General features: G+C 60.6%; 43 protein-coding genes and 1 pseudogene (2 of these 44 running past the window's edge). 30 read left to right on the top strand and 14 right to left on the bottom strand.

Going from position 1 to position 57,671, the window contains the following annotated elements; all coding sequences use genetic code 11:
* Nucleotides 1-788, top strand: the 3' portion of a protein-coding gene (locus KQI84_10790) for an ornithine carbamoyltransferase (GenBank protein MCB2155363.1). Its footprint begins 202 nt before the window's first position; only the last 788 of its 990 coding nucleotides appear in the window; its start codon lies beyond the left edge, outside the window; its stop codon occupies nucleotides 786-788.
* 199 nt (nucleotides 789-987) lie between these two features.
* A complete protein-coding gene (gene dusB / locus KQI84_10785) occupies nucleotides 988-2,007 on the top strand; it encodes a tRNA dihydrouridine synthase DusB (protein ID MCB2155362.1) in 1,020 nt (339 codons plus the stop codon).
* A 10-nt stretch (nucleotides 2,008-2,017) separates the two neighbouring features.
* Here dusB and KQI84_10780 read toward each other — a convergent pair whose 3' ends face one another.
* The gene (locus KQI84_10780) at nucleotides 2,018-2,872 is read right to left on the bottom strand and encodes a hypothetical protein (GenBank protein MCB2155361.1); all 855 of its coding nucleotides are present in this window, start codon (nucleotides 2,870-2,872) and stop codon (nucleotides 2,018-2,020) included.
* Between the two features lie 377 nt (nucleotides 2,873-3,249).
* On the opposite strand from KQI84_10780, the gene tpx reads away from it, so the two are divergent.
* From tpx to KQI84_10755, 5 genes are all read left to right on the top strand, one after another.
* Nucleotides 3,250-3,753: a thiol peroxidase gene (tpx, locus tag KQI84_10775; GenBank protein ID MCB2155360.1), complete on the top strand. Its 504-nt coding sequence runs from the start codon at nucleotides 3,250-3,252 to the stop codon at nucleotides 3,751-3,753.
* Between the two features lie 33 nt (nucleotides 3,754-3,786).
* The gene (locus tag KQI84_10770; GenBank protein MCB2155359.1) at nucleotides 3,787-4,572 is read left to right on the top strand and encodes an SDR family NAD(P)-dependent oxidoreductase; all 786 of its coding nucleotides are present in this window, start codon (nucleotides 3,787-3,789) and stop codon (nucleotides 4,570-4,572) included.
* A 187-nt stretch (nucleotides 4,573-4,759) separates the two neighbouring features.
* Nucleotides 4,760-5,230, top strand: a complete 471-nt coding sequence (locus KQI84_10765; GenBank protein MCB2155358.1) for an Rrf2 family transcriptional regulator — start codon at nucleotides 4,760-4,762, stop codon at nucleotides 5,228-5,230.
* A 179-nt stretch (nucleotides 5,231-5,409) separates the two neighbouring features.
* Nucleotides 5,410-5,601, top strand: a complete 192-nt coding sequence (locus tag KQI84_10760) for a hypothetical protein (GenBank protein ID MCB2155357.1) — start codon at nucleotides 5,410-5,412, stop codon at nucleotides 5,599-5,601.
* A 119-nt stretch (nucleotides 5,602-5,720) separates the two neighbouring features.
* Complete coding sequence (locus KQI84_10755; protein MCB2155356.1) at nucleotides 5,721-6,122, top strand: response regulator; 402 nt, start codon at nucleotides 5,721-5,723, stop codon at nucleotides 6,120-6,122.
* 39 nt (nucleotides 6,123-6,161) lie between these two features.
* Here KQI84_10755 and KQI84_10750 read toward each other — a convergent pair whose 3' ends face one another.
* Together KQI84_10750 and KQI84_10745 are read right to left on the bottom strand one after the other, a co-directional pair.
* Nucleotides 6,162-7,631: a HEAT repeat domain-containing protein gene (locus KQI84_10750; GenBank protein MCB2155355.1), complete on the bottom strand. Its 1,470-nt coding sequence runs from the start codon at nucleotides 7,629-7,631 to the stop codon at nucleotides 6,162-6,164.
* Between the two features lie 18 nt (nucleotides 7,632-7,649).
* Entirely contained in the window at nucleotides 7,650-11,309 is a 3,660-nt protein-coding gene (locus KQI84_10745) for an AsmA-like C-terminal region-containing protein (protein MCB2155354.1), read from the bottom strand.
* Nucleotides 11,310-11,536: 227 nt separating this feature from the next.
* Between KQI84_10745 and KQI84_10740 the strand changes: the two genes are divergently transcribed.
* The 9 genes and pseudogenes from KQI84_10740 (at nucleotide 11,537) to ccsB (ending at nucleotide 27,773) form a co-directional block, all read left to right on the top strand.
* Nucleotides 11,537-12,844, top strand: coding sequence for an ABC transporter substrate-binding protein (locus KQI84_10740; protein MCB2155353.1), 1,308 nt, complete (start codon nucleotides 11,537-11,539; stop codon nucleotides 12,842-12,844).
* Nucleotides 12,845-12,902: 58 nt separating this feature from the next.
* A complete protein-coding gene (locus tag KQI84_10735) occupies nucleotides 12,903-13,802 on the top strand; it encodes a sugar ABC transporter permease (GenBank protein ID MCB2155352.1) in 900 nt (299 codons plus the stop codon).
* Nucleotides 13,803-13,843: 41 nt separating this feature from the next.
* A complete protein-coding gene (locus tag KQI84_10730; protein MCB2155351.1) occupies nucleotides 13,844-14,656 on the top strand; it encodes a carbohydrate ABC transporter permease in 813 nt (270 codons plus the stop codon).
* A 178-nt stretch (nucleotides 14,657-14,834) separates the two neighbouring features.
* Nucleotides 14,835-17,216, top strand: coding sequence for an endopeptidase La (gene lon, locus KQI84_10725; GenBank protein ID MCB2155350.1), 2,382 nt, complete (start codon nucleotides 14,835-14,837; stop codon nucleotides 17,214-17,216).
* Between the two features lie 6 nt (nucleotides 17,217-17,222).
* A complete protein-coding gene (locus KQI84_10720) occupies nucleotides 17,223-17,783 on the top strand; it encodes a hypothetical protein (GenBank protein MCB2155349.1) in 561 nt (186 codons plus the stop codon).
* Between the two features lie 235 nt (nucleotides 17,784-18,018).
* Nucleotides 18,019-20,577, top strand: a complete 2,559-nt coding sequence (locus KQI84_10715) for an endonuclease (protein MCB2155348.1) — start codon at nucleotides 18,019-18,021, stop codon at nucleotides 20,575-20,577.
* 257 nt (nucleotides 20,578-20,834) lie between these two features.
* A pseudogene (locus KQI84_10710) lies at nucleotides 20,835-22,235 on the top strand (endonuclease).
* 1,835 nt (nucleotides 22,236-24,070) lie between these two features.
* Nucleotides 24,071-25,918 carry a cytochrome c biogenesis protein ResB gene (locus tag KQI84_10705; protein ID MCB2155347.1) on the top strand — a complete coding sequence of 616 codons (1,848 nt, stop codon included), beginning with the start codon at nucleotides 24,071-24,073 and terminating at the stop codon, nucleotides 25,916-25,918.
* Nucleotides 25,919-25,991: 73 nt separating this feature from the next.
* On the top strand, nucleotides 25,992-27,773 hold the full coding sequence (gene ccsB / locus KQI84_10700) for a c-type cytochrome biogenesis protein CcsB (GenBank protein ID MCB2155346.1): 1,782 nt from the start codon (nucleotides 25,992-25,994) through the stop codon (nucleotides 27,771-27,773).
* Nucleotides 27,774-27,826: 53 nt separating this feature from the next.
* On the opposite strand, the gene KQI84_10695 is transcribed toward ccsB, so the two are convergent.
* The 4 genes from KQI84_10695 to KQI84_10680 all read right to left on the bottom strand — a co-directional run bounded on the left by KQI84_10695 (nucleotide 27,827) and on the right by KQI84_10680 (nucleotide 31,564).
* The gene (locus KQI84_10695) at nucleotides 27,827-28,297 is read right to left on the bottom strand and encodes a hypothetical protein (GenBank protein MCB2155345.1); all 471 of its coding nucleotides are present in this window, start codon (nucleotides 28,295-28,297) and stop codon (nucleotides 27,827-27,829) included.
* Nucleotides 28,298-28,541: 244 nt separating this feature from the next.
* Nucleotides 28,542-28,832 (bottom strand): hypothetical protein, encoded by a 291-nt coding sequence (locus KQI84_10690; GenBank protein MCB2155344.1) that lies wholly within the window; start codon nucleotides 28,830-28,832, stop codon nucleotides 28,542-28,544.
* A gap of 115 nt (nucleotides 28,833-28,947) precedes the next feature.
* Nucleotides 28,948-29,709, bottom strand: a complete 762-nt coding sequence (locus KQI84_10685) for a hypothetical protein (protein ID MCB2155343.1) — start codon at nucleotides 29,707-29,709, stop codon at nucleotides 28,948-28,950.
* Nucleotides 29,710-29,755: 46 nt separating this feature from the next.
* On the bottom strand, nucleotides 29,756-31,564 hold the full coding sequence (locus KQI84_10680) for an ABC transporter permease subunit (GenBank protein ID MCB2155342.1): 1,809 nt from the start codon (nucleotides 31,562-31,564) through the stop codon (nucleotides 29,756-29,758).
* Between KQI84_10680 and KQI84_10675 the strand changes: the two genes are divergently transcribed.
* From KQI84_10675 to KQI84_10610, 14 genes are all read left to right on the top strand, one after another.
* Nucleotides 31,542-33,749, top strand: coding sequence for an amino acid permease (locus KQI84_10675; GenBank protein ID MCB2155341.1), 2,208 nt, complete (start codon nucleotides 31,542-31,544; stop codon nucleotides 33,747-33,749). The genes KQI84_10680 and KQI84_10675 overlap by 23 nt on opposite strands.
* Nucleotides 33,750-33,935: 186 nt before the next feature.
* Nucleotides 33,936-36,128 carry a 4Fe-4S dicluster domain-containing protein gene (locus KQI84_10670; GenBank protein MCB2155340.1) on the top strand — a complete coding sequence of 731 codons (2,193 nt, stop codon included), beginning with the start codon at nucleotides 33,936-33,938 and terminating at the stop codon, nucleotides 36,126-36,128.
* 25 nt (nucleotides 36,129-36,153) lie between these two features.
* Complete coding sequence (locus tag KQI84_10665) at nucleotides 36,154-36,432, top strand: hypothetical protein (GenBank protein ID MCB2155339.1); 279 nt, start codon at nucleotides 36,154-36,156, stop codon at nucleotides 36,430-36,432.
* 83 nt (nucleotides 36,433-36,515) lie between these two features.
* The gene (locus KQI84_10660) at nucleotides 36,516-36,875 is read left to right on the top strand and encodes a four helix bundle protein (protein ID MCB2155338.1); all 360 of its coding nucleotides are present in this window, start codon (nucleotides 36,516-36,518) and stop codon (nucleotides 36,873-36,875) included.
* A gap of 92 nt (nucleotides 36,876-36,967) precedes the next feature.
* Nucleotides 36,968-38,275, top strand: a complete 1,308-nt coding sequence (locus KQI84_10655) for an amidohydrolase family protein (GenBank protein ID MCB2155337.1) — start codon at nucleotides 36,968-36,970, stop codon at nucleotides 38,273-38,275.
* 40 nt (nucleotides 38,276-38,315) lie between these two features.
* The gene (gene ruvX / locus KQI84_10650; GenBank protein ID MCB2155336.1) at nucleotides 38,316-38,798 is read left to right on the top strand and encodes a Holliday junction resolvase RuvX; all 483 of its coding nucleotides are present in this window, start codon (nucleotides 38,316-38,318) and stop codon (nucleotides 38,796-38,798) included.
* The gene (locus KQI84_10645; protein ID MCB2155335.1) at nucleotides 38,795-39,355 is read left to right on the top strand and encodes a tetratricopeptide repeat protein; all 561 of its coding nucleotides are present in this window, start codon (nucleotides 38,795-38,797) and stop codon (nucleotides 39,353-39,355) included. The genes ruvX and KQI84_10645 overlap by 4 nt, the downstream gene beginning before the upstream one ends.
* A gap of 104 nt (nucleotides 39,356-39,459) precedes the next feature.
* Complete coding sequence (locus KQI84_10640; protein ID MCB2155334.1) at nucleotides 39,460-40,845, top strand: hypothetical protein; 1,386 nt, start codon at nucleotides 39,460-39,462, stop codon at nucleotides 40,843-40,845.
* A 47-nt stretch (nucleotides 40,846-40,892) separates the two neighbouring features.
* Nucleotides 40,893-42,062 (top strand): hypothetical protein, encoded by a 1,170-nt coding sequence (locus KQI84_10635; GenBank protein ID MCB2155333.1) that lies wholly within the window; start codon nucleotides 40,893-40,895, stop codon nucleotides 42,060-42,062.
* Between the two features lie 3 nt (nucleotides 42,063-42,065).
* Nucleotides 42,066-43,226, top strand: coding sequence for a hypothetical protein (locus KQI84_10630; protein ID MCB2155332.1), 1,161 nt, complete (start codon nucleotides 42,066-42,068; stop codon nucleotides 43,224-43,226).
* 57 nt (nucleotides 43,227-43,283) lie between these two features.
* Nucleotides 43,284-44,180 carry a hypothetical protein gene (locus KQI84_10625; protein MCB2155331.1) on the top strand — a complete coding sequence of 299 codons (897 nt, stop codon included), beginning with the start codon at nucleotides 43,284-43,286 and terminating at the stop codon, nucleotides 44,178-44,180.
* Between the two features lie 128 nt (nucleotides 44,181-44,308).
* Nucleotides 44,309-45,370: a recombinase RecA gene (gene recA, locus KQI84_10620; protein ID MCB2155330.1), complete on the top strand. Its 1,062-nt coding sequence runs from the start codon at nucleotides 44,309-44,311 to the stop codon at nucleotides 45,368-45,370.
* A gap of 204 nt (nucleotides 45,371-45,574) precedes the next feature.
* Nucleotides 45,575-47,446, top strand: coding sequence for a uroporphyrinogen-III C-methyltransferase (cobA, locus tag KQI84_10615; protein MCB2155329.1), 1,872 nt, complete (start codon nucleotides 45,575-45,577; stop codon nucleotides 47,444-47,446).
* Nucleotides 47,443-48,744, top strand: a complete 1,302-nt coding sequence (locus tag KQI84_10610; protein MCB2155328.1) for a 2,3,4,5-tetrahydropyridine-2,6-dicarboxylate N-succinyltransferase — start codon at nucleotides 47,443-47,445, stop codon at nucleotides 48,742-48,744. Before cobA ends, KQI84_10610 begins: the two co-directional genes overlap by 4 nt.
* Nucleotides 48,745-48,822: 78 nt before the next feature.
* Here the strand turns inward: KQI84_10610 and KQI84_10605 are convergent, their stop codons facing one another.
* From KQI84_10605 to KQI84_10575, 7 genes are all read right to left on the bottom strand, one after another.
* Entirely contained in the window at nucleotides 48,823-51,162 is a 2,340-nt protein-coding gene (locus KQI84_10605; GenBank protein MCB2155327.1) for a VCBS repeat-containing protein, read from the bottom strand.
* A gap of 207 nt (nucleotides 51,163-51,369) precedes the next feature.
* Entirely contained in the window at nucleotides 51,370-52,539 is a 1,170-nt protein-coding gene (gene gmd / locus KQI84_10600) for a GDP-mannose 4,6-dehydratase (protein MCB2155326.1), read from the bottom strand.
* Nucleotides 52,540-52,601: 62 nt separating this feature from the next.
* Nucleotides 52,602-53,633, bottom strand: coding sequence for a hypothetical protein (locus KQI84_10595; protein MCB2155325.1), 1,032 nt, complete (start codon nucleotides 53,631-53,633; stop codon nucleotides 52,602-52,604).
* Between the two features lie 285 nt (nucleotides 53,634-53,918).
* Nucleotides 53,919-54,347, bottom strand: a complete 429-nt coding sequence (locus tag KQI84_10590; GenBank protein MCB2155324.1) for a hypothetical protein — start codon at nucleotides 54,345-54,347, stop codon at nucleotides 53,919-53,921.
* A gap of 128 nt (nucleotides 54,348-54,475) precedes the next feature.
* Nucleotides 54,476-55,009, bottom strand: a complete 534-nt coding sequence (locus KQI84_10585; GenBank protein MCB2155323.1) for a hypothetical protein — start codon at nucleotides 55,007-55,009, stop codon at nucleotides 54,476-54,478.
* 163 nt (nucleotides 55,010-55,172) lie between these two features.
* Nucleotides 55,173-55,583, bottom strand: a complete 411-nt coding sequence (locus tag KQI84_10580; protein MCB2155322.1) for a hypothetical protein — start codon at nucleotides 55,581-55,583, stop codon at nucleotides 55,173-55,175.
* A gap of 62 nt (nucleotides 55,584-55,645) precedes the next feature.
* Nucleotides 55,646-57,671, bottom strand: partial view of a PAS domain S-box protein gene (locus KQI84_10575; GenBank protein ID MCB2155321.1) — the 3' portion only. It continues 1,190 nt past the right edge of the window; the window shows 2,026 of its 3,216 coding nt (coding positions 1,191-3,216); the start codon falls outside the window, past its right edge — the gene reads right to left on this strand; the stop codon is at nucleotides 55,646-55,648.

The following is a 57,671-nucleotide window of genomic DNA, read 5'->3' as shown; positions in this document are numbered from 1 at the left end:
TTACGCAGCTCGGCGGCCACGGCATTTTCCTGGATCCCAGCAAGACCCAGATCAGCCACGGCGAAAACGCCAAGGACACGGGCACAATCCTGAGCCGCTATGGTGACGGTATCGCGATCCGCCAGTGCGACTGGATGGAAGGCAACCAGTACGTCAATGATATGGCCAAGTACTCCACGGTGCCGGTCATCAACATGCAGTGCGACCAGTACCACCCCTGCCAGATCATGGCGGACTACATGACGATCCGCGAGAAGTTCGGCCGCAACACGAAGGGCCTGAAGATCGGCGTCGCCTGGACCAGCGCCCCCAACTACGTGCGCCCCATCAGCGTCCCGCAGTCGTTGATCCTGATGATGCCGCGCTTCGGCATGGACGTGACCCTGGCGATTCCGCCCGAGTTCAAGCTGATGCCGGAAGTCATGAAGCAGGCCGAGGAAAACGCGAAGGTGTCCGGCGCCAAGTTCGAAGTCACCGACGATTTCGACGCCGCCTTCCAGGATGCCCACGTCGTCATCCCGAAGAGCTGGGGCCCGCTGCTGACCACGACCGACAAGGCCGAAGGCCTGAAGCTGATCGAGAAGTACCCGAGCTGGCGCTGCGAGAAGAAGCACATGGACCTGTGTGACAAGGACGGCGTCTACATGCACCCGCTTCCCGCTGACCGCGGCCGCGAAGTGACCGACGAGGTCATCGATGGCCCGCGCTCGGTCGTCTACGACGAGGCCGAAAACCGCCTGCACGTCCAGAAGGCCATCATGGCCCTGACCATGGGTGGCCGGCCCTGATCATTGCCGACGGGGCTTGCCGGCCAGGAGGCCGGCGCTCCCAGGCGATCCATGACGGCAATCAAACTCGGCGGGGGGCCAATGGGCTCCCCGCCGCTCTTTTGTCTCGCCGCTTGCGCTTGCATTGGCGGGGGGCGGTATGGAGACTGCCGCGCAAATCGGACGCGCTCTGTCCGAAAGACTGGAAAGCAGGGCCCGCATGACGACGAACGACCTTCTGGTTCCGCCACTTCGCATCCGCGATCTGGAATTCCACCCGCCGGTACTGCCCGCGCCGATGTGCGGGATCAGCGATCACGCCTGGCGCCAACTGAGCCGCGAGCAGGGTTGCCCTCTGGTCTTCACGCAGATGATCAGCAGCGAGGCGATGACCCGCGGCGGGGATTGGAAGTGCTGGAAGCTGCTCGATTTCGAACCGGCCGAGGCGCCGATCTGCGTGCAGATCTTCGGCTCGGACCCGGAGAACCTGGCCGAGACGGCTCGCCTGGTGCAGGAGCGCGGCGCCACGATCGTGGACCTGAACATGGGCTGCCCGGCCAAGAAGGTGGTCAGCAGCAACGGAGGGTCTGCCTTGATGCGCCAGCCTGAGCTCGTGCGGGAGATCTTCCGCGCCATGCGGGCGGCGCTGACGGTGCCGTTCACAGTCAAGTTCCGGGCCGGGTTCGACAAGTACGGCGAGGAGGCCTTCGCAGTCGCGCACATGGCGGAGGAAGAAGGTCTGGATGCAATCTGCGTCCATGCCCGGACCCGCACGCAGATGTTCAAGGGCAAGGCCGATTGGTCAATCCTGAGCGAACTAAAGAGGCGCGTTTCACTGCCAGTAATCGGCAACGGCGACGTCAAGACGGCCGACGATGCGGAGCGGATGATCCGCGAAACCGGCGTGGATGGCGTGATGATCGGCCGAGGCGGAATGGGCAATCCATGGCTCTTCGGCCAGGTCTGCGCGCGGCTCTCCGGCAAGCCCGCTCCTCCACCTCCAACGGCTTACGAGCGCCTCGACATCGTCGCCCGCCACGCTACGATCATGGTTGAGCGCAAAGGTCTCCATGGCCTGGTCGAGTTCCGCAAGCACGCCGTGCAGTACCTGCGCGGCTTCCACGAGGCCAAGGCGCTGAAGAATCGCCTCGTTCAACTGCACGATCTCGACGAGTTTCTGGCCGCGATCGAGGATCACAAGGCGCTTCTGGCCGAATGGGACGCGACGGCGCCCGAGTAGTGTCTGCTTCTCAGGGCGATGTCATTCCAAACTTCAACAACGCCTCAAACTGATCATCATCCATGGCCGACGCGCAGGCGATTCCTTTGCTGCCTCCGGTGAAGTCGGCAGACAAAGGTCCCGATCTTACTGGCAGATCGAAACGGGTGAGCGCCGCATTGTAGGGCGGCAATTCCGTGGCGCATAATGCAAGTCCGGATGCCTCGAGCAGCTTCCCGAATTCGGCGGAACTGCAAGTCGAGCGCAAGACGCCCGTCGCCAGAATCTCCCGGCTGTAGAGACTTCCCGCTTTCAGAAACTGGTATCGGACAATCGGCGGTAAAGAGGACTCGTAGAGTCCGTCCCGCTGCCGTTTCGCCTCTTGGACGATCACTTCGATTGATGGCAGGCATTCGTCCAGTTCCAGACTTCCCGCCAAGAGAACCAACGATAGAATCTTGTATCGATACCCGAGGATGGGTGGATCTTCGCCCTCGTGCTGCTCGATCACAAAGCCGATCGGCAGTGGCTCACGATCCGGATTCTCCACATAAGAGCGCTGAATGCCTTCTATCTCCCGCCGCTCCAGTTCGCGGTATGACTGGAGCGCGGTCTCCAATTCGGCGTTGATCGCGGCGGCCGCCTCGGATTTGGGCAGTTCCGCCATTTCATGGAGGAGCTTGCAGAACCGTCGGTTGCTGTAGATGGTCGCTAAGGTCCAATCGTTTTCGTCGGAGGGAACTGGAATGTACTGGGTAGGTGAAATGCCCCCCATGTCCACACCGGCTCCCGGCCAGAAGAACATGTTCACATCGGAGAGATTTTCGAGGCTCTCCTGTGTCGATTCGCCATCAAGCTCGTCAATCTGGGCTTGGATTCTGGCCATCAGTGGAGATCGAGCTGCCTGCGGGGGATCCTGAGATGAAGATACGGAGGCCAATGTGCAGACAGCCAGGATCGCGGCAGACAGGCACCGGGCAACATGAAGTGCGCTCTTCCTCATAGCAGTCTCCTCACTGGTCGGTTTTTCACCGGTTCATCTCTCGGGGCAATCGGAAACTGCTTCGTGAATTGAGGTACGCTCGATCTTTGGTTATTCGAGGCTCGTGCAGCTTGATCGACTTGACGTTATCGTGCCATTTAAGACGAAATTGGCACGCCTTTAGTTTGGCATGTTCCAAGCACGGACTGACTGAAACCTGGCCGGGGCGGTTTTCTTCGCTCACCGCCGGGGAGGAATCTTCTACTCCTGGAGTTTGAAACATGCCTGATACTGTCAATTTCAAAGGAAATCCGCTGCACCTCGAGGGCACAGAGGTGAAGTTGGGCGAGAAAGCACCGGATTTCACCGCACGCAAGAGCCTGGCGGAGGACGTCAGCCTGAGCGCTCTGGCTGCCGGCAAGACTGCCATTATTTCGTCCATTCCATCGATCGACACCGGCGTTTGCGACATGCAGACGCGCCGTTTCAACGACGAAGCCTCGAAGCTGGGCGACGACGTGGTGATTATCACGGTCTCCTGTGACCTGCCGCCCGCCCAGGCGCGCTGGTGCGGCGCCGCTGGCGTCGAGAATCTCGTCATGCTGTCCGACTACATGCACCACGACTTTGGTGCGCGCTACGGCCTGAAGATCAAGGAACTGGGCGTGAACTCGCGCGCGGTCTTTGTGGTTGCCGCCGATGGCACCTTGAAGCACGTGGAATACGTTGGCGAAGTGACCGAACATCCGAACTACGAGGCCGCCTTGGCCGCCGCGAAGGGCTGAATAAGAGCCTGAATCCCAAGGAGTTATGAGAGCATGAGCAACGAAACGACGGGAGAGAGCAAGAGCCGGGCGGCGGAGCCGAAGAACCGGCTGGACGGCAAGGTGGTCCTGATTACGGGCGCCAGTCGAGGCATCGGTCGCGCGCTGGCTCACGCCTGTGCCGCGGAAGGCGCCCGCCTGGCGATCTGCGCCCGCAACAAGACCGACCTGAAGGCCGTGGCTGCCGAGGTCGAATCCCTGGGCGCGCATTGCCTAGCCGTGAAAGTCGACTTGGCGGACCAGGATGCGGCGACCAAGCTCGTCGATTCCGTCCACCGCACCTACGGCAAGATCGATGTGCTGATCAACAACGCCGGCGTGCTGGGCCCTCGCGAAACGATCATGGAATACCCGGATGCCGATTGGGCCGAGGTTATCGACATCAATCTGAACGGCACGTTCTGGGTGACAAAGCAGACCCTGGGCAAGATGGTGCCGCAGGAATCCGGCTCGATCATCAACCTATCCTCCGGCGTCGGGCGCAAAGGACGGGCGAACTGGGGTGCGTATGCCGTCTCCAAGTTCGCCGTCGAGGGCCTGACCGAGGTTCTGGCCGATGAAATGAAGCCCCATCGCATTCGCGTGAACAGCGTGAATCCCGGAGCGACCCGGACGCAGATGCGTGCCGCGGCCAAGCCGGGTGAGGACCCGAACACGTTGCCTGCTCCGGCGGATATCACGAACGTCTTCGTGTATTTGGCAAGCGACGCCAGCCGCGGCGTGACGGGCGAGAAGTTCGATGCCCAGTCCAAGGACTGGATGGACCGGGAAGACTTCTAAGTCTAACCACAAGAACCATTCATCTGCAGAGCCCCGGGAGCGATCCCGGGGCTTCTTCTTTGGTCGAAGGGATTCCGAAGTACAAACGACTTTCCGCAAATGGCATATAGTGGCTCTTGACAAACGGCAAAACAGGATATCCAATATCTCAAATTGCGGATTACAATGGAGAGGGAGTTCTTAAGAGATGATCACTCGGACATCCGAAATCGCCATCAAGGCGCTGGTGTTCCTGGCCTTGCACGGCCAACAGGGGCCGATCACGCCCCACGAGATCGCGGAGAAGATGGGCTGTTCGCCATCGTACCTGGGAAAGACGATGGGGCAGCTTGTCAAGGCCGGCATCCTGACCTCGCAGCGTGGCCCGCAGGGCGGGATGACGCTGGCGGTGCCGCCGGAGAAGATCAACCTGCTGATGGTTGTGGAGGCCTGTCAGGGATTGTTGATCGGCGCGTACTGCAAGTCGATCGGGGATGAACTGGCCGGCCCCGTGTGCGCCTACCACCGGGCGATGTGGGATGTCCGCCAGGCGACGGTCGAGGCCCTGAGGCGCTGGACGCTGAAGCACCTTTCGGAGTGCCCGCTTCCCACGGGGGCGCTGGCCGGGAATGAAGACTGCCGTATGGTCTTCCTGGCGGAAGAAGCTCCCCAGCCCTGATTCCAAGAATTGAAGCGCTCCAGAATCAGCGTCCCCGAATTTCGTTGCATCCGTTGCGACGGGGCGCTTTTCCTGGGTGCTAATAGAGGCCGAAACCCGTAGACACTGGACAGCTTATGCGCTAGGTTCAGATCGGAATGAGTCTGACCGGCGCGACGCGCCAAGAGGGATGAGCACTGATGAATTTCGTTCGAATCTCTTCATCGCAGATTATCAACCTCAACGCGGTGACCCGCATCGAGGTGTATGAAGGAGACATCGGCAGCCACACGACGATTCACTTCCAGGACGGCGAGAAGTATCGCTGTACGGAAGAGGAAGCGGCCAAGTTGATGCCGCACTTCGAAAAGGTTGTCGAAGAGACGCTGTAGTTTGAGAGTGGCGGCCCCGAGGACATCCCTCGAAGGCCGTTCCGCCGGGAACTCTTCTCAACCCCGCACGCGTCCGGACCGGAGGCGGCGGGAGAGGCTTCGGCCAGGGAGTCGGTACAATGTCTGGGAACGTCAAACTGCTGATCGCTGAAGATGATCGGGAGATGCGCTCGCTCCTCCGCAAGGTTCTGACGCGCGAGGGGTACGATGTGACGACCGCCGCGCATGGCCAGGAAGCCGTGGACATCCTGCGCGAGGCCGCCGACTTCGATCTCCTGCTTTCCGATATTCGCATGCCCGAGAAGGACGGCATTCAAGTCCTGAAGGAAGTGCGAACTCTGCGCCCGAGTCTGCAGGTGGTCATGATCACCGCCTTCGGCGAGTTGGATCAGTACCTGGAGGTCATGCGGGAAGGCGCCTTCGAGTATTTGACCAAACCGTTTAAGATCCCCGACCTGCTGAGCGTGGTCGAGCGCGCCACGGGACAGCCGGCACCGGCTTCGCAAGGCGACGGAGCCTGAGAGCCGTCCCGCGAATCAGTTTCCAATCAACCTGACTGCTCAGTCTGTCTGAAGAGCGATGCTCTGCGCCCAGGCGACGAACTCATCGTCGTCCGGCGCCGACTGAGCGAGCACGTCCTGCGCAAACGGGTATTTCGTTCCGAGCTTCAGCAGCCCAATGGCCGCCATCCGGCGAGTCCGTGGGTCGTCCGACTCGAGGGAATGCTGCAATGTGCCGATCGCGATGGGACCGGTGATAACGAGCGCCTCCGCGGCGGTTCGGCGGATGGGCCAGCGCGTATCTGAAAGCAGGCTGGCCAGGAGATCCTGCTGTCCGCCGGGATCGATGCGTGCGAGGGCGAAGATTGTGTCAATGCGGAGCGGTGTACTGGCACTGGTGTCCAATGCGGTTTCGCCCAGATCCCCCACTGCATCGCGGGATGCCCAACCGATCCGCCCCAGCGCCCATGCCGTGCGGCGTCGGCTTTCGATGTTGGTCGATTGATCGTAAAGCTCGGCGAGGCGTGGAGCGGTGTCCGCCGCCGGCTCGCCGATCTCTCCCAGTGCAGAGATGACAGCCCACCGCAGGTGCATATCGTCGGTATCCAACAAGGATTCCAGTTCTGGAAGCGCCGGCTGGGCAAGGGGACCGAACTTCGCAAGCGTGCGGGCCGCGAGGCGTCGCCGAACCGGATCGCTGGAGGCCAGGTGATTCCGCAATCGCGTGACAGCCGATGTTGCCGGCATGTCCTCAATCCCCAACAACTCCAGGTCGTCCTCATCCTCCACGATCCCTCGAAGAACATCGTGCTCCGGATCGATGCCCTCAACACGGATCGCAGCGGCTGTCCGAAGATCGGGCAGTCGCAACTCCATCCTGAGAGACGATTCGAGGCCACGAACAACATCGCGATGTTCCTCGTCGGCGAATTCCCCGATCGCGAGAAGCGCGGGAACGGCCTGAACGCCGTAATGCTCGAGCACGTCGATGGCCGATTCGCGAAGTTCCTCATCAGCGAGCAATGGGACCAGATCCGGCGCAGCGCACGGGCCGATGTCGGTCAAGGCGGGCTCTGGGTTGACGGCGATAGGCTTCTTGCTCTGTTGATGTCCGCGGCGAATCAACTCAACAAGTTGCGGAACAGCCCCACATGCCGAGTCTCCCATTCGACTGAGAAGATAGATGGCACGGGCCGATCGATTGTGATCGGTGGAAGCCGCTTCCTTTGCAAGAGGCTGCGCCGCGGGCTCGCCGAGTGCGAGAATAATGCGCTCGGTCTCCATGGCGACCTCTGGATCGGCTCTCAATCCCGCGGCAACAAGAACCGGAACGGCATCCGGCGTTCGAAGTTTCTCGGCGGCCACTGCCGCGTCCGGCCCGGAGAGACGATCCCGCCATTCCTCAACCGTCGCGCCGGCAAACGTCGGAGCGGCCGGTTTCTCCGGGGGGCGCTCCGCGCAGGCAATGAGGAGCGCAGCGGCGATTGCCAATGCGGAAACGGCTCGCACGATTGCGGTGCGCGAATTCACTGCTCTCCCCCTCATGCCTTATCGAGAACCACCGCTGGAATTGGATGAGTCAGGCGCCGGTGTCGGCGTCGGTGCCGGAGCCGTCGACGGCTTCGTGGCGAACCGCAATCCGCGTCCGAGCACGCCCTCGCCAGCCTCCATCGCTTCTCGCGCGGACCGCACGGCCTTGCTGCCTTCTTCCTGGAAGAAGCCCGCGCGGTCGAGTTGAAGCGGCGCCGTCGTGACGACGGGATCCTGGACGGTTCCCTGGAGTCGCAAGCTGATCAGGAAATCGGTGATCTTACTGAGGAAATTGCTCAGAGAACCCAGGATCGGGGTATCCTGCAGCCGGTTCGAGATTACATCCACCGTGATCAGGAAATCGAGGTTGCCGCTGAAGTCCACCATACCGTCCGCGATCATGCGAATGGCATCGCTCTCGATTCGCAGATCCGGGAAACGCGCCTGCAAATCTGAGATGATCACGGAGCCGGAGAAGCTGGTATCCTGCGCGATGTCTTCGCGCCCGAGTTTCAATGAGCGGGAAAGGCGCGTGAAGACCTGGCCGCCGATGAAGCTGCTCTCGGTGACGCGGAAGGTCCCATCGCCCTTCCATGTCGCATAGTCGCCGATTTCCCCACGAACGTTGCCGCCGCCGGTAAACTTTCCGTGAAAGCGTTCGGACTCCCCAGTGATGTCCTCGAGGAATCCGCGCACCTCCGCGCCGGCCACCTCGGTGGTTGCCTCCATGATCGGCAGGCGACCGCCGAACGGAAAACTCAGCGTTGCATCGCCGGTGATGCGGCCGCCGTAGATGATTCCCTGAACGCGACTGAGAGCGAGAAGGTTCTCCTTCCCGTCCCAGGCTTCGTAGCGCATGTTTGCGGATGCGTCCTGGGCAGGAACAGTCAGAAACTGCGTGCGGCCTAATTGGATTGCGCACTCGATCAATACTTCCAGTTCGGGCTCGGAATTTCCGGAGTGCGCGCGCGGAGGACGAATGAACGGGCGCTCGGCCCAGGGCTGATCGCCCCAGCCTTCGAGCCAATCGTTGATGTCCACGTCGGGCGCAGAAACATCGGCGACGATTGTGAGCGGACTGTGGTGCGGCAGTTTCACGTAGCCGCTGGCGCGCACGTCTTCCGCCTCGCCCCATTTCGACAAGACGTTTCGCAGGTAGAATCCGGTCTCGTCGGCCGTGACGTCGCCGCGGATGTTCGTCACCGCATGCGGGAAGTCGCGATAGAAGAACGTCGCATTCTCGCCGGGGCGAATGCGACCGTCGATCTGTAACCTCAGGGGAGAATCAGGAAGGATGTTGACGGGGCGTGGCTCAGGGCCGACGAGGGCTGCGATCCACTGGCGCGTAAGATCAGGCGCCTCCGGTAACGGATCGCGCGCCGACAACGTCACGGTCGCAGTCGCCGACGCGCGACCATCGACGTAGAGATCGCGGAAGTCCTTTGGCGTCACCTTCGCCGCGACGGCAATGGGTGCTTCCGCCTGTGCCCGCAGAATCAGCGCACGCGTCGTCGCCTCGGCGTTGCCTTCGACGGTGGCATCGCCATCGACCCGCGCGGAGAAGGTCGGAATGATCACCGAATCGGGTGTCGCCTCGATGTGCGCCTGCAGATTAGTGACCGGAACGAGATCGAGCGGGAATTGAATGTTGCCGGAGACCTCCTCCAGATCGATGACCGCGCGGTAGTCCACGCGAGTCAGCTCGGCGGTGGTGCCGGATGCGTCGATGCGCGCTCGAACTCCGCCCGAGATGTCCTGAACGGCCGGGGGGAGAGCCACCTGCCGGCGAATCAGCGCCAGGATCTCCGGGATCGGTCCCTGTGTCTGCATGGCGACCTGATAGCGCGGCGTCCCCATCCACAGCGGCTCGTCGCCTTCCATCGTCACGTCGACATTGGCGGCGATCGACCCGTACGAGGCATTGAGATGCGAAAGGTTCGCGCGCGTCTTGCCAAACCGGATCGCTCCGGAATCGACTTGAATCTGATCGGGAAGATCGCGAAGGGAGAGTGCGCCGCGTCCCCATGTCAATGAACCGTCGAGATCGGTCAGCGAGTTGGTCACCTGCTTCGGATCCCACGTCCAGAGCGGATCGTCGACGCGCAGTCCCGCGGCAACCTCCAATGTCAGCGGCATCGTCAGCGAATTGATCTCGCGCGGCAGGATGCCGAAACGTTTCGCCGTGGCGAGTGCCTGCTCGGGCTCGCCGCGAACCTGGAATTCGATGTGCCCTTCGTGGTTGTTCTCGCTCGGAAGAATCGGCAGGTGGGCGCTCGCCTGAGCGGTCAGATCGCCCATCGAGACAACGATCGTAGGAAGGTTCAGTTGGCTGCGATCGACAGTGCCATTGGCTTGGTGAATAATCATCGGATGCGGCCAGGTCGGTTGCGAGACGACCCAACCGGAGAGACGAACCGAACCGGACAAGTCGAGTTCGGAGGTCTTTGCGAACTCGCCTTCCGCGGCCAGTTCGACGTTCAGTGTCGCGCTTGTCTGACGGTCGAACTCGAAGCCCGCTTCACGGGCCTTGACCTGGGCGAGACGAATGGCCGGGGCGGGCAATCGCCGCACGTTTACGCGAGCTTTGCCTTTGAACGGTGGCTCAGGCTTCACGATCCCGGAGGCGCGGACATCGACACCCTCGGCCGCCAGACGAATCTCAGACGCCTCGATGCGCTCCTGGTGCAAGTCGTAGGCGCCGCGCGCCGTCAGCTTGATGTTCTTCTCAATCCAGCTCTCTGTACCCGCAAACGGAGCGCCCGGCGGACGATCTTCGCCCAGCTCGAATCTGCCCGCATCCACTTCAGTCGAGACGGCGAACTTGAACGGATCGGAACGCACGGTTTGCACAATGACGACGATGTCGCGGGCCCGGGCTCGCAGCCGGCCGAATCCCGGCGCGTTGAACGGAACTTCGATCCCGTCGAGCTGCAGCTTCAGCGACCCCTGCTCCTCGACAGGCAGCAGCGAGAGGTTGCCGCGGAATGGCTCTGCGCTGTTGGCAACGGCGAGGCCGCGGACTTCGACATTGTAGCCCTCGGAACTCCCAACGCGCCTCGGCACGGAGATGCGGTTGATCGCCAGCTTCAGCGGCGGCAGGTCGCCAAGCTGGCTGTCCAGGACGGCGATCGCGTTGCGGATCTGAATGGAAGGCGTTGGGCGCCGAAGGGGCGCGAGCGGATCCAGCGACGGCGTGCGGCGGCCGGACTTTTTGGGGCCGTCTGCCTTGCCCTCGATCTCCTCAATGAGCGTCGCCAGATCGCCGCGAATCGCGATCCCATCGTCAGTCCGGATGAGGCGAATCTCGGAAGGATTGGTGACGACGACTTGGGCCGGCCAGTTTTCTCCGCCGGCAAGCAGCTCCCCGAAGTCTCCATCCAGGAAAATATCGCCGATCTTGAAGGAGGGCTTCCCGGGGTCGCCGCCGATCTCCAGCCCGATCAGGCGGACTTCGGCAGTGATCAGGCGGACCCGCGTCGTCTCGATCGTGACGTCCAGACCGGTGGCCTCGCGGAGTTTGGACTCCACGATTCCGTTCAGCCATCCGGGCGACAATGGCAGGTACAGCAGCATCGCCAGAAACAGCAGCACCAGGACCGGAAGGTAGATGCGCGACCGATGGTACAGGCGGCGCCAGCGGCGGCGCGTCGGATCGGATTTTCGCGGCTTTCGGGCCATTGGGCCTTTCGGTTCCTTTGCGGAGATCTCACAGTCCCCTTGCTAGCAGCGGGCCAAGGCGGTCGACAAAGGGTTTTATTGACGCCATTGCTCTCTGGCACAGGGGAAATCGGATCGGTCCACCCCGCATGACATAACGTCCGGGACATCGACCTTGACCCTCCCAGGGCCCGGTGTCTTTCCTCTGTGATTGACAAGACATTTCCTTTTCTTCGCGAGGTCCAATCATGTTTCGACGCGTGAGTTGCTTCCTGACTGCACTAATGCTGGCGGGTATCTTTCTGACTGCCTGTGGGAGCGGCGAGGAGAGTTCTGCCGCCGAGGGCGAAGCCGCCTCCGCGTCGGAAGATCAGGTGGTCCTACGCTTCAATATCGATCCGATCGGCAAGGCCCTGGTCCTGACCGAGGATATGGTGAAAGAATACGAGGAACAGACCGGTGTGAAGATCGAGCTCATCAAGGGCCCGACGGATGCGACGGAGCGACTCTCGCAGTACCTCCAGTTCTTCAGCGCGCGTTCGGACGATATCGACGTGTACCAGGTCGACGTGATCTGGCCGGGTATTCTGGCCGAGCATTTGATCGATCTAAAGCCCCACGTGGACGATACGGACGACTTCTTCCAGGCCATCATTGAGAACAACACCGTGGACGGCAAGCTCGTGGCGCTGCCCTGGTTTGCCGATGCGGGGGTTCTGTACTACCGCACGGACCTGCTATCGGCTTACGGCTACGATGGACCGCCGGAGACATGGGATGAGCTCGAAGAGATGAGCAAGAGTGCCATGGAGGTCGAACACGCAAAGGGGAACAAGAACTTCTGGGGCTTCGTCTGGCAAGGCCAGGCCTACGAGTGCCTGACGTGCGACGCGATCGAATGGCAGGACAGCTTCGGCGGTGGCCGCATTGTCGATTCCGACGGCAACGTGACCATCAACAACCCAAAGGCAATCGAGGCGTTCACTCGCGCGAAAGGTTGGGTTGGGACGATCTCTCCTCCGGGCGTCATGACGTACCGCGAAGAGGAATCCCGCCAACTGTTCCAGACCGGCAATGCGATGTTTATGCGCAACTGGCCGTATGCTTATGCCCTCGGCAATGGGGACGATTCGGAGATCAAGGGCAAGTTCGAGATCACGGTGTTGCCGAGCGGCGGTGCGAAGCATGCCGCGGCTCTCGGCGGCTGGCAGTTGGCCGTATCGAAGTACTCCAAGCATCAGGACGAAGCGATCAAGTTTGTGCGCTGGATGACCGGGCCGGAAGCGCAGAAGCGCCGCGCGATGGAAGCCGGCATGCTGGCGACGCGAGTAGCCTTGTATGACGATCCGGAAATCCAGGCGGAGATTCCGTACTTCAAGGACATGAAGAGCGTCTTCCAGAACGCGACGCCGCGTCCCTCCACCGTGACGGGCCCTGATTACAACGAAGTTTCGACGATTTACTTCCAGAACGTGAGCCGTATTCTCTCCGGCCAGGTGACCCCCGAAGAAGGTGTGCAGGAAATCCAAGAGGAACTGGAAGATCTGCTGAACTAGGACCCATGCCCCGACGACTGGTGACGAGAGAAGGGACGCCCCTTTGACAGAAGCAGCAATGAAGCGCCCAAAGAAGACGCTGGAACTGGCGAAGCGCCAGGAGAGGTTGGCCTACACGTTCCTGGCGCCAACGCTCATCGTGTTGCTGATTGTCGGTTTGTATCCGCTGATCCAGACGTTCATCGTCAGCCTGACCGATGCACGGCTGGGCAGTTCTCGCGAAGTCGATTTCGTCTGGTTCAAGAACTACGTGAACCTGGTGCAGGAGAAGGCCTTCTGGGCATCGGTGATTCACACGGTGATCTTCACGGTCGCCAGCGTGACGCTGGAGTTTGCCTTCGGGCTGATCATCGCACTGGTCGTGAACAGCAGCTTCAAAGGTCGCGGCGCCATGCGTGCGGCGATGTTGATTCCCTGGGCGATTCCGACGGTTGTGTCGGCAAAGATCTGGAACTTCATGCTGGTCGATACGTATGGCGTGATCAACGACATGCTGACGCGGCTGCACCTGATCGATCAGAAGATCGCGTTCCTCGCAGAACCTGGTTTGGCGCTCGCCGCCGTGATCGCCGTCGACGTGTGGAAGACGACGCCGTTCGTCGCGCTTCTTCTTCTCGCCGGCCTGCAACTGATACCCAAGGATGTTTACGAAGCCGCTTCGGTGGATGGCGCGTCGCGCTTCCAGCAACTACTTCGCATCACCGTGCCACTCTTGAAGCCCGCAATTCTGGTGACGTTGATTTTCCGCACACTCGATGCCCTGCGCGTGTTCGATGCGATCTGGGTCATGACCGGTGGCAATACGGGGACGGAGTCGATGGCCACGTATAACTACCGCCAACTGATCGCGTTCACGAAGCTCGGCTATGGTTCGGCCGTCAGCGTGATGATCTTTGTGCTGATTGCGATCTTCGTCGCGGCGTACGTCCTGACACTGCGCGTGGAGGAACACCAATAATGGTCAGCGGCCAACATCCCGCAGTGCGGTTCCTGGGCAAGATGGGCTTCCTTCTCGTCGTATTCGTGATCATCGTCTACACGGTGTTCCCGTTTTACTGGACGCTGAACGCGTCGCTGCTGCCTGAGAAAGACGTCTTCACGACTCCACTGAAGTACGCCCCGATGCCAGTCAATGGTGGGTCTTACCAGAAGGTCATGCAGAACGATGCGTTCCTGCTGGCATTGCGCAACTCGGCCATCGTGGCGGGCGCAACAACGCTGATCGCGCTGATGTTTGGATCGCTGGCGGCGTGCGCGCTCGGGCGCTACAAGATGCGGGGGCGCACGGTGGTCCTGATGGTGATTCTGGCGATGACGATGTTCCCGCAAATCAGCGTCCTCGGCGCCGTGCACACGATCATCAGCAAGCTGGGCCTGTACAACTCGCTGGGTGGACTTGTGCTCTCGTACATGCTGTTCGTGCTGCCGTTCACGGTGTGGGTGCTGACGAATTTCTTCAAGTCGCTCCCACGCGAACTGGAGGAGTCCGCCTATGTGGATGGCGCCACCCCCGTGCAGACGTTCTTCCGAATCCTGCTCCCTCTCTCGATCCCCGGCCTCGCGACGACGGGCATTCTGGCCTTCATCGCCGCCTGGAACGAGTACCTCTTCGCGCTGGCCCTGACGATCACGGACAACGCCCGGACCGTCCCGGTCGTGATCGCGAATTTCAGCGGCGAGGGCCTCCACGAGACGCCCTGGGGCCAGATCATGGCGGCCTCGGTCGTGGTCACACTGCCACTGGTGGTACTGGTTTTGATCTTCCAGCGCAAGATCATCGCCGGCATGACCGCGGGGGCCGTGAAGGGCTGAACTCCCGCTCCCGTTTTTCCTTCTGAATGTCTCATCTTTTGCTGGACAGTGTGCCCGTGCGGTGCTCGCCTGGACGGCAGCGTGACGGCGTCCCCGTTCCCCACGAACCGCTGGCAATCGGTCACCCGCTCCTCGTCACCTGTCACTCGCCACATGTCTTTTTTCAGGGAGTTCTCGCATGCCCGAGAAATTCGAGTCGGATTTTTTGCCGGTTATGACCGTCCGGGAGTTGGTTGTTTTCCCCGGATCCATCACGCCGTTGTTCGTGATGCGAACCAAGTCGCACGAGGCGCTCGAGGATGCCTTGGCGCGCGACAAGCGCATCTTCCTCGTTTGCCAGAAGAGCCCGGATGTCGAGGACCCGAAACGAGAAGACCTCTACGATGTGGGCACGGTTGGCGAGGTGCTCCAGGTGCTGCGCGTGCCGGACGGCACGGCGAAGGTGCTGGTTGAAGGCGGGTATGCTGGACGGATTATTGAACTCTCCGATGTGGGCAATCACCTGCAGGCGCTGATCGTTCACAACCAGGTGAACGTGTACGACGCGCAGCCGGTCAACGCACTGATGCGCGCGACGTCCAAGCTCTTCGAGGCCTTCGCAGAGCTTTCCGGCAAGGTGCCTGTGGATCTGTTCAACAGCATCCGTAACCTGAAGGAACCGCTGGCGTACTTGTACGCCGTCTCGAACTACGCGACCCTTAAGATTGAAGATAAGCAGGAAATCCTCGAGAGCAATTCGCTCGAAGAGAAGTTCCTTCTGCTGAACAAGGCGCTGGAGGCGGAAAACCAGATTCTGGAGTTGGAAACGAAGATCCAAGGCCAGGTGAAGACGCAGATCAGCCGTAGCCAACGCGAGTTCTATCTGAATGAGCAATTGAAGGCGATCGAACGCGAACTCGGCATTTCCGGCGAAGAAGACCCGGAACTGAACGAGTTGGCGATGGCGATCGAGATGAGCGGCATGAGCGCCGATGCCCGCGAGAAAGCGGAGAAGGAGTTGGGGCGTCTGGCACGCATGGCGCCGATGTCTCCCGAGGCCGCCATTACCCGCACGTACATCGAGTGGCTGACGGAGGTCCCCTGGAACAACGCCACAGAGGACAAGATCGATCTCGAACGCGCCCGCGCGATTCTGGATGAAGACCACTATGGGCTCGTGAAGGTGAAGGAACGCATCATCGAGTACCTGGCCGTCGCAAAACTGGTCGGGAAGATGCGTGGTCCGATCCTTTGCTTTGTCGGTCCTCCGGGCGTGGGCAAGACGTCGCTGGGCAAGTCAATCGCGCGCTGTATGGATCGCGAGTTCGTTCGGATCTCACTCGGCGGCGTGCGCGACGAGGCGGAAGTGCGCGGTCATCGCCGCACTTACGTTGGAGCCCTCCCGGGCAAGATCATTCAGTCCATGAAGCGCGCCGGCACTGTGAATCCAGTTTTCCTGCTGGATGAAATCGACAAAATGTCGAGCGACTTCCGCGGCGATCCGGCGTCGGCGATGCTGGAGGTTTTGGACCCGGAACAGAATTGTGAGTTCAACGATCATTACCTCGAAGTGGACTTCGACTTGTCGCAGGTGATGTTCCTGACGACGGCGAATTCGATGGAAGGTATTCCGCATCCGCTGCTCGATCGCATGGAGACCATTCGCCTGCCAGGTTACACAGAGGATGAGAAGCGCCACATTGCCAATCGCCACCTGATCCCGCGGCAACGCAGCGAGCACGGCCTGAAGGCGGCGCAGTTCCGCATGTCGAAGGGAACACTGACGCACTTGATCACGGGCTACACGCGCGAAGCAGGCGTTCGTAATCTGGAACGCACGATCGCGACGCTCTGTCGCAAGGTCGCCACGGACGTAATCGAGCATCCGCGGAAGAAGACCGGCACGCTCACCAAGGAGAAGTTGCGCGAGTACCTCGGCCCAGTGAACTTCCACGACACGCAACTGGAGCGTAAGCCGGACATCGGGATCGCAAACGGCCTGGCGTGGACGAACGCCGGCGGCGAAATGCTGCAGGTCGAGACCACGATCATGAAGGGCAAAGGCAACCTGACACTGACCGGCATGCTCGGCGAAGTCATGCAGGAATCGGCGAAGACGGCGCTGTCGTATATTCGTTCGCGCGCCGTGGAATTGGAAATCGATCCCGACTTCTACGCCGGTGTCGATATTCACATTCACGTTCCGGAAGGCGCGATACCGAAGGACGGCCCCAGCGCGGGCATCACGATCGCGCTCAGCTTGACATCGGCAGTCGCACGGTTCCCGGTTCGCCAGGACATCGCAATGACCGGCGAGATGACATTGCGCGGTCGCGTGTTGAAGATCGGCGGACTGAAAGAGAAAGCGCTGGCCGCGCATCGCCATCGCATTCGCACGATCATCATCCCGCGCGATAACCTGGACGACATCGAGGAGATCGCGGAGGAGGTGCGCAATCAGCTCACGTTCATTCCGGTCGAGAGCCTCGATGAAGTCTTGGATCTCGCACTGGTGCGTCCCCGACGCGTTGCGAAGAAACAGGTGAAGGGTCGCCGGACACACGCGCAGTTGGGGAACTGAGGCAGCATGTCTCGAAGCCGGCACACGGATCCGGAACAAATCATCGCACGAAAACGCCAGGCGCGGCGCGGGCATCGACCCGGGCCGCGCGTCGTTTTTCGAAAGCCCTATCCCGGCGATGTCGATGCGGTGTCGAAGGGGCTGTTCCGAAAGCTGCTTCGCTCAATTCCGCCGCACTATCTGTTCGGCTTGCGCGAGATCGAGTTTCTTCCGCGAAGCAACTCTGTCGGGGAACCGTTCGCGCAGTATTGGGAGAACGAGCGACGCATTGTGTGTTATTCGCTGCCGCGGGTGTGGACATGGGAATCGCTCAACGAGAACTGGTGCGATGGGATGAGGAATTGGGGAGCACAGGTTTCAGAGATGTTAGATGGGATAGAAATCCGCTGGCGCAATGAGCGCGATCTCGGAATCTGGTTCTTCGATGTGATCTTCTGCCACGAGCTCGGGCATCACTTCGTTCATCAATATCGCCGCAAACGCAGGCCCTCTCATCGGATGTGCGAACTGCACAACGAACTCCTCGCAGACCTCCATCGTGATCGATTGATGCGATTTGGAAGCTAATGACTTTCGTGCAAGTCCTCTCCGAATTGCCTGATCAACACCCCTTCGCAGAAAAAGCCACGAAATTGGACCTCTCCAATCGTTAGAATATCGTGTAAATATTACAATATCTGCATTTGTTCATAAAAAGTCCTTGCACTCAAGAGAAGCCAGCACACTTAAACCTACGTTATCCTGGATTAAGTGTTCGCACTCCGTTTCTTGATCCGCATTCCCCCCAGAGTGAGGAGCAACAATGCAGTTTGGCATTTTGAAGACCCGGAAGCAGGCGAATCGTGCAAGGAAGCGCGTTCTGGCGACAACGGCATGCGTCGTTCTCGCGGGCGTTTCGTTCGCACAGTACGGTCCCCCGGCCGGTTATTACGACACGGCAGATACCTCCAGCGCCACGGCGCTGCGAAACTCTCTCCACAACATCATCAAAGATCACACTTGGTATCCGTACACATCATCCGCGACCGACACGTGGGACATCATCGAGTCGGCCGATGAGGATCCGAATAACAGCGGCAACGTGATCGACCTCTACATGAATCGCTCGATCTCGAAGACGGATCATACTTCGAGCGGATTCAATCGCGAGCACAGTTGGCCGAAGTCCTATGGCTTTTCTGTCAGCAGCAACGTGCCTTACACGGACTGCCATCACCTGCGCGCTTGCGACTGGGGATACAACTCCTCGCGAAGCAATAACCCTTACGATTTCGCCCCGGGCGGATCGGAGAAGCCGACCGTGCTGACCAATGGTGTCGGCGGCGGCAGCGGCACGTATCCCGGCAACTCGAACTGGAACGACGGAACAAATTGGGAAACGTGGAATTACCGTAAGGGCGACGTGGCCCGCAGTCTCTTCTATCTGGACGTCCGCTACGAGGGGGGAACTCACGCGCCGTCCGGGAAGTCTGAACCCGATCTGATCCTGACCGACAATATGTCTTTGATTCAAGTCAGCGACGCATCGCCCGCGTACATGGGCCGCCTGTCGTCGCTGCTCGACTGGAGCGCAAGCGATCCGGTCGATCTCATGGAACAGCGCCGCAACGACATCGTTTACAATTTCCAGGGCAATCGTAACCCGTTCGTGGATCACCCGGAATACGTTTGCATCGTCTGGAATGGCGGCTGCTCCGGCAATCCGACTCCGACCCCGACGCCAAGCCCGACGCCTGGCGGCCCGACGGCGACTCCGACCCCGACGCCGACTTCGAGCCCCGGTGGCGTTGCGTGGATTAATGAATTCCACTACGACAACAACAGCAGCGATACCGGCGAAGGCATCGAGGTCGCCGGCTCGGCCGGTACCGACCTGAGCGGCTGGACCCTGTACGGCTACAATGGCAACGGCGGCACCGTCTATAATTCGGTCAGCCTCTCTGGCATTCTGGCCGATCAGCAGGGTGGCTTCGGAACCGCGTGGTTTGCCTTCACCGGTCTTCAGAACGGCTCGCCGGACGGCATCGCACTTGTCGACGACACCGGATCCGTCGTCCAGTTCCTGAGCTACGAAGGCCAGATCACAGCAGCCGATGGCCCCGCCGGAGGCATGACCTCTGACGATGTTGGTGTCAGCGAATCCTCCACGGCTACGGTCGGCGACACGCTGCAGCTCGGCGGCACCGGCAGTAGCTACGCGGACTTCGTGTGGGAGAACTCGCAGGCCGGGACGGAAGGCCAGCCGAATGTGAACCAGACATTCAGCGGTGGCGCGACGCCGTCTCCGACGGCCAGCCCGACTCCGAGCCCGACGCCTTCTCCGACTCCCTCGCCGAGCCCAAGTCCGTCACCTTCGCCGAGTCCCACGCCGTCTCCAAGCCCGAGCCCCTCGCCTTCGCCGAGTCCTACTCCCTCGCCGAGCCCGAGTCCCAGTCCAAGCCCGTCGCCCTCCCCCACTCCGGCGGCCGGTGGCAGCGCCTGGATCAACGAGTTCCACTATGATAACGACAGCACCGACACGGGCGAAGGCATCGAAGTCGCCGGTGTCGCCGGCACGGACCTTTCCGGCTGGTCGCTTGTCGGCTACAACGGGAACGGCGGAACCTCGTTCGGCACAGTGAACCTGACTGGCTCGATTCCCGATCAGCAGGCCGGTTACGGCACGCTGTGGTTCGATTTCGCGGGTCTCCAGAATGGTTCCCCGGACGGCATGGCATTGGTGGACGGCTCCGGCAGCGTCGTCCAGTTCCTCAGCTACGAGGGCAGCTTCACAGCGACCGATGGCCCGGCCAACGGCATGAGCTCGACCGATGTTGGCGTCAGCGAAGCATCCACCTCAACGGTGGGCGATACGCTGCAGCTCGGCGGAACCGGTACTGCGTACGCGGACTTCGCGTGGCAGAACTCGATGGCCGGCACCGAAGGCCTTCCGAACACGAACCAATTCTTCGGCAGTGCCACGCCAACCCCGACGGCGACTCCGACAGCGACGCCCTCGCCGACGCCTTCTCCGACTCCGTCCCCAAGTCCTTCGCCGACTCCCGCCGCGGGAGCCGCCCATGTGGACAGCATTATTCCGAGCGTCGAGCAGTTGAATCGCCGCTGGGATGGTGGCAGGGCAGATATCCTGATTGTCGATGCATCAGGAAGCCCCGTCTCGGGAGCGGTCGTGACGGTAACCTTCTCCGGCGACGTCAATGAAACGCTCGCTGGCTCAACCGACGGATCTGGCTGGGTGACGTTGATTACGAACGATCGGTCCCGACGCCTGAACTCCTTCACGGCCTGCGTCGATGACGTGAGCGCCACTGGCTACACGTACGACTCCGGCGCCAATGTCGAAAGCTGCGACAGCTACTAACCAAACCCAAAACCTGACGTTCCTGGGGCCCCTTCGCGGGGCCCCTTCTTTATGCGCATCTCGAAATACACAGCGTCGATCAGAGGGCAAAAAAAACACATTTTTAGGGTCATTAATGTAAAAAAGCCGTTTTAGACCTTCGCGAACAAAAAAAGGTTGCTTTACGCAGGGGGGGTATGTCTTACAGGAACGCCAACCTGGATTAAGTTTTAGGACGCCACTTAATCCATAACCCCCCGTTGGTTGAGGAGCCCCAGATGAGATTCGCACCAATCACTCTGCAAAGGCAGTTGTATCAGTCAAAGGGCAGACTACTGGCTACAGCCTCCGTCCTGGCAATCGCCGGTATCTCGTTCGCCCAGTACAGCCCACCGGCCGGATATTATGATACGGCCGACACATCGAATGCCAACACCCTCCGCAGTTCTCTCCACGAAATCATCAAAGATCACACTTGGTATCCGTACACCTCCACCGCCACCGATACGTGGGACATTATTGAGTCGGCGGATGAGGATCCGAATAATAGCAGCAATGTGATCGACATTTATCAGAACCGTTCGATCGATAAGCTGGATCATGAATCGACCGGGTTTAACCGTGAGCACACGTGGCCGAAGTCCTTCGGCTTTTCTTCCGAGAGCACCATCCCCTACACCGACTGCCATCACCTGAGGGCATGCGACTGGGGATACAACTCGTCCCGCAACAATAGCCCCTACGATTACGTCCCAACCGGCACCGAGAAGCCGACGCTTCTGACGAACGGCGTGGGCGGCGGCAGCGGCGTCTATCCAGGGAACTCGAACTGGGTTGGCGGCGATCGCTGGGAAACATGGGGTTTCCGCAAAGGCGATGTCGCACGCGGTCTCTTCTATATGGATGTCCGCTACGAAGGCGGAACCCACACGCCGACCGGCAAGAGCGAGCCGGATCTAATCCTGACCGATAACATGAACCTCATCCAGGTCAGCGATTCGTCGCCGGCCTACATGGGCCGCCTGACGACGCTGCTGGAATGGAGCGCCGCGGACCCGGTCGATATCAACGAGCAGCGCCAGAACCACATCGTCTACACGTACCAGGGGAATCGTAACCCGTTTGTCGATCACCCCGAATACGTCTGCGTGATTTGGGGCGGCGATTGCTCCGCGACTCCGACCCCGAGCCCGACGCCTGGCGATCCGACGGCAACGCCGACCCCGACCCCGACTTCGAGTCCCGGCGGCGTGGCATGGATCAACGAATTCCACTATGATAACGACAGCACCGACACCGGCGAAGGTATCGAAGTCGCCGGTCCGGCTGGAACCAATCTGAGTGGCTGGACGCTGTACGGTTACAACGGCAACGGCGGCGCGGTTTACGATTCCGTCTCTCTGTCCGGCACGATCGCGGACCAGGAGAACGGCTTCGGCACGATCTGGTTCGCCTTCGCCGGCCTGCAGAACGGCTCGCCGGACGGCATGGCGCTGGTCGACGACACCGGCAGCGTGGTGCAGTTCCTGAGCTACGAAGGCCAGATCACCGCGACGGACGGCCCGGCGAACGGCATGACCTCCGACGACGTCGGTGTCCAGGAAGCCACAACGGCCACTGTCGGTTACACGCTGCAGCTTGGCGGTACGGGCAGCACCTACGCCGACTTCACCTGGCAGAACTCGCTGGATGGCACGGAAGGCCAGCCGAACACGAACCAGACGTTCGAGGGCGCTGCGACGCCGAGCCCGTCTCCGTCGCCGACACCCAGCCCGACGCCTTCCCCGAGCCCAAGCCCATCACCTTCCCCGAGCCCGAGTCCCTCTCCGTCGCCGAGCCCGTCTCCGACGGCCAGCCCCAGCCCGTCGCCCTCCCCGACCCCGGTCGCGGGTGGAACGGCCTGGATCAATGAGTTCCACTACGACAACGACAGCATCGATACCGGCGAAGGCATCGAAGTTGCCGGCGTCGCAGGAACCAATCTGAGTGGCTGGACCTTGTACGGCTATAATGGCGCCGATGGCGGCGTGTTTGATTCGGTCAGCCTGTCCGGGACGATTCCGGATCAGCAGAGCGGCTACGGCACGCTGTGGTTCGACTTCGCGGGCCTGCAGAACGGCTCGCCCGACGGTATGGCACTGGTCGATGCAAGCAGCACGGTCATCCAGTTCCTGAGCTACGAAGGCTCGTTCAGTGCGACCGATGGCCCGGCCAGTGGAATGGCCTCGGTCGACATCGGCGTTGAAGAACCCACGACGTCCACGGTCGGCGATACGTTGCAGTTGGGCGGCACGGGCACAAGCTACGACGAGTTCACGTGGCAGAGCCCGCTGGCCGGCACGGAAGGCCAGCCGAACACGAGCCAGACGTTCGGAACGGCTACTCCGAGCCCGACTCCCTCGCCGACGCCTAGCGCCACGCCAACACCGACACCGAGCGCCAGCCCCTCGCCGTCGCCCTCTCCCACCCCGGCCGGGGACACGGAGAATGTGGCAATCAGCGAGGCCACGGCGGCCGGCAGCATCGTGACCGGCTCCTATGCCGACACAGCAGCGCAGGATGTGGCCTACGAAACACTGGCGGAAGTCGAGAGCGGCGGTAAGCCCTCCAGCCGCCACAGCTATCTGGATCACACCTGGACCATGAACGTTGTGAGCGGCGCCAGCTACGTCTTCTACGTCAGCGCCTTCCACAGCGCCAACAGCGAGGGCGATGACTTCGCGTTCAGCTACTCGACCGACGGCAGCAGCTTCACCTCGATGCTGACGGTGACGAAAACGAGCGATGATGGTCAGTATCAGTCCTACGCCTTCGGCGAAGATGTCAGCGGCACGCTGTACATTCGCGTGGTCGACACCGATCAGTCCTCCGGCAATAACTCGCTGGACTCGATCTCAGTCGATCACATGTACGTGCTGAGCGTGAACGGCGGTGGCGGCGATCCGACGCCGACACCAACACCGACAGATAGCCCGACCCCGTCTCCGACTCCGAGCGCAACTCCGACGGATTCGCCGACGCCCACCGATTCGCCCACTCCGAGCCCCACCCCGTCTCCAACGCCGGCGGCTGAAGCGCTGCATGTGCTGAGCATGGTCCCGAGCACAACCCCTGATCCGCGCGGCAAGACATTGGGCGCGGTTGACGTGATCGTGGTCGACGCCAGCGACAATCCGATCTCCGGAGCCCTCGTGACAGTGACGTTCGCTGGAGGCATCTCCGAAACAGTGTCCGGGACGACGGATGGATCCGGCTTGGCGGCAATCGTCAGCTCGAAGTTCGGCAAGGACCCGGTTTCCTTCACCGTTTGTGTCGATGACGTGAGCGCGAGCGGATACACTTACGATTCCGGCGCGAACGTCGAGACCTGCGACAGCTACTAATCAAACCCACAACCGAACGACCTGGGGCCCCCGATCGGGGCCCCTTTTCTTTGGGCACCGGCACGGCTTTGGCATAATGAGCGGTCGCATTCTTTTCGGCGGCCCAGAGGGCACGCCACCAAGGCGAATTCGTGAGTCAACCGTTGGAACCACAAGCGAGCACGAATCCGGCGGATTCGGCCGCTCCGCGCCGACGCGCCAGCCTGGGCATCCGCGCCTGGAGATTCTTCAAATCATTGAAGATGGGCCTCCTGTTGCTGGGCCTGATCGCCTTGGCCTGTGTCTACGGAACAGTCTTCTACGCGGCTAACAGCGTGCTCGGCGATAACGCGATTCCGCTCGCGAAGGAGCGCGTGTTCAACGCGGGCTGGTTCTTTGCGCTGATGGCTGTCTTCTTTGTCCAGTTCATCATCTCGACGTGGCACGTCACGAAGATGAGCTTCGGCATCTGGGGGAAGCGGGAGTTCCGCAGCTCGCGGGATTACTTCCGCCTTGGCGAGGGCCGCGCGACAGTCGCCGTAAAGGGTGGACCGGATCGCGTCGAGAAGGTGCTCCGGCAGCGGTTCACGCGCGCCCATCGCGACGGGAATCGCTTCTTTGCCCACCGGGGACTCCGCGCCCGAATCGGCCCGACAATCGTTCATGCAGGAATCGTCATGATCCTGCTGACGGGCTTAATGCGGATTCTGCTGGATCGCAATGGAATGATTCTGAGCGAAGGGCGCTTCATCGCGGCCGAGGGCGAAACGACAAACGAGATTCTCGTCCCGAAGTATCGCGACCAGGCGGTCGGCGGCTCGAATGTGCAATCGCTGAGGATTCCGTTCGAAGTCACAGTCTTGGATTTCGACGAGATCAAGCATGCGAACTCGAATGCCCCGGCGTATTTCTCTTCGTTGATCAAGGTCCGCGACCTGCAGACCGGCGACGTGCGCGTGGCGAAGTTGGACATGAATCACAGCCACACGATCGGCAGTCTGCAATTCCACCAGGCGGGCTACCAGCCGCTGCCGCCGATTCAGACGTACCGTGTGGACTTCGACGTGCGCGACGCACAGACAGGCGAACGCATCGCCGTGACGGACGCCAGCCCCCAAACCCGCGTGCAGGTCGGCAACGAGTCTCTCTTCCTCGAGATTGACGGCGAACAACCCGGGAACGATTGGCGGATGTACTCGGCGGAGTCGCCGTCGGAGCCAATCGCCACGGGCCAGTTGCTGGCGCCGGCGGGAGAGACCGAATTCTCTTTCAAGGCGACGGAGATCTACCCCGACTTCCGCGTTCGCAAAACGGGCGAGGACGGCGGGCTGGAGCCGTACAATGCTTCCAACGATCCGAACTACCCGGCCGTCCACGTGGTGTTGCTGCGGGATGGAATGCCGCAGGGCGAGACGTGGCTGTTCCTGGATCCGTCGCTGGCCCCAATGATGCCGGCCGTGGACGATCGGCTACGATTGGAACTGGACGATCTGCAGGTGGCGCGAGACACGGAAAGCATCGATTGGACGGATCCGGCGCTGTTCCGGATGGTCATTCGAGCGATCGATCCGAACACCGATGAGGAGATTTCGCGACAAGTCGTCAGGCTTGGCGCCGAAAGCCAGCCAATCACGCTTGCGGCCGCCCCAGGAGCAGAGAATCTGCCGCCCGACGGAGCCGAATTCGCCATCTATCCGATCGGCCGATCAATGCGCTACATGACGATTCTTTCCGTCGTGGACGAACCGACGGTTCCGTACAACGTGGCGGGCGTACTGCTCATTGCCCTGGGCGCGGTGATCACCTTCACGGGTCGCTATCGGGCGTTTTACGGGCTGTGGGATGAGGAAGAGGAGAGACTGCACCTCGCGCTGGTTCCAAGGTTCGGCACGGCGCCGGATCCGAAGGAGCTCGAGGCGCTGGTGGATGAGTTGCAAGGCGCCGGTACGCAAGATGCTCCAAAGGCCGGAGCGCGGACTTCACTGGCCGCAGAATCGTAATCCCGGATTGGATATGAAGCAGCGTAACATTCGAAATTTCAGTCTTACAGCCTTTCTTTTGCTGAGTCTTCTGATGCTCGGCAGCGCACGAGCGGAAACCGTCGGTTTCCTGAGTTCGGACGACTCCAGCCGTCTGTCGACGATCCCGCACGATGCGGAGTTCCAGCAGGTTCTGCTGGATTCCGGCGTCGGCCGGCTCGCCGTTCGGCACCAGGGCTGGAACGAGACGATGGCCTCCTGGGCACAAATCCAGGTGCACGAGTTGACAGGCCGCCGGGCGATCCATGGCCAGGATCCGATCTTCACTGTGCTGTCGATGATGTACGAGCCCCACCGTTGGTTCGAAGCGCGGTTCCTGCCGATCGAGCACCCGCGGATCGCCGAGATCATGGGACTCGAAGGCAAGTGGGTGAGCCCGCGCCAGATCATTGAGAACGACAAGAACCAGGACCTGACGAAAGAGCTTCAGGAGGCCCAATCGCGCAAGGATGAGCTGGCGAAACTGGTCAAGACGCTCAACGTTGTGGAGCAAGTCCAACAGCTTGGCAGCGACCGCCCCGGGTTGGCCGAGAGCCTGGCCGGGCCGCAGGTCGATTTGAAAGAAGTCCAGCGCCTGTTGGCGAATGAAGATGCCCTCGCAGAAGCCCATGAGCGCCGTCGCGAGCTGACCAAACAAACCAAGCAGGAGAAGGCGTTTCTGGAGGCCGGGACACGGCTGTTCACGCGGACGTCCGATGCCTTGTCGCTGCACGAGAAGTTTCTGCTCGTCCCCGATCCAGACAGCCCCACCGGCGAGTGGGTGGCGCCGACGAACCGGCAGTCGCGGGTGCAATCGACGGCGTTCGGCACCGCGGCGAAGATTCTGCCCGCCGGACGGCAGTTCGATTCGGCGCTGACCGCGGCGTTTGACGCCGGCGCGGGCGATCACCTGGCCTCGGCGGTCGACGAGTTCGCCTCGGTAGCCGAGCGCCTCCGCAGTTACCCGGACCAGACGCACCGCGCACTGACGAACCTCTATATTCGCCTGAATCCGTTCAAGCTGGCGGCGTATGTCTACTTCCTGGCGGCGGCGCTGTTCGGGTTGTTCGTCTTCTTCCGCAAGCCCGGGTGGCGCATCGCCGGGACGAGCGTTCTCGTGGCGGGCCTGCTTGTCCACACCGGCGCGGAGGCCATCCGCCTCGTCCTGACCGGGCACATGCCGGTCTCGAACATGTACGAATCGATTACGTTTACGGCGTGGGCGGCCCTCGTGCTCGGAACGGGCTTCGAGCTGTGGAAACGTAAGGGTGCCTTCGGGCTCGCCGCGGCGATCGTCGGGCTGGTGGCGCTCCTGGGCGTCAGCCTGATGCCGCTCCACGAAACGCGCCTGCACCCGTTGCGGGCCGTGCTGAAGAGCTACTGGCTGAACATCCACGTCACGATGATGTTGATCAGCTACGGCGCGTTCGCCGTGGCTGCGATCTTCGCGGGCGGGTACATGATCAAGTCCCTGATCGGTCGCGACGCGCTGCTGGGCGGCAAGGCGCTGATGCCGCTGGAGCAAATGGAGGAGTTGGCCTATCGCCTGGTGCAGATCGCGTGGCCGATCCTGACGATCGGGATCATGCTCGGCGCCGTCTGGGCAGACACCGCCTGGGGGCGCTACTGGGGCTGGGATCCGAAGGAAACGTGGGCGCTGATTACGTGGATTGTCTATACGATCTACCTGCACACGCGCATGGTGATGGGCTGGAAAGGCCGCATCTCGGCACTGGCCTGCCTTGCGGGCTTCCTGATGGTGCTGGTGACCTGGATCGGCGTCAGCTACATCCCCTGGTTCGCCGGCGGCCTGCACACCTACGCGTCGCCGATGTGAGGGGGGGATAGCCCGAGGTCGATGCGCCCGCAGGGGTGGACCGTGGACAACGACTAAGGGAAGATGAAGAAAAGCGCGCAGAGTGCGACCGCCGCACCAAGCAGCCATCCGATTGTCATACCCATCGACTTCGTCTCCGCGATCGCGGGCGCTCCGAGTCCAGCCAAGACGAGAGCGATCGGCGCGCCGATGAAGGCTAGTATGCCCATCCACCTGCCCGACAGGTGATCATCCGCCCAAGTCATTAGGAACGCGAACGCGAGTATCGGCAAAGACGCGATCGCGAGCCCCCCGAAGAAGTAAACAAACTCACCAAAAACCGGGAAGTCGTCGGTGAGACGTCGAGGGGGAATGTATTTTGTCGGCTCCTTCGGAGTCGGGGCAACGCTGTCACTTGAATCAGAGGTCAGTCGGGCATCGATTTGCGCCAGGCTTGCCGCCGGCGAGAGCGGCTCATCCTCACTGTCTTGCTTCTCAGAATTCTTCCCAAGGTCACGCAAAGCCGTGAAAGGATCATTCAGCATACTTCGATTCCTCCTCCGAAGCGAAATGGACTCCTGGAGTTTGGGCGCACGCGTCTCGTGGCCACACAGATTCCAATATCTGCACCTAAGGCGATTGCGTCTTCGCTCTCGCACGTCCATGTGGAATACTGCAATTGCATCCGAACTGGTGAATGGGAGCCAACCGAATTCTTCTGACTGAATCCGAATATATCTCTGGAGGGTGGTCGTCTTTTTGAAATTCCTCCCCGCGCAAGTCTCTTCATCAATTGGCAATGGGACCACTCTCGCGTGGAGACGGATCGATCCTCAGATTCTCTTCTTTGTACCAACTGGGCGAATGTTTGGATTCGGTCAGTGTCGCGAATTCGCCAAAGGAGTCGAGCGCCAGGATCAGCGTGAAGGATGTTCCGATGTCATTGGCTTTATAGTGAATCGCGGATGCCGCTCCATATTGAATGCGGTCATTGTATATCCGCCGATGAGAGACGAAACTCATCTCAACGAGGCTGGCGGAAAATCTTCCATTCTCGTGACGGATCTTCCGGATGTTCATCCAAGTCAAATCCATCTGATGGCGTGCGAGATCGAGTTGATTCAACTCCACTGATGCATCTTGAATTCCAAGTTCGCATGGCGAACGCCCTGCCGGGAAAACCGAAGAGGTTTCTTCAGAGAATGTGCCCTGAAGCGTTGGGGGGTTCAGGAGGCGGTCCCCCTGATGGGTAGAGACTCCACAGGGATTCTGCATCCTCATCCTGCCAGACACGTCCATTGATCGCAGGGTGTTTTATCAGGTGGGATGCGAGATTCCGCTTCGAGGCAATATGGAGAATGAACCCACCAAGATGACCCAATTCAGAAATGAGGAGTGCCTCGTACTGATTCAGGAGACTCTCCGATTCTGTATAACCCATGAAAAGGCGACCATGTAAGGCCAACTCCCTGAGAGCAGGTAATGCGTCGGACGGCAGCGGCTCCCATGTTGTGTCCTTGGATACGATCATCATGTGATGCGCGCCTGGGGGAAAGAAGGTCTTCCGAGAACTGTCTTCAAAACATGTCCGGATGAATACGGCATCTCCTTTATGGTAGATCCAGGCGCCGTGACTTGACTTCTCGAGTTTCCGATGAAGGAGACGAAAGCTGGCAGGATATTCAAAAGGTTTGGATACTGCCGTGATCCACGATGTTCGACTCTGCCAACCTGTATCGAATGCACACTCGAGGATGCTCTCGATTTCTTCCCTCACTTCCGGCGTGTCCGGATCAAGTCGAGGGGACCAATGCTCCTCCCTCGGTCTAGAATCCCAGTGCATCAGCGTATATCGGTTGAAGTCAGCCCGAATGGGCCGCTCGCCGTCCAACTCTGGTCTCAGGTTGCCGGTGATGTAGTCCGAACCAATCGGTTCTCTAACGCCAAGCAGGAACATTCCATCCCCTTCTATATACAATCCGCGCGTCGGCATGCGCCGGACATCAATGGACCTTATCAGCCTGCTTGCCCTTTGCCGCCACCACAATTCCCACGGCCCCCGCGTAGGCCAGCAGGCCTGGGAGGAGGGTCATGACGCTGAGGGCGCTGACCTGGCCGGTGGGGGCGTAGTGCATCAGCGTCGCCAGCCGTACGCCGAGAGTCGTCGGGCCGGGCGGGAGCAAGAGCACGGCGGCGCCGACTTCGCCGAGGCTGAGGGCGAGTGCGGCGAGCATCCCACCAATCACTCCGGGCCAGCAAACGGGCCACGCAACGCTCCCCCACCATTCGAAGAAGCTCGCGCCGTCCAGGCGGGTCTGTTCGGTCCAGGCGGCCGGCATGGATCGCAGGAGGCCTTCGACAATCAGCGCGACAACCGGCGCGTAGCGCAGCACCCAAATGGCCATCAGGGGCACGAGCGTTCCGGCGAGCGATGCCAGTGCGTCGTCCAGCCGCAGCGGCAGCGAACCCGGCGGGCGATGCAGCAAGATGCTGGCTCCGATGCCGAGAACCGGTCCGGGCATGATCAGCGGCGCGGCGACCAGCAGTCGCCATCCTATCGGACGGCGGCGCGTCCAGAGGGCGGCGCCGAGCACGGCTCCAACGGCGGCGGTCAGGATGGCCATTCCGACCCCGAGGCCGAGGGTGAAAAGGAGTTCCTCGTGCGCGGTCTTGAGGGTGTCGCGCCAGACGGCGAGGTGGCCCTGCGGCCCGGTGGCGGTGGCGATCAGCACGGCAACGATCCCAACGGCCGGCACGATGCCCAGCACCCAGCCGGCGGCCTTCAGGCTCAGCAATCCGGGCAGTCGGGTCGCGTCGGCATTGCTGGAGTCGCCATGATCGATATCTCCGAGACCCGTCGCGCGAAGAATCACGGCGGCGAGCGCAAACCCGCCGGCGCCCAGCCCAACGATGGTCAGCGCCGCCATCAGCGCAGATCGCGTGTCGTAGTAGACGCCGAACTGCACGTAGATCTCGGAGACGAGTACGGGGAGGCTGCGGAGGGTTTCCGGCACGCCGAATTCGGTGATCGCGAACAGAAAGACGAGGCTGGCGCCCGCGGCGATTCCTCCAGCGGCCAGGGGAAGCGTCACGGCGCGCAGAACGCGGCCGGGTCGGGCTTCAAGGAGCGCAGCGGACTCGGCTTCGGGGTTTGCGCGGCGCAGCGCGGCGTGGATCGCTAGGACCGCCAGCGGAAAGAGGGCGATTGCCAGCGAGAAGGAGCCACCCGGGATGGAGTAGATGGGAGCGCCGGGGACTTTCGGCGCGCCCGCGGGCGCTCGGGCCGAGACCGCAAAGGAGGGCTGGCCGCCGGTGATCAGGTCTGTCAGCAGCCCCGCCGGGCCGAACAGCCGTGCGCAGGCGATCGCGACCACGGGCGGAGGAATGAATAGCGGCGCCATGGCAAAGGTAAGGAGCAGCAGGGCGCGCTTCGGCGGCATCAGCCGCGCCGTGGTCAGGCCGATCGGCACGGCGAGAACGAGTGCCAGCGCAACGGCGCCGAGGCTCATGAGGATGCTGTTGCCGGCGAGCTCGAGGATCCGGCCGCCGTCGAGGCCCGGGCCTTCGATCTGGGTGCTGCCGCCCAACCCGAGGGCCAACGGCGCCAGGATCAGCGCCAGCGCGGCGACCCAGAGAATAAAGAGAGCTGTGGCGGCTCGATTCGTCATGGGTCGAATGGTGTGGGGAAGGCGCGGACGAGCGCAAGGCCTCTGGGGAAGCGGCTTGCGAGGGAATTTCGCTTGAGCACAACAATCTGCCCCGTCTTCTTGTGGGAAGGGAGACCGAGTAATGCCGGATAAAAAGAATGGCAAGATTCCGATTCAAGCGGAGCTGGCCCGCGATCTGGGCCTGACGTCTGCGCTGGCAATCGGTGTGGGAACGATGATCGCGGCGGGCATCTTCACGTTGTCCGGCCTGGCGATCCGAAATGTGGGCTCGGCGGCGATCGTGGCATTCCTGCTCGCCGCGATCGTGGCGCTGTTCACGGCGCTGACGTACTGCGAGTTCGTCAGCATCTACCCCGAATCCGGCGAAGGCTATCTGTACGCGCGCAAGACGTTCTCGCCGCCGACGGCCTACCTGGTCGGCTGGACGTTGTTCCTGGGCTACACGGCGTCGTGTGCCTTCTACCTTTCGAGTCTCTCCAGTTACTTCTACGAGTTCATTCTAAAGACTCCCTACGAGGGCTTATCGGGCGTGGTCGCGTTGATTGCGCTGACCTTACTGAACATCAAGGGAACAAAGGAAAGCGGCCAGTTCCAGATCATCGTCACGGGCGGCAAGGTGTTGCTGCTGATCTGGTTCATCGCGGGCGGCATCAGACACGTGGATCCCCAGATCTTTATCGATCGCTTCAGCACGGACTTCCTGAAGATCGGCGGCACGGCGGCGATGGTGTTCATTACGTTCTTTGGCTTCTCCGCCATCGCGGCAACGGCTGGCGAAGTGCGCAACCCGGTGAAGACGATTCCGCGCGCAATCTTCATCGCAATGGGCATCGTGACGGTGCTGTACACGCTGGTGGTACTGGTGATGCTTGCGGCGAATCTGAACGAGTATACCGAAGCCGCGATGGGAACCGCGGCGAAGAAATTCCTCGGCGGAGTCGGCGGCCTGGTCATCGTCGGCGGTGCGTTGTTCTCGATGATCTCAGCGGCGAACGCGTCGATCATGGCGGGCTCGCGCGTGGTGCTGTCGATGAGCCATCTACGGCACTTGCCGGAGGAAATGGGAACGATCAACCCACGGACACGTACGCCGATCATCGCGCTGTTGTTCGTCGGTGGAACGATCCTGCTGTTCAAGCTCAGCCTCCATTTGGAGGACCTTTCGTACTTCGCCAACATCGTTTTGCTGCTGGCATTGATCATGGTGAACGGCGCGCTGATCCTGCATCGGCGTAAGTTCCCGGATCTGAAACGCCCGTTCCGCGTGCCGCTGGTTCCGTTGCTGCCGGCGCTGGGAATTGTGGCGAATCTGTATCTGATCTCTCAGATCATCACGCAGGTCGGGCCGGTGTTGCTGGCGCTCAGTTGCGTGCTGCTGGGCCTGCTTGGATTCCTGGTCTGGAAGGGTCGGCAGACAGAGGAGGCGAGCATCCCGGGCGAGCCATCGCGCGTCGCGATGGGACGCTACGCGACGGGAAACAGCCGCTTCCGGGTGCTGGTGCCGCTGGCGAATCCGCAAAACGTGGAGCCGCTGGTCGACCTGGCCGCCGCCATTGCGAAGGAACGCGAAGGCGAGATCGTGACGCTTCGTGTGGCGCTCGTGCCGGAGCAGGCTCCGCGCATGGACGAGGATGAGTTCGTCGAAAAGGAACGCCAGATTCTGGAGCAGGCGCACTCCTGCGCGAAAAAGCACGGTGTGCCGGTCACGTCGCTGGTCAGCGTGGGCAGCCACGCGGCGCGTGCGATTCTGGAGGCCGCCCGCGAGCGCGATTGCGATTTGATCATCCTCGGCTGGAAGGGGTTCTCGACAACCACGGAGCGAATCCTTGGCGAAATCGTGGACGACGTTGTGAACCACGCGAAGCGCGACATCATGCTGGTGAAGCTTGTCGGCGATGGGCCACTGCGTCGCTTGTTGCTGCCGACGGCCGGCGGCGAGCATGCCCGCCACGCCGAACAGTACGCCGCGTCTGTGGCGCGCTACAACGAGGGTTCGCTGACCGTCTGCAGCGTTCTGAATCCCGAGCGCGAAGAGCAGAAGCCGGAGATTGAAGAGCGCCTGGAAGATGCCGTGGATCGGCTGAAGGCCGGCGAACCCGTGGACGTTGGAAAGACGATTCTCCGTAATAAGGCGGTCGAGGACGCGATCGTCGAGGCTGCGGAGGAATACGACGCGATCGTGATCGGCGCCGCCGGCCGCAGCATCTACCCGCAGATCCTCTTCGGGAGCATCCCGGAGACGATTGCAAGGCGCTCCGAAAAGCCTGTCATCCTGGTGAAGTATTACCACCCGGTGAAGGCGTTGTTCGGCCGGGTTATGGGTGAGTAGAAGAGTGGCGAGTGGTTAGTGGCGAGTGACGAGTAGGATCTGGCCGGTCGTCTGGCGCATTTATTCTATCGATCATAAGACAACCGTCTGTATCGGATGGAGCGAAATCACTTGAGCCATTCGGTGGGGTTGGGGCAGGTTTGAAGGTTTGAGGATGGATAACAACCTGCAGGAGCGACTTGAGAAATGCGTGACCTTCGATCGATTCCTTTCGCGGCCCAGCTTCGGCGCATGGTGCCGGAGATGCTTCAGCACAAGCGGTGCTACGACATGCCGGAGCGGGTGTGGTACAAGCCCGAGCGCGACGCGGGCGTGGACTTTCGCGCGGCGATGCATGGCAAGCCGACCGGCACGCCGGTAGGTCCGGCCGCCGGACCGCACACGCAGTTGGCGCAGAACATCGTGCTGGCCTATGTGGCCGGTGCCCGTTTCTTCGAGCTGAAGACGATTCAGATCATGGATCGGCTGGAAATTCCGCGGCCGTGCATCGATGTGCGCAACATCGGCTTCAATGTGGAATGGAGCCAGGAGCTGCGCATCGAGGAATCGATCTACGAGTACTGCGTCGCGGCGTACCTGGTCAGCATCATCCGCGGCGAGAATCTGCTGGGCTGCAAGAGCCCGGTGCCGGCAAGCCAGGATACGATCGTTTGGGACATGTCCGTCGGTTACGATCTGAAGGGCATTCAGTCGAAGCGCGTGATGCACTTCCTGAAGACGATGAAGGATGCGTCGAAGGTCTTCGATCAGCTCGACGATGAGTTGCCCGCCGAGTTTTCACATTTTAGGAAGCACCGCCCGCAGCCGAAACTGTCCGACACGTTGACGCTGTCGACGTTCCACGGATGCCCGAAGGATGAGATCGAGAAGATTGCGCTCTTCCTGCTCGAGGAAATGGACATCAACACGATCGTGAAGATGAATCCTACGATGCTCGGCAAAGAAGACGTGAACGGTCTCCTGCAGAAGAAGCTGGGCTACAAGCACCTGGAGACGAATCCGCACGCGTACGAAGTCGGCATGACGTTCGACGAATCGGTGGAGATGATGCAGCGGCTGGAGAAAGTCGCTCGCAAGCGCGGCCTGAGCGTTGGGGCGAAGTTCACGAACACGTTGGAAACACTGAACAAAGAAGGCGTGCTGCCCGCGTCCGAAAAAGTCATGTATCTGTCGGGTGCGCCTCTGCACGTGATCTCGTCGGTGCTGGCGGCGCGTTGGCGGAGGGCGACGAACTGGATGGAGCCGTTGTCCTTCAGCGCCGGCGTGACGAAGGAAAACGTTGCGGAAATGGCGAAGGTTGGGTGCTCGCCGATCACGACATGCACGGATCTGCTGAAGCCCGGTGGCTACGGGCGCTTGTCGCCGTACCTGACGGAACTGAAGAAAGAGATGGAATCGGTCGGTGCGAAGACTTTGCCGCAATTCGTCCGTGCCTCTGCAGGAAACGCGGAGGAACTTCTGGTGAAGGAGTTCGCCGCGGCAGGCGTCGAGATGTCGCAAGATGCCGCGCGGAATTTCCTGCACAAAGCGGACAGCGTCGAAGTGCCCGGCAAGGCCGAGCGCATGTGCCCCGCCGCACCGGCAAAGGATGCGTACGAGGCGCTGGCCACGGGCGATCCGAAAGCCAACGAGGCAGCCGCGCGTGCGATCCTCGACCGCGTGACTCGCCAGGCAATGGCGGTGAACTGGGATGCTTACGAAAAGACTGTGACGGAAGACGATCGCTACAGCTACGATCGCAATCGTCGAGAGCCCAAGAAAATCAAGTCGAACCTCGAGTTGTTCGACTGCATTAACTGCGACAAGTGCATTCCCGTCTGTCCGAACGACGCCATGTTCGCGTATGAAGTGAAGCCGGAGAAAGTCGTGACGCAGGAAATCTTGTGGACGCCTCACGATGGCTTCAAGGTGGGCGATAAGGCCGGTGAGTTCGAGGTTGGCAAGGACCACCAGTTGGCGAATTACGCCGATTGGTGCAACGAGTGCAGCAACTGCATGACGTATTGCCCCGAGCACGGCGGCCCGTTCATGAAGAAGCCGCGGTTCTTCGGCGACCGCGTCGGTTGGCTGGAAGCAAGCGACGACGGATTTGCGATCGAGCTCGAGGCCGGCAACAAGGTCCACGTGTTCGCCCGCATCAACGGCCAGGAATACGAGATGGATTGGTACCGGAAACAGAATCGCGCGACGTTGAGGGATGAGTTCCTGATTGCGGAGTTCGACACAAAGACGCACCAGGTGACCGAAACGTTCCTGGCGAAGGTTCTGACCGAAGCGCATTCCGTGAACACGGAAGTGTACCACATCATCCGCACCGTCACGCAGGGTGTACTGGATAGCAAAGAACCGAACTCGATCCAGGCAATGGCGACGCGCTAAACAACGAACCCCCTGGGAGCACGCGATGACCGAACCAAAATTGTTGGAGGACTTCGTCCGTCACCTGGATATCTTCCTGCAGCAGATGGTCGAGCAGCAGCGGACGAAGACCCTCAAGGTCGCCCGCCGCATCGATCCGCGCATGACGGAAGATGACGTCATGGACCCGCACAGCTTCCCCGCGATCTCCACAAACCCGGCGTTCGCGTATGAAGACGGGCTGCTGGCGGGACTTGTCGCCGCGCACGTCGCCGTAACGCGCGAGGGCGTGTGTGCAGTGCGGGAGGAGAGGGATAGTGGATAGTGGCGAGTGGGGACAAGCAAGTGGCGAGTGGCGAGTAATTAGTGGCGAGTAAACGCGAACAATGACCAATGACTTGGGGGAATATGGTGGTTACTTGCTATAAGGATCTGATTGTCTGGCAGAAGTCGATGCAGTTGTCGCTTCAGGTCTATCGCATCACGAAGCAGTTCCCGCGCGAGGAAGTGTATGGTCTGACGAGTCAAGTTCGACGGGCGGCGGTCTCGATTCCATCGAATATTGCCGAGGGGCAGGCGCGGAAGTCGACCAGGGAATTCCGACAGTTCCTTTCGATCGCGAGGGGCTCCTTGGCAGAAGTGGAAACACAATTACTGATCGGAATGCACTTGGGCTATGTGGGCGAAGACGAGTTGCAGCCGATCCTCGGACTGCAGGAAGAAATCAACAGAATGCTGAACAGCCTAGTCAGTAAGCTCCCGGAGTAGCGCGTTGGACGATGTCGATCGGCGTGTTCATCTAAAGACAACTCGCCACTCGTCACTCGCCACTCGCCACTCCTCTCAACGAAGAGGTGAATATGTCGACGAAACTCCTTCTCCAAAACGGATACCTGCTGCATCCGCAACGCGACAAGATTGAACGAGCCGATCTTGTTGTTGAAGGGAATGGGATTGTTCGTGTCGCTCCCCGGATCGATGCCGAGGGTGGCGAGACGGTGATCGATCTCGATGGCAAGTTGGTGATTCCCGGCCTGGTGGTTGGGCATCATCACTTGTATTCCGCGCTGGCGTGTACGATGCCTCCCCCGCCGCGGGCGCCAAAGGATTTCCATGAAATCCTCGAGCTCATCTGGTGGCGGCTGGATCGTGCGTTGGACAAGGAAACAGTCGAATTGAGCGGCTTGGCGGGTGCGCTGGAGGCCGCTCGATGCGGCGTGACGACGATGATCGATCACCACGCCAGCCCAGGTTACATCGCTGGTTCGCTCGATGCACTGAGGGACGGCATCGCGGCCGTCGGACAACGCGCGGTGTTGTGCTACGAAGTCACCGGCCGCAATGGCGGCAAGGCCGAACAGGATGCGGGACTCGCGGAAAACGAGCGCTTCCTCTCGGCAAACACCGGACCGTTCTTCGCCGGCATGGTGGGCGCCCACGCGGCTTTCACGATCGACGACGAAGGTCTGGAGGGATGCCAGAAGCTGGCCGAGCGCATGGGTGTGCCGGTACACATTCACGTGGCGGAAGATCCGTGCGACGATGCGATTTGTCGCGAGCAGTTCGGCGCCTCGCTGATGGCGCGGCTCGACTCGTCCGGCATCCTCTCGAAGGGCAACCTCTTCGGCCACTGCACGCACCTGAGCAACTCGGACATCAAGCGCGTGAAGCAGGCGGGATGCTTCTTTGCACATAACACGCGATCAAACATGAACAACTCCGTGGGCTACGCCCCGGTCGGGCTGATGGCGGAATGCGCAGTGCTCGGCACGGACGGCATCGGCAGCGACATGCTGGAGGAGTTCCGCGTCGCGGCGTTCCGCTCCAACGAAGGCAAGACCGGTTTGGGCTGGGGCGACCTGGTGGCGATGCTGTATCGTGGCGCCGAGTTGGCCGGCCAGCGGCTGGGCGTGAAACTCGGTCGGCTGGAGACAGGCTATCAGGCGGACCTTGCGATTCTGGATCGCCCGCCGGCCATGGTGGATGGACTCGGTTCGGTGGCGGGGCACTTCTTGTTCAGCTTGGCGAGCCGGCACGTCACGGATACGATGGTCGCCGGCGAGTGGATCCTGCGCGATCGCCAGATCGTGAAGGCCAACGAAGCGGAAGCTGTCAGCCGTCTGGAAGCGGCCGTGCCGGAGTTGTGGAAACGACTGCCGGCCGAATAGCAATCCGCTCTCTCCCAAATCCTGCCATCGAGGCTTCCTCATGCCCTCAGCCCTGGCCCTCGACGTGGGCGAAAAGCGAATCGGTGTGGCCGTGTCGGAGTCGTGGGTGATCGCGTCGACATTGCCGGCGATCATCGCGCCGGGGCGGCGCGCGGCGCTGGACGCCGTCGAGGCACTGGTGACGCGCTATGACGCAGAGGTCGTGCTGATCGGCCTGCCGGTGCTGGAGAGCGGCGTGGAGGGCGAGCAGGCCCAGCGAACGCGGGCGTTTGGGCGCTCGCTGGCGCGACGGTTGCCGAAATTGCACATCGAATATTGGGATGAGCGCTACACCTCGGTGGAAGCCAAGCGAATCCTTGGTCCGGCGGATCGTGCGCCGGGTCGCGTTGATTCGGTTGCGGCGGCGGTCATTCTTCAGGAATTCTTGGACCATCGAAGCGAGCGGAAGGATTTTTCCGCGGACGACGGAACAAAGCCGAACGGGCCGTTGTCGAAACCCCCGAAGGACGACGAAGAACGATGAGTGGATTGGATCAAGTAAAGAGCCTGGTGCATCGCATGTTGCTGGTGGTCGCGCTGGGGTTGGTAGGAATCGGAGCCTCCTGCGAGAAAGCGCCGGTGTACCTGGTGCCGGAAGTCGACACGGCGCGCGAGCAGTTCCAGGTTGCAGAAACGCAAAGGCGAACCGCCCAGGGAATCTTCGAGGAAGACACGCGCAAGCTGGAAATGCAAAAGGCGATTCTAGCCTACCGTGCCGTCGAGAAGCGATTTCCACAGGACGAGACCTACACGCCGGTGGCCTCTTTGCTGATCGGCAACATCTACGAGGAACTCGAGGATTTCCAGAGTGCCTCCAAGCAATTCGAGCACGTCCTTCAGGCATTTCCGAACGACGATCAAGTGCGGATCAGCGCGCTGTACGGGATGGGATTTTCTCTGGACGAGTTGGATCGCGCGTCCGATGCGCAGAAGTACTACAAGCTCGTGATCGATGAGTACTCCAATACGACGGATCCGGAAATGCGCCGGATGGTTGAGCAAGCAATCATCCGTTATCGTCAGATTCGCCCGACGCGGTAAGACCGAACCGAAAAGCAGGGACGGACTCGCGAGGGGAACTGCCGGCCGGTTCGATACGAACTGAATACCGAAAACCACAACCCTCTCGAAGGAGGTCCCATATCATGACAGGCACCTTTGCAGCACGACGCTGGGCGGGCAAGATGCTTGGCGCACTGTTGGTCGCCGGCGCCTTGGCGATGCCGGCCGCATCGACAGCCAAGATCGATCTGGTGACGCTGCCATCAAGCGACAAGACGCAGTTGACGATCTACAAGAGCGAGGATTTGACGCTGGCGCGCGAAACACGCACGCTGACGTTCAGCGAAGGCAAGAACCAGATTCAGTTTTCCTGGGCCAACACGCTGATCGATCCGACGTCGCTGCAGATTCAAATCCTGAACAACGACGGCAATCTCACGGTGCTGGATGCCAGTTATCCCCCGAATGCGCCGAACACGATCATCTGGAATATCGATGCGGAGGAAGAAGACTCGGCGCAGGTCGAGATCACGTACTTCGCGTCCGGCTTGAGCTGGGAGGCGGACTACTCGGCCTTTGCGAATGCGGATGAAACGAACATCCGTCTGGAGCCGTACTTCACGATTTCCAATAACAGCGGCGAGGACTTCGTCAACGCGGAGACGCGACTCGTCGTTGGCGAGGTCAATCTTGTCGAGGCGATCGCCGAACTGGCACGTCGCGGGATGATCGGCAGGGATCAGTCGAACGTGATGCGACAAAGACTAGCGCGCGGGATGATGAAGAGTGAGGCGCGTGCCCCGGAACCGATGATGGAGAGTATGGCCCTGGGGGGCGCGGCCTATGCGATGGATGAAATCGCAGAAGCCAAAGAAATCGTGAAAGCCGCTGTCTCCGAGTATTATCTGTACGCGATTTCCGGAACGGAATCGATCGATACGGGCTGGTCGAAGCAGTTGCCCGATCCGCCGGCCTTCGATGTTCCGATCGATGTAAGCTACGAATACGATCCGGCGAAGTACGGCAACCAGGTCACGAAGTTCTACAAGTTGAAGAATGACGAAGAGCATGAGCTGGGCAAGGACCCGCTGCCGGCCGGCAGGTACTACGTGTACAGCGAGGACGGCCAGTCGGGACTGCGGTTCGAAGCCAGCTACTCGCACAAGTACGTTCCCATCGGCGAAGACATCGAGTTGAACCTCGGCAACGATGGCATGGTCCTGTACGAGGAACGCGAGATGAGTTTCAAGCGCGGGAACTTCGATTTCGATCGTTGGGGAAACCCCATCGGTTGGGAAGAGACATCGGAGATCGAACTGGAAATCCGCAACTCGAAGACACGCGAGGTGCCGATCAAGATCCGCCGCTATATGAATGGCGATTGGTCGATCACCGAGGCGAGTGACGAATACAAGAAGGTCGATCAGAATACGGTGGAGTGGAAGGACTTGATGGTGCCGCCGAAGGACAAGCGCATCATCACGATCACCGTCGTAACCCGCACCGGCAGTCTGGTAAATTCCAACTGACGCCGCGCCCTCAACCCGATTCCCGACTCGACCAAGGAGGTTATGAAATGAAATCGACTCGCATGTTACTCACGGTGTTGGCGCTGGCTCTGTTTGCGATTCCGTCGCTTTCGAATGCACGGACGAAACTGGTGACGTTGCCGGAACGCGCCGACCTGATTGTGAATTTGCAGAACCCGAACTACAGCCTTCTGACTGAAGAGCGCGAAGTGACGCTCCAGAAGGGAAACAACACGATCGACTTTTCGTGGAGTGGTGTCTCCATCGACAAGTCATCGATTCACCTGACGCCGCTGACACACCCTGGCGATGGCGATGATGCGACGAAGATCATCAGCATCGGCTATCCGCCGAACGAGGATGCGCTGACGTGGCTGCTGTACACTCCGGAGGCCCGCACGGAACGCATTCGCGTCACCTACCTGCTGTACGGCATCGAAAAGAGCTCGTCGTACGAAATGACCGTGAACCAGGCGGAAGACCAGGCACTGTTCCTCCAGTACTTCGAAATGTCAAATGGCAGCGGCGAGGATCTGGACGACGCGGCAATTCGCCTGCATGCGAACGAGGATTGGACGCGCTCTGTCGATGCAAACGAAACCCGCAAGTTCCTCTCCTTCAAGAAGAAAGCGCTGCCGGTCAACAAGCTCTACATCACCCGGCCAAATATGTACTCCTCGCGCGGTGAAGATGGCGAGATCATCTCGATGGTCTACGAGATCAACAACACCGCGGAAGGTGGCCTGGGGCAATTCAAGCTGACGCAAGGCAAGGCCCGAATCTTCGGGGAAGAGAACACCGGCAGCACAATCTTCCTGGGTGAGGATTACATGGCGGAAACTCCCGTGAAGGAAGATGCCAAGCTGACACTGGGCACCGTGAAGGACATCCTGCTGAAGCGTCGCATCATGAGCGACAAGCGCGAAAACCAGCGCAAGAACACGAGCGACCGCGTCGTGATGTACGATCGCAAGGTACACGTCCGCTACGAGATCGAGAACTTCAAGGACAAGACGTCAACGGTCCGCGTTGTGGAGACGTTGCCGAAGGATGCCGTTCTGCTCGAGATCGACAAGGATGGCGTGACGGTGGAACGCAAGAGCGCGACGGAACTGGAAATCACCATTGAGCTTGAGCCGCGCCCGGAGGACTCTGGTGAAGAAGTGCCCGTGCGTGAGATCAACTTCATGTACGAAGTCCCCGACGTGATCGCCTGATCCATGGCCGAAGAAAAAGTCGAAAGCCCAAAGAAGACTCCCCCGCCGGCCGGCCCCGCGTTCATTGCGGTGCCGGTCGCCGGTATTTTAGCAGGCCTTGTGGGGATGGCGCTGAGCGGCAATCGCATCCAGATCGACCTGGGAATCGTCTGCTGGTTTGTCGCCTGTCTGTTCGGTGCGGCGGGCGTTGTCCTGGGTGCATACAATGCGCGTCTCTTGGCGCTGATTCGCCATACTTACAATCTGCACTACGTTGTGCTGGTGCCGGTCGCGTTATTCGGGTGGTCGCTTGCCTTTGCACCAACGATCGGCGGGCCTGAGTGGCTGACCCAGTTGCTGTGGGGCCTGATGATCGGCAGTGCCTCTGCAGCGATGTCCTGCGTGGCGGCTTCAATCTTTGCACAGCCCCAGCGGCAATGGGGCGCTTCCTTGTTCGGAGCCGCACTGGCCTTTTCGTTGGTTGGATCCTCCGGCCCGGCGGCGATGCTGGTCGCGACAGTCTTCTGCGCCCTGGGAATCTGGGTAAGCGTCGGCAAGGAGCGCCCGATTCCTCAACTCAGCAACGGAGTGCTGGGCGTGATCGGGATGATCAGCTTCCTGGCCATCAGCGTCATCGCGCTTCTGGGACTGGGACAATTGCTGGTAATGATCCTGAAGCCGATCTTCCAGGACTTCGCCGGACCGCAGCCGCGCCCTCCACGGGTCAGCGAGATCGTCCGCATCGAAGTGGCTCGCATTGCCCTCGGAGCGATTTGTGCGCTCCTGGCTTTCGCGACTTCGTACCTTTGGCCGCAGCGGCGCGCCACAGGGCTTCTGATCGGGGCGGGGATGCTGAGCGCCCTGGTTGCTGCCGGCGGCGGAGGATACGAGCCGTATTTCTCCGCGGCGGTCCCGGTGGGCCTGATGATGGTCGCCCTGGTGGGCGCGACGGCGCTGGCCTCGCTGCTACCGCTGCGGCAGCGCTGGGCAGCCGCTCTGATCGCGGGCGCCGTTGGTGGACTGATCGGCATGGACTTCTTCCGCGAGATCCCCTCGGAACATCCAATGGCACTGGGGACACAGTGGATCATCGAATCGGTCGCGCTGATCGTCCTGTGGATGTCGGCGTATCTGCTGGGGATGCGGCAAGTTCGGGCCTGGCGGGAGAAGGCGCCCGGACCCTGATGGCGCGCGTCTTGCCCCAAGAGCTTGCGAAGGCTGTAATACACGGAGGGCACACCTGTGGATCGTACATTCTGGAAGGCCTGCGCCGTTGCGTTGTTCGCTATGGTACTCGCCGTGCCGGCCGGTGCGCAGCGCGGTGACGGCGATTGGCAGGGTGGCCGCCGCTGGCAGGGACCCGACCGCCGCGAGCAGCCCGCTGCAGAGGCCCCGCGGGCAGAACAGAAGCCCCCCGGCCCGCCGAGGGCAGCGCGCGGGCGCATCGATGAACTGGCCCCGCTGTTTGAGGCCGGGCGCGAGATGCGACGTAACTTCCACGATCTGGAACGCCTCGCGAACGAACATCAAGATCTCGTTCAAAGACTGAACGAGGCCAAAGAGGCGGAAGAATCGGACCCGCACCGCTTGGCGCGGATGGAGCGCATCGCAGAACTGCAGGCCGAGCTACTCGAGCTGCAGCGGGAGGAATTCGTCGATCGCCTGCGCGATCGCGCGCCCGACGCCGCCAGGCGCTTAGGTGAGCTCTCCGATCGGCTGGCGGAGTTGGACAAACATGCGGCGCCGGACGAACGACTTGCCCCAGCCCGTGAAGGCGTCGAGCGGATGCGCGAACTGATGGTGCGCCTTTCCGGCGACGAGCCGGTACCCTTTGAAGACGTGGCAGAGGTCCTGTCCGAGGTGGGGCCGCCTCGTTGGGAAAAGGATACAAACCGCGAACGGACGGACCGCCAAATCGAGCGGATTCAACGCGAAATGTTCGCACTGCGGGGTCGACTGGAGGATCTGCAGCGGGAGCTGAGCCGCTTGCAGGGAGACTACTTCGGCTTCAACCAGGAAGCCGACCCGCAATGGCCAACAGACTGGCCCGACGACAGGAGATGGCAGAATCGCTTCTCGCAACCAGACCCGCCATCCGGTCCAGAAGCTCCACAGGCCGAGCCGCAGGGCGAGGAATAGCTCGCCAAAGACGTTTTCGCTTTTTGTTCGTATGTTTTGAATTGACGCCTCACCGTGCCCCCGGTTTCCTGGGGGCACGGTCGCGTTGAGGCGGCCACTCCAATTCGACTGCAAAAAGGAACGGGGTCATGGCGAAGAGATCCGCACCCAAGACGAGTGAGAATCGGGACAAGGCGCTGGAGATGGCGCTGTCGCAGGTGCGCAAGAATCACGGCGAGGGCATCATCCGTCGCTTCGGCGAGCGGATTGCAGGCGATGACGTGCCGGCGATCCCGACGGGGTCGATTTCGCTGGACCGTGCCCTGGGCTGCTGGGGCTTTCCGCGCGGCCGCGTGATCGAGATTTACGGCCCTGAAAGCTCCGGCAAGACGACTGTCGCTCTGCATGCCGTGGCGAGCGCTCAGAAGGCCGGCGGCGTGGCGGCATTCATCGACGTCGAGCACGCCATGGACCCGAAGTACACGAAGGCCCTGGGTGTGAATCTGGATGAGCTGCTGATCAGTCAGCCCGATTACGGCGAGCAGGCGCTGGACATCGTCGAGACGCTGGTTCGCAGCAACGCGGTGGACCTGGTTGTGTTGGATTCGGTGGCTGCGCTGCTGCCGCGGGCGGAACTTGAAGGCGAGATCGGCGATTCGCACGTCGGTCTGCAGGCGCGCCTGATGAGTCAGGCGCTGCGCAAGCTGACCAGCTCGATCAACCAGTCGAAAACGGCGGCGATCTTCATCAACCAGATCCGCGAGAAGATCGGTGTGATGTTCGGCAACCCGGAGACAACCCCGGGCGGCCGCGCGCTGAAGTTCTACTCGTCGATTCGCCTCGAGGTGCGCCGCATCGGCGCCATCAAAGAGAATGGCGTCAACGTGGGCAATCGCGTGCGCGGCCGTGTAGTGAAGAACAAGTGCGCTCCGCCGTTCCAGGACGCGGAGTTCGACATCATGTTCGGCCACGGCATCAGCCGCGAAGGCGACCTGATCGATCTGGGCGTTCAACTGAACATCGTCGAGAAGAGCGGCGCTTGGATTTCCTACAAGGGCGAACGCCTTGGCCAGGGACGTGAGAATGCGAAGACCTTCCTGAAGGAAAACGAAGATCTGCGCGACGAAATCGAGAGCGCGATCAAGGTCGCTTGCGGCTACGAGGGAGATGGGGAAGCGGAAGAAGGCGGGACGGACGACGCCGCGAAGTGATCGCCCGCGCACAAATGAGAATGACGCACTGAGAGGCCCCGGGAGCTTATGTTCCCGGGGCCTCCGGCTTGATCCTTGCCTCGACTTCGGGACGTTCCCATTGCCACGGCGCCCATCAGGCGCCAAGCTCGGGACGAATCACGAAACCTGGCTTCATGCTTCTTCCGGCCCCTGGGATGGCCGGGATGAAGGGAATGGTGACGCATGGCGGGAAAAATCTATCTGGTAGGCGCCGGTCCAGGCGATCCGGGGTTGTTGACGCGACGCGGCGCGGAACTGATCGAATCGGCCGACGCGGTGCTGTACGATGCGTTGGTGAATCCGGATATTCTGTCGCTGGCACCGACGCACTGCGAGCGCGTGTTCGTCGGCAAGCGCCCCGGCCAGCAATCGATTCCGCAGACCGAGATCAACCGAATGCTGATCGAGCGCGGCCTAGCGGGCCAGCGCGTCGTTCGACTGAAGGGCGGCGATCCATACATCTATGGACGCGGCGGCGAAGAGGCGCTCATCTGCCAGGCGGCCGGCCTGGATGTGGAAGTGGTCCCCGGCATTACGTCGGCGATCGCCGTGCCGGGATACTCCGGCATTCCGGTGCTGCAGCGCGGGCTGGCCGGCTCCGTCATCATTCTGCACGGACGGCTGCGCACAAGCGCCACGCTCGTTCCTCCCAAGAAGACCGAAGAAGAACCTCCGCCACAGGAAGAGCCCGCGACGGACGGGGATGCTGAAGAGAAACCCAGTACCGGCGTCGTCGTTCGAAAAGGCCCACACGAGAAACAAGAGCGCATTCGCATCCGCAGCGATCACCACAGCGGAGTCGTCGTGGTGACGTCGGACACCGAGGCGCCGCACGTTGAGAAGCGCGTGTCGATGGACCCGGCACAACGATCAGAGCGAGCGAAGTACAAAGATGATCCGACGCAGGAACTTCCTCCGCCCGATTTCAAGGATGTTGACACACCCGCGCTGGAGTCGGCGCACGATGCGGATTCCGATGTGCTCGAAGATGTGGATTGGCGGGCGGTGTGCCGCGCGGCGGATACAATTGTGATCCTGATGCCGATGGGATCGCTGGAGCCGATTCGCGATGGTCTGATCGAAGGCGGTCGTCCACCCAGTCAGCCGGTTTCGCTAACGCAATGGGGCACGACGAATCGGCAGCGGACATTGATTTCAACGATTGCGGATTTTCCGGACGATGTGGACCGCGCCGGCCTCGGCACACCGTCCACCCTCGTAATCGGCGAGGTCGTAAACCTGGCGCCGCGTCTGAATTTCTTCGAGGAGAAGCCTCTCTTCGGTTGGCGCGTGGCAGTGACGCGTCCGCCGGACCGCGCGAAGGAAGCGCGCGAACAACTGCAGGAAGCGGGAGCGCAGGTGTTGCTCCACCCGGCTGTGAAGCCCGTAGCGCTGGAGGGCCTGAGCGCCGAGTTGAAGGCGCTGCAGGACGACATCCGAACGGCGACGCACATTCTCTTCGCGAGTCCCAGCAGTGTGCGTACGTTCTTCAATGCGTTGCGCGGGGCGGAGCTCGACGCTCGCGTCTTGCGTTCACACACACAGATTCTTGCCGTGGGCGCACGCACATGGCACGTGCTTGATGACATGGGAATCCAGTGCCGACAGGTGCATGTTCCATTCACGCCGAAAGGCGTTCGCGAAACATTCGGAAAGAACCTCGAGCACGTGCATGTGATTCTTGCGGAGTCCGCTCATGGTCGCGGCGATCTTGGTGAAGGGCTCGAACGGCGCGGCGCGCGCGTCACACAGTTGCCGCTCTATCATTCCGTCCCGGACAAAGAAGGAATCGAGGCTTTGCGCCGGGCATTGACGGCGCGCGAACTCGACGTCGTGATGTTCTTCACACTATCGGCCATCGAAGCCGTGGCGAAGGAATGGGGGCGCGACATTGCCTCTGCGCTGCTCAAGAATGTACTCGTGGCATCACGCGGCCCGGAGTTGACAGCGCGACTGAAGGAGTTCGGTGTGAGCGTGGACATCGAATCGCCCAAGCCGGACGTCGGCGATTTCTTGCGTGAGCTGATTCGCTATCGCGGCATCAACCTGAAGTGAGCGCCGAAGTCAAAGTCCGATTGCTCGACGAGCGAGACTCCATCGATGAGCTGACGAACCTCTTGCACGATGCGTATCGCGTGCTGGCGGAAATGGGATTTCGATACGTTGCCACGTGGCAAGGACCGGATATCACGCGCAAGCGAATCGCAAAGGGCAAGTGTTTCGTTGCCACCCATGATGATCGCTTGATTGGGACAGTGCTCCTCAGTTATCCGCCGAAGAACCAGCCGTGCGATTGGTATCGGCGTTCGGACGTCGCGTTGTTTCAGCAGTTTGCTGTTGCTCCGGACATGCAGGGCACGGGGATTGGCTCGCAACTCCTGGGTTTCGTGGAGTCGCGAGCGCGCGAGTTGGGTGCCCGGCATCTTGCTTGCGATACGAGTGAAGGCGCGACTCATCTGATTCGTTACTACGAGCGGCGCGGCTTTCGCATCGTGGACACTTGCGATTGGGAAGCGACGAACTACAAGAGCGTGATCTTGAGCAAGCCGCTTACAACACAAACAGGAGATATTGGAATGCAGCAGGTTATTGAACAAGCCTTCGAGAACAAAGAATCTGTTTCGAGCGAAGCACGCGAGGCAGTGCGTGAAACGTTGAAGCAATTGTCTGCGGGCAAAATCCGAGTGGCAGAAAAGCAGGCGGACGGATCATGGAAAGCCAATGAGTGGATCAAGAAGGCGATTCTGTTGCACTTCCGCACGTCCGAGATGCGTGCGATGGAAGCCGGCGCTCTGCATTTCTACGACAAGGTCGATGTGCAAGGCGATTGGGCCGCGAAAGGCGCCCGCGTGGTGCCGCCGGCAACCGTGCGCGAGGGCGCGTATATCGCTCCGGGCGCGATCCTGATGCCGAGCTACGTCAACATTGGCGCCTACGTCGACAGTGGCACGATGGTCGATACATGGTCGACGGTTGGTAGCTGCGCGCAGATCGGCAAGAACTGTCACCTCAGCGGCGGCGTTGGGATCGGCGGCGTGTTGGAACCGATGCAGGCCACGCCTGTGATTATCGAAGATAACGTCTTCATCGGTGCGCGCAGCGAAGTCGCCGAGGGTTGCATCGTTCGCGAAGGCGCCGTGATGGCCATGGGATGCTACATGGGCAAGTCGACAAAGATCTACAACGCGATGACAGGCGAGACAATCTTCGGCGAGATTCCCGAACGCGCCGTGGTCGTGCCCGGCGCTCTGCCCAGCCGCGATGGCTCGCACCAGACGTATGCGCTGATCATCAAGAAGATTCGCGACGAGAAAACGGACGCGCGCACGGCCCTGAACGATACGCTGCGATAAGCGTCTTGTTGTTGAAGAAGAGCGGGGCTTACAGGTTCTTGGACCTGTAAGCCCCGCTCGCGTTTTACTTCTTCTTTGTCAGGGCAGTGGTACAGCTTCGAGCTTCGTGACAGTGAAGCCACCTTCGAGATCGCTGGCGAAGGACAGCAAGTCGAGGGCGACGCGCCACTGCGAGATTCCATCGCTCTGCCAGATGACTTCGACAACGTCCGAAAGACCCTGGCCGGAGACAATCTCAGGCGCGACGGACATCACAGAGCGCTCGTTCGTCGCGTGATAGACGCGCAGGCGAACTTCCGGGTGGCGCCGGCTATCCACGTGAGCGGATTCCGCGATATGCGCACGAATCAGGTAGCGCCCTGCGGGAAGCGGATCGAGCGGTTCGCGCGTGTACCACGCGCCGAAGGTCCCATCGGGATTCGAAGCGATGCTCAATCCAAGCCCTTCTGCAGACTCGGAGAAGTCAGGCGCCGTAAAGAGCGAAAGGGAGCCCGTCTGCCACTGCGTCGAATTCAGGTTTGCCAGGACGATCGCCGGATCGTTGCTGGGGGTAGTGGGAGTCGGCGCTGGCGTTCCGCTCAAACAAGTCGTGGTCTCCACATTCGCAGCGAGCCCCCAGGAGTTCAGTGTTCCAACATCGCCGGTCAGGAGATCCGCAACATACAGCGTGTATGGACCGTCCGCGGGTTCGCCCGCCAAAATGGGAACGGAGAACGTGCGCTGCAGATTCGCACTGCGTTCGGCGCTGCCACGGAAGAGCACAGTATCAATCCCTCGCGGACTGCGAAGACGAACCACAAGGTCGCCGCGGTAGGTGTGCGTAATGTCTACGGCGACTTCCAGGTTCAGCAATGTGCCGCCGGGTGCACCAAGATTGATCGTGTCGGAAACGCCAAGCGGATCGGCGTCGGGAATTACGAGCGCGGGCGAAGAGAGTGGTTCGAGCAGCGCGACGCTCGTCTCCCCCACTGGCATACTGAGGAGCAAGGAGCGCGTGCCGTGCTCAGAGGAGAGCACCACGGTGGCCCGAATCTCAGCGCCGCATTCGATTGTGGGATCCAGGGTGAAACCGAACGTACGATCATCGGTCTCGCCGCTGTTGAGTGTGCCAAGATTCTGGATCGGCTGTGTGAACGTCAGACCTGCTGTCTTGCTGACGAGCGTAACCGAACAATCGCTCGTATCGGCTCCGCTGCCGTTCTTCACGCGAACTCGAACCTCGCCGGATTCGGCCTGCTCCAGGACTCCGTCCCCACTATCGTCGACGATCGATGCGCTGACAGCGTAGAGGCCGTTGACGTTCTCGTACCACGCAACATCATAGGAACTCGTTGTGAAAAGAACATCTGGAGCCCCATCGACATTCAGATCGATGGCTGCCAGCATATTGGCAATAACAGGCTTCTCTGCCGTCGTGATGGAGCGCTCGGTGAACCCGAAATCCCCATTGTGCTCATACCATGCGACCTTTCCCTCGTTCGTTCCTGCCAGGATGTCCAAGTCGCCGTCCTGATTGAAGTCTGCGACATTGAGCCCGCGGCCGCTGGGCAAGGCAGGGCTGACAGTGTGAACATTGAACCCCAGCGGGTCGTCCTGACGGTGCTCCCAAGCGAGTATAGAGGAAGGACCCACGAGGCCGACGATATCCATATCGCCATTCTTATCCAGGTCCACGATCTGAATTTCCTGCGGAATGCCCTGTCCCAGTTCAACCTCTGCGAAGGGCGGCGTTTCATCAAACTGGTTGAGGTAGATCTTGAATGGCAGAGAGTTCTCGTATGAGTATCCATAGGCGACAAAATCATCTCGCCCGTCATTGTTCATGTCGGCGACGGTCAACCGGTAAGGCGTAATGGATTCGAACGAAAGCAGCTTGCGGATTTCCCATGGTTCGTACAGATGCTTTGGCTGCAGTGCCAGATAGATGGCTTTCTCGGATGAAAAAAGGATGTCACTTCGATTGTCGCCATCGAAATCTCCCACGGCAAGATCAACTGGATATGTCCATGACGCGTTCCAATTCACAATGGGGAAGAGCGCTTCGAAGGTCGGCAGAATCGAACTTCCGTCATTGAGTAGCAACACCAGGCCAAGATCTGAGTCCCCAATGATGTCCACGCTGCCGTCTCGATTGAAGTCCACAAGGGTACAATGGTTAAGATACCTCAACATGCCATGCACGAGGTGCGGGGCGAATGACGGGGGCGACTTGCCGAGATTCTCGAACCAATGGACGCCGTCGGTGAGATCCATGTCCCCGTCGCCGTCCAAATCGGCGGTCTTGTAGGAAGTGGGCCCCATGAAATCTTCGTACGGAAGAAAGGGAGGAAGTGATTCCTGGGCGAGAGCTGGTGCGCATGCACCGATCGCTACCCCCAGGGCGAGCGTACGTGAAATGCGAAACAGAGAAGAGTCCATACAATGTCCCTCCGGTCAAAAGTCGGGAGTGCGATGCACCCCTACCCAATATCAAGGTGTTGCCTAGGCAACAATCACTATGCGTCGCTTAACACAGATCGTCAACTGTTCGGCAAATAAAATCGACGTGCGTTAACGATTGCCATACAAGTGAAGAGCGGCCCCGCAATGGGGGCCGCTGCAACACATGGGTTTATCAGAAGATAGTCAGGAGTGAGCTTTCAGCCAATCGCCCGCGTCGGTGGGGCGCTTGTCCTTCAGGTGATCCTTCTCCCAGTTCGCCAGCGCCAGGTCCGTGTCCATCATCATCTTGACCAGGCCCTCGAAGCTGACACGCGGTTCCCAGCCCATCTGCTTCTTGGCCTTGGCCGGGTCGCCGAGCAGGATGTCCACCTCGCTCGGGCGGAAGTAGCGCGGATCGATCTTCACGTAGTCGTTGTAGTCCAGCCCGACGTGCCCGAAGGCGATCTCGAGGAACTCGCGCACGGTGTGCGTCTCGCCGGTCGCGACGACGTAGTCGTCCGGCGTATCCTGCTGGAGCATCAGCCACATGGCCTCGACGTAGTCGCCGGCGAATCCCCAGTCGCGCTTCGCGTCGATGTTGCCCAAGTACAGGGCTTCCTGCTGGCCGGTCTTGATGCGACCGACGGCACGGGTGATCTTGCGGGTCACGAACGTCTCGCCGCGGCGGGGGGACTCGTGGTTGAACAGGATGCCGTTGCAGGTAAACATATCGTAGGCCTCGCGGTAGTTCACGGTCTGCCAGAAGGCGAAGACCTTGCCGCAGGCGTACGGGCTGCGCGGATGGAAGGGGGTCGTCTCGCTCTGCGGGACTTCGTGGACTTTGCCGTACATCTCGCTGCTGGAGGCCTGGTAGTAGCGCGCTTTCGGAACGATGCGGCGGACGGCTTCGAGCAGGCGAAGGCTGCCCATGGCGACCGTGTCGCAGGTGTACTCGGGCTCGTCGAAGCTGACGCGAACGTGGGACTGAGCGCCCAGGTTGTAGACCTCGTCCGGCTGGACCTGGTCCACGATGGCGTGAAGCCGGGCCGAATCGGTCAGGTCGCCGTAAACCAGGTGCAGGTTCACGTTCTTCTTATGAGGATCGGCGTAAATGTGATCGATGCGCTCCGTATTGAAGGAGCTGCAGCGGCGCACGATGCCCCAGACTTCGTAGCCTTTGCTGAGGAGCAGTTCGGCCAGATAGCTGCCATCCTGGCCCGTAATTCCAGTAACGAGAGCCTTCTTCAAAACGTGATCCTTCCGCGTCAGGGAGATTTTGGTGGTGCTTCCAAACGGTGGGAGAGCCTGCCCCCATGGCGCGGCCCAGGACAAGACAAAAAGGGACGCGGAGGGGAAGGGAGTCTGGGAGGTCATGGACCGAGCAGGATGCCGCCTGGATTGTGGCAGCATCCTGCCGGTGGAATCAAGATTGGGATCTACTGCTCAATCCACTTCACTAAGCGCTTTGCCACATAGGGGTGATTCAAGTAGCCATAGAATTTGTGTGGATTGCTTGAGATCTTGTTCGGATTGCCGCGCTCATTCCCCGCCCAGAATGTGTAGATTCGTTTGGGGTTCTCGAGTCGAGTTCGTGGGATCCCCTGCCCCAAAGATCGCATCTCCTTGAAGTCATCCGAAATGTCTTCATCATGAGCCACAAAATCATCATAGGCACTGATGTTCAGCCAGTGGTCGATATTCCGCGGGTACTTCCCATCTGCGGGTTCGTTGGCATCGTACAACTCCCGCTTGATGGCGGGTTCGCCCATGGGATTCCCCAGCGTCATGAACAGGGAAATTCTCTTGTCCCAGCATCTCTGGTACTCGCTCATGCGAGAGAATTTCCACAAGACGTCATATGAGACAATGCACCCCATGCTGTGTGCAACAAGGGCGATGTCATCGCCATCATTCATGGCTTTGAGGAGCGGGCCTTGAAGCCTCTGTCGGATCTTGGAGCCAATCACTCTGCTCAACATGTACCTACCCATGTCAGGCAATTGACTGGTCAGCACTCGATCGCTGAGGCCAAATATATTCAAGGCCGGGCTCAGAATACTTGCCAGGTTGTCCACGCCAGCCAGGTCTTTGTACTCCTCCAGTAATCTTCCGTAGTCCTTCGCCTTGTGTTCCTCGGTCGGGCGACCCAGCAATCTATCCATTCCATCACGATAGTTTCTTGCTGGGACATAGTATGTGCCGTCAGGGTCTGGAACCATCCAATCCTTCAGGCTCCCGCTGCTGAACCAGGATTTCCGTGATTGCTCAGCTTCTATGAGAATGTCGTTGTTGACGTCTCCGTAGTATGCGAAAGAGAGCCTTACGGTCCCTTCGCGGACAGCATCGGCCGCCGCTTGATCAACGCGCTCGAGCCCTGCAAGCAACGCTTCCTTAACAAGCTTCCATTTCTCTTCCCGTCGAGGCTTTACCGACCTTCCGTGTATCAGGACGATGTGTTTTGTTGACATGCGAATGCTCCCTCCATGGATAGGAATATCGATCCACACTCGAATTGACGAACCAATGGCACGGGAAGCTCATGGAGAAGCGATTGTGCAAAGATATGCTCCACCGACAGGCATAATCGACGTGACGAAGACGCATGCCAGGGGGATGACTCCTGAACCCCTCATTCCCAATCAATTCCACAACTCGGTGGATTGCGTATGGCACGAGTTGTAATGGTTACGCAATAGAATTTAGCCAAGAGATGGCCCTGGCAGCAGGGCGAATTGGCAGACAGCAGGGGGGCCTCACCCACTCATCAGCAGGAGGGGAATGATTGCAGAAAGCGTCCAGAAGAGGCCAAAACCGTAGAGTAGCAGGAACCAGATGGCCGCTCCCATTCGGCGGATTCGTTTGTCCCTGTAAGTGGCATAGACAAACGTCGCGCCGACGAACATGGCCAGCATTGGAAGAAAGAGCAGGAAGAAGTTGCGCTGGTAGAAGTGACAAACCCCTGTTCCAAACATCACTATTCCTGGCCAATTCCGGGATGAGTCTGACCAAGCATTCAGAAGGAGAGGAATGGCCTTCAGGCCCAGTATAGGAAATCCGAAGATGCCGACAAAGGTTAGAAGTCCGAAGATGGCGATACCCGGCGCCTCAACGGTCGATGCGACCGACGGCGGAGTGGGTCCGGAGAGCTCCTCTTGAGCCGAGCCTGGGGGGCTTGTCGTCACGTCTTCTCCCTCCAAATGGTTCGCATTTACACAAGTCGACAGTCATGGAGAGCGGGCGGCAAGGGGAATTCAGCCACAGATGGATGGGATGAACACAGATGGGAGACAAGCCGGGTCTTGTCAGCTCGCTACTCCCACTGGAACGTGCCAGAGCTATAATCGACGTAGAGACCCCTGACGGGGCAGCAGATGCGCTCGGAGAGGCTTAGCATCAGAAGGGTGTTGATGCTGACGTCCTGCATGAGAAGCGTCTCTGAGGTCTTGCTGCAAGCCGCCCGCCAGGCCGCGTCGTCCATCGGATCGTACGGGCTGAAACCGCCCTCGATGATCGGCCATGCTTCCTCGTCAAACCAGTCTCCCAGTTCTGCCTGAATCTCGCTCTTCCGCTCGGGAGCAAGCTGACAGTCAGGAGAGAGCCACACGCTGATTCCGTCGATGACGTAGTAGGGACCAGTTTCCTGAAAACAGCAGGCATAGGGAAATTCCTGTTTGCCATCGAGAGGCAGCCGTAGAACGAGAAAATTCTGTCGGTCCGGACCGATGAGATCATAGCAGCGCTCGGCAACGACCTCGTCTTCAGACGTCGAGGAGAAATCTCGCGCGGCAAACGCAAGGATTCCGAGATTCAGGAGAATCAGGAGTGTAGCGATTCTAGCGGTCACCTCTTTGCCTCCATCCCGCGGGTTGTTGACGTGGATTGAGCGATGTCGACGCAAACAGCAAGGAGAATGCGCGAATGTGCCACAGATGGATGGGATGAACACAGATTGGTGCCGGTGATTCAGCGAACGCGCTCCTTGTTGGGCGGTCCTCCATCTCTCCGTCTCACGGTCCGCCTGATGCGAGGCGTTCTTGCAGGATATTAAGTACGAAGTACGCTCCCGCGATCCCTGTCGTCAGAAAGACAAACGACACCGTGTCGAGCAGGATCCACCCCCACCGAAGGACCCTACGTTGCCAGGGGAAGCGCGCGAACGCGTAACAGATAGTCGAGATCACGAACAGAATCAGGGAGAGCTCCACGAATGCCCCGCGAGTCGACAGATAGGCCAAGGCCGTAATCAGCGGCATTTCGGCGCCGATTCCCTCGTAGGCCGGCGCCAGACTGTACTTGAAGATCAGCCGAAACGCAATCATGGGCAAGAACAACGCTGCCGCTGCACCGCCCATGAAGATGAGTGCGCCGACCACGTTTGACGGCCATAGCTTGGTTGTTTTTTGAGGTTCTCCGTCCATTGTCTCACGCCCTGCTCGACAAGAGCGAAATCAACTCGTCACTTGCCACTCGCCACTGCTCTTCACTCCATCGGCATGGGCGTGAGCGTTCCGCTCAGCAGGCGGGCGCCGGGGGTGGTTGGGACGCCGGAGTCCACGGGGACCATGAGGGCGATGGAGGTAGCGGTGCCGCCGCGCCGGACTTCGATACAGCCCTGGTGCGAGCGTACAGTACTCATCAGCACGCTCATACCGAGCGCACCGCGGCCGACGCTGGTCCCGGAGGATGTCAACAGCGCCTCGGCGGTCTGCGCGTCGATCACGCCACGGCGCTCGGAGACCAGCACGGTGACGTAGGGGCCGACTTCGAGTTCGCTGCTGTCGCGCACCCGCTCTTCGTCGAGCAATTCGGAGATGGACTGCACGACGATGGTATTGCCTTCGCCTGCGCGCTCGGAAACGGCCAGCAGCAGGTTGAGGAACGCTTGGCGGAGTTGCTCTTCGTTGCCGCGAACCTTCGGCAGGTTGGGCGCGAGGTCGAACTTCATGCGCGGACGTTCGGGCAGAATGCCTTCAAACAACTTCGAGGCCTGAATGATCAGCGTATTGATGTCGGTCGGCTGGATGCCGCTCTCGGATGTTTCGGCGAAGTTCATGAGCTGGCGCGTGAAGTCCATCGCGCGCAGGATGGCAGCCTCCACAGCGAGAATGCTTCGCTCGGAAGCCTCGTCGCCGAAGCCCTGCATCTTGAGGAACGCGACGTGGCCGAGGATGGCGCTGAAGAGGGACTGGAAGTCCTGGCCGATGCCGGCAGTCAGGGTACCGATGGAGCGCACGCGCATGTCGTTCTGGCGCTGCGTCTGGGCGGCGCGCTTTTCGGTCACGTCGTCGACAAGCAACTGCACGGCGCGCACGCCGCCGTAGTCGATCATCGTCATCATGACCTCACACCAGATGCGGCTGCCGTTACTGCGCTGCATCCAGCCTTCGAGGCGTTGCTCGCGGCCCTCTTCGCAGGCTTCGATCGCGCGGCGCCACTGGGGCTCGAACTCGCTCGGAATCAGTTCGAAGATCGCGAGCGAATTGATGGGCGTGTCGGCCAACTCGAGCATTTCCTGGAAGTACGTGTTGGCGAAGTCGAGCATGCGCTCACGCAGGATCACGATGCCGACGGAGGACGCTTCGACGAGTTGCGAGAAACGCTGCTCGCTGCTGCGGACCTGCTGGAAGAGGCGCGCGGCTTCGAGCGCGGAGGCCATAATCTGTGCAACGAGCTTGACGAATTCCGTATCGTCCGGCCGGAAGCGACCGTAGCGCCGCGAGTCGTCGAGCCGGATTATGCCGACGGCACGATCGCCGACCATGATCGGCGCGGCCATGCAAGACTTCAGTCCACGCTCCTGAATCCATGCCTCGGGAATCAGGCGCGACTCGCGACAGTCATTCTCGACGATTGCCAGGCCGCTGGAGAAGCACGCCGTGATGATATCGAAGTGCGTCGGCGTGTTGCTCTTTGACGACGATAGACTGATGGAAGCGGGCCGGCCGCTTGGGTAAGCGCGATAGAGCGCGCCGGAACTAAGGTCGTCGGAGACCAGCCAGATCTCGATGTCCGAGAGATCCAGGAAGTTCTTCATGTTTGCCGCGACGAGCGAGGCGGCATGCAGCGCGTCGAGATTCGTGATGAGCGAAGGCCCGAGGTCGGCCAGGAACTTCTGGCGACGGACCTGTTGCTGCTGGAACTCGTACAACTGCGCATTCTTGAGCGCGATGCCGGCGATCGAAGCGATATGCTGCAGAAGGTCCAGTTGGCTGCCATCGAACGCATGCCCCACCAGCGAGCCCGCGCACAACATCCCGACGGACTCATCGCCGGCCACCATCGGCACGATCGCCAGCGAAAGACAGCAATCGGGGAAATCGTCCTCGTCGCTGATGCTCGACTGCTTGCGAGTAACAAGGCGGGCTTCGCGTTCCTCGAGCAGGTGCTGCAGGTCGTTGTCCTCCAGACCTGCGCCGACCGGCCCGGGCGGCACGCGCGTCATGACGCCGTTCACCATGTGCATCGTGGCGAGGTTCTCGAGGCGACTCGTGCGATCGTCGAGTGCG

It is taken from the genome of bacterium (genome assembly GCA_020444065.1).
Lineage (GTDB): Bacteria > Sumerlaeota > Sumerlaeia > SLMS01 > JAHLLQ01 > JAHLLQ01.
Note: the sequence above shows the minus strand (reverse complement) of the source record. Positions and strands in the feature narration are given on the sequence as shown.

Bases quoted from the DNA above. Each gene is read 5' to 3' on its own strand.
- dusB (MCB2155362.1), top strand. From the start codon at position 988: ATGACGACGAACGACCTTCTGGTTCCGCCACTTCGCATCCGCGATCTG.
- KQI84_10780 (MCB2155361.1), bottom strand. From the start codon at position 2,872: ATGGCCAGAATCCAAGCCCAGATTGACGAGCTTGATGGCGAATCGACA.
- tpx (MCB2155360.1), top strand. From the start codon at position 3,250: ATGCCTGATACTGTCAATTTCAAAGGAAATCCGCTGCACCTCGAGGGC.
- KQI84_10770 (MCB2155359.1), top strand. From the start codon at position 3,787: ATGAGCAACGAAACGACGGGAGAGAGCAAGAGCCGGGCGGCGGAGCCG.
- KQI84_10765 (MCB2155358.1), top strand. From the start codon at position 4,760: ATGATCACTCGGACATCCGAAATCGCCATCAAGGCGCTGGTGTTCCTG.
- KQI84_10760 (MCB2155357.1), top strand. From the start codon at position 5,410: ATGAATTTCGTTCGAATCTCTTCATCGCAGATTATCAACCTCAACGCG.
- KQI84_10755 (MCB2155356.1), top strand. From the start codon at position 5,721: ATGTCTGGGAACGTCAAACTGCTGATCGCTGAAGATGATCGGGAGATG.
- KQI84_10745 (MCB2155354.1), bottom strand. From the start codon at position 11,309: ATGGCCCGAAAGCCGCGAAAATCCGATCCGACGCGCCGCCGCTGGCGC.
- KQI84_10740 (MCB2155353.1), top strand. From the start codon at position 11,537: ATGTTTCGACGCGTGAGTTGCTTCCTGACTGCACTAATGCTGGCGGGT.
- KQI84_10735 (MCB2155352.1), top strand. From the start codon at position 12,903: ATGAAGCGCCCAAAGAAGACGCTGGAACTGGCGAAGCGCCAGGAGAGG.
- KQI84_10730 (MCB2155351.1), top strand. From the start codon at position 13,844: ATGGGCTTCCTTCTCGTCGTATTCGTGATCATCGTCTACACGGTGTTC.
- lon (MCB2155350.1), top strand. From the start codon at position 14,835: ATGCCCGAGAAATTCGAGTCGGATTTTTTGCCGGTTATGACCGTCCGG.
- KQI84_10720 (MCB2155349.1), top strand. From the start codon at position 17,223: ATGTCTCGAAGCCGGCACACGGATCCGGAACAAATCATCGCACGAAAA.
- KQI84_10715 (MCB2155348.1), top strand. From the start codon at position 18,019: ATGCAGTTTGGCATTTTGAAGACCCGGAAGCAGGCGAATCGTGCAAGG.
- ccsB (MCB2155346.1), top strand. From the start codon at position 25,992: ATGCTCGGCAGCGCACGAGCGGAAACCGTCGGTTTCCTGAGTTCGGAC.
- KQI84_10695 (MCB2155345.1), bottom strand. From the start codon at position 28,297: ATGCTGAATGATCCTTTCACGGCTTTGCGTGACCTTGGGAAGAATTCT.
- KQI84_10690 (MCB2155344.1), bottom strand. From the start codon at position 28,832: ATGAACATCCGGAAGATCCGTCACGAGAATGGAAGATTTTCCGCCAGC.
- KQI84_10685 (MCB2155343.1), bottom strand. From the start codon at position 29,709: ATGTTCCTGCTTGGCGTTAGAGAACCGATTGGTTCGGACTACATCACC.
- KQI84_10675 (MCB2155341.1), top strand. From the start codon at position 31,542: ATGCCGGATAAAAAGAATGGCAAGATTCCGATTCAAGCGGAGCTGGCC.
- KQI84_10670 (MCB2155340.1), top strand. From the start codon at position 33,936: ATGCGTGACCTTCGATCGATTCCTTTCGCGGCCCAGCTTCGGCGCATG.
- KQI84_10665 (MCB2155339.1), top strand. From the start codon at position 36,154: ATGACCGAACCAAAATTGTTGGAGGACTTCGTCCGTCACCTGGATATC.
- KQI84_10660 (MCB2155338.1), top strand. From the start codon at position 36,516: ATGGTGGTTACTTGCTATAAGGATCTGATTGTCTGGCAGAAGTCGATG.
- KQI84_10655 (MCB2155337.1), top strand. From the start codon at position 36,968: ATGTCGACGAAACTCCTTCTCCAAAACGGATACCTGCTGCATCCGCAA.
- ruvX (MCB2155336.1), top strand. From the start codon at position 38,316: ATGCCCTCAGCCCTGGCCCTCGACGTGGGCGAAAAGCGAATCGGTGTG.
- KQI84_10645 (MCB2155335.1), top strand. From the start codon at position 38,795: ATGAGTGGATTGGATCAAGTAAAGAGCCTGGTGCATCGCATGTTGCTG.
- KQI84_10640 (MCB2155334.1), top strand. From the start codon at position 39,460: ATGACAGGCACCTTTGCAGCACGACGCTGGGCGGGCAAGATGCTTGGC.
- KQI84_10635 (MCB2155333.1), top strand. From the start codon at position 40,893: ATGAAATCGACTCGCATGTTACTCACGGTGTTGGCGCTGGCTCTGTTT.
- KQI84_10630 (MCB2155332.1), top strand. From the start codon at position 42,066: ATGGCCGAAGAAAAAGTCGAAAGCCCAAAGAAGACTCCCCCGCCGGCC.
- recA (MCB2155330.1), top strand. From the start codon at position 44,309: ATGGCGAAGAGATCCGCACCCAAGACGAGTGAGAATCGGGACAAGGCG.
- cobA (MCB2155329.1), top strand. From the start codon at position 45,575: ATGGCGGGAAAAATCTATCTGGTAGGCGCCGGTCCAGGCGATCCGGGG.
- KQI84_10605 (MCB2155327.1), bottom strand. From the start codon at position 51,162: ATGGACTCTTCTCTGTTTCGCATTTCACGTACGCTCGCCCTGGGGGTA.
- gmd (MCB2155326.1), bottom strand. From the start codon at position 52,539: ATGACCTCCCAGACTCCCTTCCCCTCCGCGTCCCTTTTTGTCTTGTCC.
- KQI84_10595 (MCB2155325.1), bottom strand. From the start codon at position 53,633: ATGTCAACAAAACACATCGTCCTGATACACGGAAGGTCGGTAAAGCCT.
- KQI84_10580 (MCB2155322.1), bottom strand. From the start codon at position 55,583: ATGGACGGAGAACCTCAAAAAACAACCAAGCTATGGCCGTCAAACGTG.